The organism is Polaromonas sp. AET17H-212 (genome assembly GCF_002379085.1).
GTDB lineage: Bacteria > Pseudomonadota > Gammaproteobacteria > Burkholderiales > Burkholderiaceae_C > Polaromonas.
The window spans coordinates 1-56,745 of sequence record NZ_NBZW01000015.1 but is presented as its reverse complement, the minus strand read 5'-3'; the positions used below and the strand labels follow the sequence as shown (position 1 = coordinate 56,745).

Below are 56,745 nucleotides of genomic sequence, written 5' to 3'. Positions count from 1 at the left end.
CTGTGCGAGGTTGCCCATGCAGATGATCTTGGTGCCCGGGCCGGCGCGGGTGATCAGCGTTTTCATCTGCTTGGGCGTCAGGTTCTGCGCCTCGTCGATGATCACGTACTTGTTCAGGAAGGTGCGGCCGCGCATGAAGTTCATGCTCTTGACCTTGATGCGTGAGCGGATCAGTTCGTTGGTGGCCGCGCGGCCCCATTCGCCGGAGCCGCTGTCGTTTTTGCCCAGCACCTCGAGGTTGTCGTCGAGTGCGCCCATCCAGGGGCCCATTTTTTCTTCCTCGGTACCCGGCAGGAAGCCGATGTCTTCACCGACGCTGACGGTGGCGCGGGTCATGATGATCTCGGTGTAGCGGCGGTCGTCCAGCACCTGCGTCAGGCCGCTGGCCAGGGCCATCAGCGTCTTGCCGGTGCCGGCCGTGCCCGCCAGCGTGACAAAGTCGACCTCCGGGTCCATCAGCAGGTTCATCGCGAAGTTCTGCTCGCGGTTACGCGTGGTGATGCCCCACACTGCATTTTTGAGGTGGGTGTAGTCCTTCAGTGTTTTCAGCACCGCGGTCTTGGCGCGGATTTCGGTGACGCGGGCGTACAGCGGCGGCTCGCCGGGCGCCTCGAAAAACACAAACTGGTTGATTAGCAGGCTGCCGACGATGGGGCCGGTGATGCGGTAGAAGGTGTGGCTGCCCTGCTGCCAGCTTTCGATGGTCTTGCTCTGGCGGGTCCAGAAGTCAGCCGGCAGGGGCAGCGAGCCGGCGTACAGCATGTCGCCGTCTTCCAGCGTCTTGTCATTCTGGTAATCGTCGGTGGCCAGGCCCAGGGCCCTGGCCTTGACGCGCATGTTGATGTCCTTGGACACCAGCACCACATCGCGCGGCGCGTATTCCTTGCGCAACGCTTCGACTACGCCGAGGATCTGGTTGTCGGCCTTGCCCTGCGGCAGGCTCATCGGCAGCGAGTAGTCCAGCGGCTTGGTCTGGAAGAACAGGCAGCCACCGGCTTCCTTGTGCCCGGTGGTATCGAGCTTGAGGCCCTTGGCAATGTCGGCGCCGCTGGTGCCGGCCAGCGCGTCCAGGGTGCGGCTGGTCTGGCGGGCATTGCGCGCCACTTCGGTCATGCCCTTTTTGTGGCCATCGAGCTCTTCAAGCACGATCATGGGCAAAAAGATGTCGTGTTCCTCGAAGCGGAACAGGCACATCGGGTCGTGCATCAGCACATTGGTGTCGAGCACAAACAGCTTGGCCGGGCCCGTATGCTTGGGCTTCTTGGGCTTGGCGGCGGGCTCCGGACGGACGGCCGCCTGCGGTTCCTTGTGGTAACTGTCGGTGTCTTTCGCCTGGCGCGCAGGCTCCTTGGGCAGATACGCGGCCGGCTTGGCCTCGCCACCGCCGGAACGGCTGTCAAAAAGGTCCAGTGCCGCCGTCTTGTGTGCCGGTCCGGCCTGCTCCGTCTTTCGCGTCGTCCTGGCATGCGTACGGACCGGCGTTTCCAGGGCGTCGGCAGAGAGCAAGGCGGCACGTTTGGTCGGGGCGGGTGGCAAGGGCATGGTGCTTGAAACTCACAAGGTTGGGGTTCTAAAAGCGAAAAAGCCGCCTGGAGGCCAAGGCGGCTTTTTCGGTGGGCGCAGTCGCTAAGGTCAACAGCATGAAGTCATTATGCACGACTCGCGTGACAGGGCAGACGGCTTTTGGTGACGCGGCGAAAGGGGCTTTTCAGGCCGCTTTTTTCAGTGCCTTGACGGCCTTGAGCACGTCGTCCACATGGCCGGGCACTTTCAGCCCGCGCCACTCTTCCTTGAGCATGCCGTCGGCGCCCACGAGAAAGGTGCTGCGCTCGATGCCCTTGACCTTTTTGCCGTACATGATCTTGTTCTTGACCACGCCGAACATGTGGCACATTTTTTCTTCGGTATCGGCAATCAGCTCGAAGGGCAACTCCAGCTTGGCCTTGAATTCGTCGTGCGACTTCATGTTGTCGCGCGAGACGCCGAACACGGTGGCGCCGGCCTTGACGAAATCCTTGTAACGATCGCGGAACTGCATGGCCTCGGTGGTGCAGCCGGGCGTATTGTCCTTGGGGTAAAAATACAGGACCACCACATGACCCAGGTGGGTTTGGTTGGAGACTTTGACGCCGCTTGTGGCGTTGGCTTCAAATTCCGGGAGTGGTTTGTTGACGACGACTGCCATACTGCGTGGACCCCTGACAAAAGTAATTGTGATATGTCGTTGGCTTTGACCGCAAAATTTGGGCCAAACCCCCGACGTTGCACCAAATGCAACCCTAGATTTTACCCTGAAAGCAGCTTGCTCACCCGTGGGCGCGATCTGGCGGTTCAATCAGCAGGGCGGTCAGCACAATCCGGCCTTCGCCAGCGAGGATGTTGTAGGTGCGGCAGGCTGCCAGCGTGTCCATGGTTTCGATGCCGATGCGCGCCGCCATCAGGCTGCGCAAAAAGGCCGGCGGCGCAAAACGCAGGCGGCTGCCGCTGCCGAAAATCACCAGCTCGGGCCGGGTATCGGCCAGGCGCTCGAAGTGCGCCGGCGTGAGGTCTTCGAAACGGGCGCAGTCCCAGGCGAACTTTTCGCCGCGTGAGCCGATCACGATGCTTTGCTCTATTTTTTCGGCCACCCCCTGGTTGCCCAGCCCTATCCATCCGGGGCCATAGCCAAGAATGGATTGAACGTCGAGGCGGTCGGGCTGTAATTTCATGCGGTGTTCAGAAGGGGTGGGGTGGGGGGCTGCCGGCCAGCGAAATCGCGGGTTTATGTGGTCAAATTATAGATTCCGTCCCAATTTCCGCTTACCCCTGCGTCCATTGCGCCTTTGCAGGCTTTGCGTTTGCTGAAGAACGACCACAGACCATGAAATTGATCACCAAATCGGCCAAACTGGCCAATGTGCTTTACGACATCCGCGGTCCCATCATGGATGCCGCCAAGCAGATGGAGGAAGAAGGGCAAAAACTCATCAAGCTCAACCTCGGCAATCTCGCGGTGTTCGGTTTTGACGCGCCTGAAGAAGTCCAGCAGGACATGATCCGCAACCTGCCGGCCTCGGCGGGTTATTCGGACAGCAAGGGCATTTTTGCGGCGCGCAAGGCCGTCATGCACGAAACCCAGCGGCAGGGCATCAAGGGCGTGACGCTGGACGACATCTATCTGGGCAACGGCGCGAGCGAGCTGATTTCCATGGCCACCAACGCGCTGCTGGACAACGGCGACGAGCTGCTGCTACCGTCTCCCGACTACCCCCTGTGGACGGCCTCCACCAGCCTGGCGGGCGGCACGCCGGTGCATTACCTGTGCGACGAGAACAACGGCTGGATGCCCAACCTCGATGACATTCGCGCCAAGATCACGCCCCGGACCAAAGGCATCGTGGTCATCAACCCGAACAACCCGACCGGCGTGCTGTATTCCGATGAGCTGTTGCGCGGCATCGTTGGCATCGCGCGCGAACACGGCCTGGTGATCCTGGCCGACGAGGTCTACGACAAGGTGCTGTACGACGGCGTCAAACACACGGCGATCGCCAGCCTGTCCACCGATGTGCTGACGCTGACCTTCAACTCGCTGTCCAAGAGTTACCGTTCCTGCGGCTACCGCGCCGGCTGGCTGGTGGTGTCCGGGCCGAAAAAGCATGCGCGGGACTACATCGAGGGCCTGAACATGCTGGCCAACATGAAGCTGTGCTCCAACGTGCCGGGCCAGTGGGCCATCCAGACCGCGCTGGGCGGCTACCAGAGCATCAACGACCTCACCGGCGAGGGCGGGCGCCTGCGCCGCCAGCGTGACCTGGCCTACGAGCTGATCACCGCGATTCCCGGCGTGAGCTGCGTCAAGCCGAGTGCGGCGCTTTACATGTTCCCCCGGCTGGATCCCAAGGTCTACCCGATCACCGACGACCGCCAGTTTTTCCTGGAGCTGCTCAAGGAAACCAAGGTGATGCTGGTGCAGGGCACCGGTTTCAACTGGGCGGCGCCGGACCACTTCCGCATCGTCTTTTTGCCGCATGAGGAAGACCTGCGCGAGGCCATCGGCCGCATTGCCAAATTCCTGGGAAGCCGCAGAAAAAGCATGCAGCCGGCCAGCGTGCCGGTAGCCGAACCCATTCTCAAATGACCCGACACATGACATCAATGAATCTGAAACCGATCAAGGTAGGCCTGCTGGGCATGGGCACCGTGGGCAGCGGTGTCTTCACCGTTTTGAAGCGCAACCAGGAAGAGATTTTCCGCCGCGCCGGCCGCAGCATCGAGATTGCCATGGTGGCCGACCTCGACACCGCACGCGCGCAGGCGGCCGCCGGTCCCGGCGTGACGGTGGTGGCCGATGCCCGCGCGGTGATTGCCAACCCCGAGATCGACATCATCATCGAGCTGATCGGCGGCTACGGCATTGCCCGGCAACTGGTGCTGGAGGCGATCGGCGCGGGCAAACACGTGGTCACGGCCAACAAGGCCCTGCTGGCCGTGCACGGCACCGAGATTTTTGCGGCCGCACACCACCACGGCGTGATGGTGGCATTTGAAGCCGCCGTCGCCGGCGGCATTCCCATCATCAAGGCGTTGCGCGAGGGTCTGACGGCCAACCGCATCGAGTGGATTGCCGGCATCATCAACGGCACGACCAACTTCATCCTCAGCGAGATGCGCGACAAGGGCCTGGACTTCGATGTGGTGCTGAAGGAAGCGCAGCGCCTCGGGTACGCCGAAGCCGACCCGACCTTCGACATCGAAGGGGTGGACGCCGCGCACAAGGCCACGCTGATGTCGGCGATTGCCTTCGGCATTCCGGTGCAATTCGACAAGGCCTACGTCGAGGGCATCACCAAGCTGGGCGCGCAGGACATCAAGTATGCCGAGCAGCTGGGCTACCGCATCAAGCTGCTGGGCATCACCAAGCGCACGGCCAAGGGCATCGAGCTGCGGGTGCACCCCAGCCTGGTGCCGGCCAAGCGCCTGATCGCCAATGTCGAGGGCGCCATGAACGCCGTGATGGTGCAGGGCGATGCCGTCGGCACCACCCTGTATTACGGCAAGGGCGCCGGCAGCGAGCCGACCGCCAGCGCGGTGATTGCCGACCTGGTGGACATCGCGCGCCTGCACGGCGCCGAGGCCGCGCAGCGCGTGCCGCACCTGGCCTTCCAGCCGCAGTCCATGAGCGACATGCCGGTGCTGGCCATGAGCGAGGTGGTCACGAGTTATTACCTGCGCCTGAACGTGGCCGACGAAGCCGGCGTGCTGGCCAAAGTCACCGGCATTCTGGCCGAAGCCGGCATCAGCATTGACGCGATGCTGCAGCGCGAAGCCGACGAGGTCGGCGGCGAGGGCTCGACCCAGACCGACCTGATCATCCTGACGCACGACTGTGTCGAGGCGAAGATGAACGGCGCGCTCGCGCAGATGCAGGCCCTGCCCACCGTGCTCTCGCCCATCACGCGCATCCGCAAGGAAGAACTCGCCTGAATATGTACAGCCCCCACGTTCACTACGCTCTCTGCCCCCCGAGGGGACGCTCATTGCCCTGCGGGCGGCCGGGCGAGCAATGAAGTACCTCTCGACCCGCGGCCACGCGGACCGCAAGCAGTTCTGCGAAATCCTGCTCGAGGGCCTGGCGCCCGACGGCGGCCTCTACCTGCCCGAAACCTACCCGCAGGTCGACGCCGCCACGCTGGAGAAGTGGCGCGCCGTCTACCGCGACTCGGGGTATGCCGACCTGGCTTTTGAAGTGCTGTCGCTCTACATCGACGACATCCCGGCCGCCGACCTGAAAGCTCTCTGCCGCAAGACCTACACCGAGGCGGTGTTCGGCACGCCCGCGATCGTGCCGCTGCGCCAGCTCGAGCCTGGCCTGTATCTGGAGGCCCTGTCCAACGGCCCGACCCTGGCCTTCAAGGACATGGCCATGCAGCTGCTGGGCAACCTGTTCGAGTACGAACTGGCGCGCCGCGGCGAAGAACTCAACATCCTGGGCGCGACCAGCGGCGACACCGGCAGCGCCGCCGAATACGCCATGCGCGGTAAAAAGGGCGTGCGGGTCTTCATGACCTCGCCGCAGGGCCGCATGAGCCCCTTCCAGCAGGCCCAGATGTTCAGCCTGCAGGACGCCAACATCCACAACATCGCGATCGAGGGCGTGTTCGACGACTGCCAGGACATCGTCAAGGCCGTGTCCAACGACCTGGACTTCAAGCGCAAGTACAAGATCGGCACCGTTAACTCGATCAACTGGGCCAGGTTGCTGGCGCAGGTTGTCTACTACTTTGCCGGTTATTTCCAGGCCACGCAGGCTTCGACAGGCTCAGCCCGCACGGAAGGCCAGAAGGTCCGCTTCACCGTGCCCTCGGGCAACTTTGGCAACGTCTGCGCCGGCCATGTCGCACGCATGATGGGCCTGCCGATCGACAAGCTGGTCGTCGCCACCAACGAAAACGATGTGCTCGACGAGTTCTTCCGCACCGGCGTGTACCGTGTGCGGGCCAGCGCCGACACGCACGAGACCTCCAGCCCGTCGATGGACATTTCCAAGGCCTCGAACTTCGAGCGTTTTGTGTTCGACCTGCTCGGGCGTGATGCGGCGCGTGTCGCCGACCTGTTCGGTGCGCAGCTGTCCACGCAGGGCCGCTTCGACCTGAGCGGCGACACGACCTTCCAGTCGGCCGCCCGGCACTACGGCTTTGCCAGCGGCAAAAGCACCCACGCCGACAGGCTGCAGACGATTCGCGACACCTTTGCGCGTTTCGGCACCATGATTGACACCCACACCGCGGACGGCCTGAAAGTCGCGCGCGAACACCTCTCGGCCGGCGTGCCCATGATCGTGCTGGAGACGGCCCTGCCGATCAAGTTTGCCGCCACCATCGAGGAGGCGCTGGGCCAGTTGCCGCCGCGGCCCGCCCGCTTTGAAGGCATCGAGGCCCTGCCCAAACGGGTGCAGCTGATGCCGGCCGATGCGGCCGCGGTGAAGGCCTACATCGCCAGCCATGTGGACTGAATTGGCCTCCAGCCCTTTAAACGTGGGCGCAGGTAGCTATGGTATTGGTAGCAAATCAGGATCGGCCAAAGACAGTTTATGAACGTTGTTGCATTTGCCGGCTATTCCGGTTCGGGCAAGACCACCCTGGTGGAAAGCCTGATTCCTGCGCTCAAGCTGCGCGGCCTGCGGGTCTCGGTCGTCAAACATGCCCACCACAGCTTCGACATCGACCAGCCCGGCAAGGACACCTGGCGCCACCGGCAGGCAGGTGCCTTCGAGGTGGTCGTGGCCTCGGACAACCGGCTGGCGCTGATCCGCGAGTTCGAGCAGCCGAGGGTGCTCTCGGTGCACCACCTGATCGCCGAACTGTACGAAGGCGTGGACTGGGTGCTGGTGGAGGGGTTCAAGAGCAGCGACCTGCTCAAGGTCGAGGTCTGGCGCGCCGACTCGGGCCAACCGGTGCGCTACCCGGACGACGATTTTGTGGTCGCGATTGCCACCGACTCGCCGGACCGGCTGCCGCAAACCACCCTCAGGCCGGTGCTGGATTTGAACGACGCCGATGCCGTCGCGGACTGGTTGATCGAGAATCATGAACGCTTTGTCTACTGCCCCGAGTTGTATGCATGAACGCTTCCGCCTCCACCTCCACTTCCCCTGCTGCGAAACCGGCCACGCGCCCGCCGCTTAAGGCCCTCGACGAGGCGCTGGCCGAGTTGCTGGGCCGCGCCACGCCGCTGGCGGGCAGCGACACCGTGTCCACCTTCGACGCCGACGGCCGGGTGCTGGCCGAAGATGTGGTTTCGGCGCTGCAGGTGCCGCCCGAAGACAACAGCGCCATGGACGGTTATGCCGTGTGTGCCGCCGAGCTGGCCGACGAGGGGGTGGTGTTGCGCGTGTCGCAGCGCATTGCGGCCGGCAGCAGCGGCAGCGCGCTGGAGCCCGGCACGGTCGCCCGTATTTTTACCGGTGCGCCGATTCCGGCCGGAGCCGACGCGGTGGTGATGCAGGAAGACTGCGAGCCGCTTGCGGACCGTGAAGGGTATGTCAGCGTCCGGCAGCTGCCGCGCCCCGGCCAGTGGATTCGCCGCGCCGGCGAAGACGTCACGCGCGGTGCCACGGCGCTCTCAAAAGGTGAGCGACTCACGCCTGCAGCGCTTGGGCTGGCGGCCAGTATCGGCATGGACCGGCTGCAGGTGGCGCGGCGCCCGCGGGTGGCGCTGTTCTCCACCGGCGACGAACTGGTGATGCCCGGCGAGGTGGCGCCGGCGCAGATGCGCCCCGGCGCCATCTACAACTCCAACCGTTTTTTTCTGCGCGCCTTGTTGCTGCGCCTGGGCTGCGAGGTCAGCGACCTGGGCATCGTGCCGGACCAGCGGGGCGCCACGCTGGACGCGCTGCGCAGCGCCAGCCAGGCGCATGACCTGATCCTGACCAGCGGCGGGGTGTCGGTCGGCGAGGAAGACCACATCAAGCCGGCGGTGCAGCAGCTCGGCTCGCTCGATCTCTGGCAGATAGCCATGAAGCCGGGCAAGCCCTTTGCCTATGGCCGGGTTGGCGCGGCGCACTTCATGGGCCTGCCGGGCAACCCGGTTTCGAGCTTCCTGACCTTTCTGCTGCTGGTGCGGCCCTTCCTGCTCAGGCTCCAGGGTGTGCCTGACGTTGCTCCCAAATCAATAGCGGCTACCGCCCATTTCACCTGGCCCCGGGCCGACAAACGCCGTGAATTCCTGCGGGTGCGGCGCAATGCCGCCGGCGGGCTGGACCTGTTTCCCAACCAGAGTTCGGGCGTGCTGACCTCGGCGGTCTGGGGCGACGGCGTGGTGGACAACCCGTCGGGCCAGACCATCGCGCAGGGCGACACCGTGCGTTTCATCGCTTTTTCGGAATGGCTGGCATGAACATCACCGTCAGGTATTTTGCGTCCGTGCGTGAAGCCATCGGGCTGGGCAGCGAGCAGATCGACACCGCAGCCGCCAGCCTGGCCGCCCTGCGCGACGAACTGATCGCGCGCGGCCCGGCCTATGCCGAGGCGCTGGCGCGCGGCAAGTCGGTGCGCATGGCGCTCAACCAGGTCATGAGCGACGAATCGGCGGCCCTGACGGACGGCTGCGAAGTTGCCTTCTTCCCGCCGGTGACAGGGGGCTGAGATGGCCGACCGCGTGAGCATCCAGACCGGTGACTTCAATCTCGCGCAAGAGATTGAACAGCTGCGTGCAGATGACAAACGTGTCGGCGCCGTCTGCAGCTTCATCGGAACGGTCCGGGATCGCAACGATGGTCTGAACGTCAGCAGCATGGAACTCGAGCATTACCCCGGCATGACGGAAAAAGCCATCGAGGCCATGATTGACGAGGCCATGGTGCGCTTCGATATTTTCGGTGCCCGCGTGATCCACCGCGTCGGGCTGCTGCAGCCGCTGGACCAGGTGGTCATGGTGGCCGTGACCTCGGCGCACCGCGGCGAGAGTTTCCAGGCCTGCGAGTTCCTGATGGACTACCTCAAGACCCAGGCGCCGTTCTGGAAAAAAGAGCAGACGCCGGACGGCGCGCGCTGGGTCGATGCACGGGTCAGCGACGACGCGGCACTGGCCAAGTGGGGCATCCAGGCCTCCAACGCCTAGCCAACAGGCGTTCGACGAGACCGGCTTCAGGCTTGCGCGTCGGCGTCCTGGTTCGGCGGCACAAACGCTGCGCGCGCGTCGTTTTCCAGCCCTGTGGTCAGCAATTGCAGCAACTCCAGCAACTGGCCCTGTTGCGCCTTGCTCAGCGGCGCCATCAGGCGGTCATAGGCGCGGTCGGCTGGTTGCTGCGCCTTCTCGAGCAGCTCCAGCCCCGCGGCTGACAGGGACACCGCCAGATTGCGCCGGCTGGCCGGCGCCGGCGCGCGTTCTATCAGGCCCCGCGTTTCCAGGCCGCGCAGCACCCGCAGCACCGTCACCTTATCGAAACCCAGCGCACGCGCCAGCGTGGACTGGTCCAGCCCCGGCGTGGCGCGCAGCACGCTGAGCACACCGAACTGTGCCGGCGTCAGCCCCACGCTGCGGCATTCGTCCTCGAACACGGCGGTTGATATCTGGTGTGCGCGGCGCAGCAGGAAGCCGGGGCGGGCATAGAGTTGGGAGAGTTTGTGGAATGTGAGCACGGCAGTAAAAATTTCTCGTCGACCCCTGGCTTCAAGAACCTGTCCACCAGTGCTTGGCAGACAGGTCCTAAGGGAATTCATGGATTGTGCCTTGTCGCTTCAGGCTAATAATTGTTAGCATGCAAACCTGAAAGGATGTTTGATGCAGATCAGTATTTCTCCACGCCGGCGGCTGGCGGTCAAGCTGGGGCTCCTGCTTGTCACGGCTGGCGTCAGCGCGGGCGCCTTGGCCCAGACCGTCCAGGCGCCGGTCCTGCCGCAGGCACCGATTCGCCTGATCGTGCCTTTCACCCCCGGCACCGGCATTGACCTGATTGCCCGCACGCTGGGCCCCAAGCTGTCCGAGCGGCTGGGAAGGCCCGTGGTGGTGGACAACCGCGCCGGCGCGTCCGGCAACATCGGCACCGAGGCCGTGGTGCGTGCCGCGCCCAACGGCAGCACCTTGCTGGTGACGGTCAACACACTGGTGATGAATGCCAGCCTGTACCCGCAGCTGGCCTTCGACCCGGTGAAAGACCTGACGCCGGTGACGCTGACCAGCTGGGGCCAGCTGCTGCTGGTGGCCAACCCGAAAACCGGTTTTAAAAGCGCCTCGGATCTGGTCTCGGCGGCGCGCCAGAAGCCCGGCCGCATCAACTACGGCTCACCCGGGGTCGGCACGCCGCACCACCTGGCGATGGAGTTGTTCAAGACCACGGCGGGCGTGTTTGTCACGCATATCCCCTACCGCGGCACGGGGCCGGCGCTGACCGACCTGCTCGGCGGCCAGATCGAAACCATGTTTCTGCCCATCCACGTGGCCCTGCCGCATGTGAAGTCCGGCCGGCTGGTGGCGCTGGGCATTGGCAGCGACAAGCGCCACGCGCTGTTGCCCGAGGTGCCGACGCTGGCCGAGGCCAGGGCCGGCAAGGTCAACGTGGACATGTGGTACGGCATCTTTGCGCCACCGGGCACCTCGCCCGAACTGGTCGCCCTGTACAACCGCGAGATCCGGGAGATCTTGCTGAGCGACGAGGTCAAAAAAGCCTTCCAGACCCAGGGCATGGACCCGACCGGCAGCACGCCGGGCGAGTTCAAAAGCCTGGTGGAGCTGGATGCGAAGCGCTGGGCCGGCTTGATCCAGGCCCAGGGCATCACCGCGAACTGATCTGCTCCTGAATAGATAGCTGATGGCGCCGGTCTTCAAAGGGCTGGCGGCCATTTTGGTTGAGCAATAACCTGGCGATGCCAGGCCCCGTCTGTCATTGCGGACTTGATCCACAATTTATGTTCGATCTGCGCGCTGGCCGATTCATGCGGTAGGGAGCCGGATCGAGTCCGGGATCACGGGCCAGATTTTGAGCAATATTTGAACTGCGAGAACACCATGAAGATAGCCATCGTCGGCGGCGGCATAGGCGGACTGAGCCTGGCGCTCGCGCTGCATCAACGCGGCATCCAGAGCGAGGTTTTTGAAACCGTGCCTGAGGTCAAGGAACTCGGCGTCGGCATCACGCTGCTGCCGCACGCCATGCGCGAGCTGGCGGCGCTGGGCCTGCAGGCGCAGCTGGAAGCGGTTGGCATCGAAAACGAGGAAAGCGTGTTTTTCAACCGCTTCGGCCAGTTCATCTACAAGGAGCCGCGCGGCCGCCATGCTGGCTACGCCTTGCCCGAGATCGGCCTGCCGCGCGGCAAGCTGCACCGGCTGCTTTACGAAGCGGCGCTGGAGCGACTCAGCCCCGACGCCATCCACACCAACCGCCGCTGCGTGCGCGTGGAACAGGACGAGAGCGGGGCCACCCTGCATTTCATGCAGACCTCCAGCGGCATGAGCCTGCCGCCAGTGAAAGCCGACGTGGTGATTGCCTGCGACGGCGTCAACTCCACGCTGCGGCGCCAGTTCTACCCTGACGAAAAAGTCGCCTTTGCCGGCATCAACACCTGGCGCGGCGTGACGCGGCACCAACCCATCCTGACCGGCCGCAGCTACATGCGCATCGGCGCCATCGACACCGGCAAGATGGTGATTTACCCCATCGTCGACAAGCTGGACGACGAGGGCCACCAACTGATCAACTGGGTCGCCGAGATCCAGCGCGACAACGCCGCCATGAACGACTGGAACCACAAGGGCGATCTCAAGGATTTCCTCGGCATCTTCAAGGACTGGCGCTTTCCGTGGCTGGATGTTGCGGCGCTGATCGCCAACGCCGAGCAGATCCTCGAGTACCCCATGGTCGACAAGGACCCGGTGCCGCAGTGGACCTTTGGCCGCGTGACCTTGCTCGGCGACGCGGCCCACCCCATGTACCCGCGCGGCTCCAACGGCTCGGCCCAGGCCCTGATCGACGCGCGCGTGCTGGCCGAGCAGCTGGCGCTGCAGGCCGGTGGCGATGCGCGGGCCGCGCTGCAGGCCTACGAGCAGCTGCGGCTGGCCCCGACCGCGAACATCGTGCGCACGAACCGCTCGGTGCCGCCCGATTTCATCAACATCAAGGTCGACGAGCTGAGCGGCGGCAAGCCGTTTGCGGACATCGATGCGCTGATCAGCCAGCAGGAGCTGCGCGCGATTTCGGACCACTACAAACAGGTGGCCGGTTTCTCGCTGGAGGCGGCCACGAAGTAGGGGGGCAAGGGCCGGCGCGGGCGCCATGCGGAACCCGCAAGACCTCAGTTCAGGTACCGGGGCCGTGGCAGGTCAACGGGCAGATCGGCAGGCTCGGTGTCGGGCGCGGCGTCCTGCACCAGGGCATCATGCGGCGCGGCCGCCGCGGCTGCCGGCACCGTGAGCCACTGCGAAAGCTTCACGCTCTGGTGCAGCAGGTGCAGCAGGCCGTTGCTCAACTGCGGATCCATCATCACCTCGAAATCGCGCACCGTGGCTTGCCCGGGCAGCTTTTCAAACAGCTGCAGGCGCAACTGGCCGTTGCCCATCAGGGTGACCTTCACCTCGGTCAGCAGCAAGGGGTCGGGGCCCACCGCCACGTCGGCGGGCGGGCCGGGCTGGTCGCGGTAAGGGGTTTCAAAATCCCCGCTGCGCAGCGTCGCTTCTTTCTGGAAGGTTGTCAGCAGCTGGCCGCGTTGCTCGTCCAGGCTGGTGGCCGCCTCGTGGGGGGTGGCCGCCTTGCGGGTCTGGTCGGCCGCGGTTTTGTCGAGCACAGGCAGCAGCGCCAGCGCCAGGCGCCGGGTGAGCCAGGCACGCAACTCGCCGCCGTCGCGGCCGTTGATGCGGATCATCAGGCGGTCCTGCTCCTGGACGTAGCTGACCGAAACCTGGTGGATGTTCATGGACTGATTTTAATCCGCCGCCTGTTCCCCCGGTGTGCTTGATCTCCGTCAAGCCGCCTGCGGGCCAAGCTGTGCATAAAGGGAAGCGCTTCCAAGGGAGCCATCAACCCGGTTGTGAGCAGGGACTATTGAAAAGCCCCGGGTTCAGCCCCAAGTCTTCAGCAATCACATTCACCAAGGGACGCCATGCGCCAGGACAAACTCACCACCAAATTCCAGGAAGCGCTCAGTGACGCGCAGTCGCTCGCCCTGGGCAATGACAACGCCTACATCGAGCCGGTGCACCTGCTGGCCGCCATGCTGGGCCAGGAAGACGGCCCGAAGGCGCTGCTGCAGCGCGCCGGTGTCAATGTGGCCGCTTTGCAGGCCGCCACCGACGCCGCCGTGAAAAAGCTGCCGACGGTGTCGGGCCAGGAGCAGATCCAGGTCGGCCCCGAGCTCGGCAAACTGCTGCAGGCCACCGAAAAGGAATCCATCAAGCGCGGTGACCAGTTCATCGCCGGCGAGCTGTATTTGTTGGCGGTCGCTGACAGCAAGGCCGAGGTCGGCCGTCTGGCCAAGGAAGCCGGCCTGACACGCAAGGCGCTGGAGGCGGCCATTGACGCCGTGCGCGGCGGCCAGGGCGTGGACAGCCCGGAGGCTGAAGGCCAGCGCGAGGCGCTCAAGAAATACACCATGGACCTGACCGAGCGCGCCCGCATGGGCAAGCTCGACCCGGTGATCGGCCGCGATGACGAGATCCGCCGTGCCATCCAGGTGCTGCAGCGCCGCACCAAGAATAACCCGGTGCTGATCGGTGAGCCCGGCGTCGGCAAGACCGCCATCGTTGAAGGCCTGGCCCAGCGCATCGTCGCCGGCGAGGTACCTGATTCGCTCAAGGGCAAACGTGTGCTGAGCCTGGACATGGCCGCACTGCTGGCCGGTGCCAAGTTTCGCGGCGAGTTCGAGGAGCGCCTGAAAACCGTGCTGAAAGAGCTGGCCAAGGACGAGGGCCAGACCATTGTGTTCATTGACGAGTTGCACACCATGGTGGGCGCCGGCAAGGCTGAAGGCGCCATGGACGCCGGCAACATGCTCAAGCCCGCGCTGGCGCGTGGCGAGCTGCATTGTGTGGGCGCGACCACGCTGGACGAGTACCGCAAGTACATCGAAAAGGACGCCGCGCTCGAGCGCCGCTTCCAGAAAATCCTGGTGGATGAGCCGAGCGTGGAGGCCACCATCGCCATCCTGCGCGGCCTGCAGGAAAAATACGAAGTCCACCACGGCGTGCAGATCACCGACCCGGCCATCGTGGCTGCGGCCGAGCTGAGCCACCGCTACATCACCGACCGCTTCCTGCCCGACAAGGCGATCGACCTGATCGACGAGGCGGCGGCCAAGATCAAGATCGAGATGGACTCCAAGCCCGAGGTGATGGACAAGCTGGACCGCCGGCTGATCCAGCTGCAGATCGAACGCGAGGCCGTGCGCCGCGAAAAAGACGAGTCCTCGCAGAAACGCTTCGGACTGATCGAGGAAGAAATCAGCAAGCTGCAGAAGGAAATTTCCGACCTTGACGAAATCTGGCAGGCGGAGAAAGCCCAGGCGCTGGGCTCCAAGGACGTGATGGAAGAGATCGACCGCATCCGCTTCCAGATCGAGGAGTTCACCCGCAAGGGCGACTTCAACAAGGTCGCCGAGCTGCAGTACGGCAAGCTGCCCGAACTGGAAAAACGCCTGAAGGAGGCGCAGGACGTCGAGTCCAAAAAAGGCGCGACCAGCGCGCCTACCTTGCTGCGCACCCAGGTCGGCGCCGAAGAAATCGCCGAGGTTGTGGCGCGTTCCACCGGCATCCCGGTCAGCAAACTGATGCAGGGCGAGCGCGACAAGCTGCTGCTGATGGAAGGCAAGCTGCACGAACGTGTGGTCGGGCAGGACGAAGCCATCGGTGCGGTCGCCAACGCGATCCGCCGCTCGCGCTCCGGCCTGAGTGACCCGAACCGGCCGACCGGCTCTTTCCTGTTCCTGGGCCCCACAGGCGTCGGCAAGACCGAACTCTGCAAGGCGCTGGCCGGCTTTTTGTTCGACAGCGAAGACCACCTGGTCCGCGTCGACATGAGCGAGTTCATGGAAAAACACTCGGTGGCCCGCCTGATCGGCGCGCCTCCGGGTTATGTGGGTTACGAAGAGGGCGGCTACCTGACCGAAGCCGTGCGCCGCAAGCCCTACAGCGTGCTGCTGCTCGACGAGGTGGAAAAAGCCCATCCCGATGTGTTCAACGTGCTGCTGCAGGTGCTCGACGATGGCCGCCTGACCGACGGCCAGGGCCGCACCGTGGACTTCAAGAACACCGTGATCGTGATGACCAGCAACATCGGCTCACCCATCATCCAGTCCATGGTGGGCCAGCCTTACGAGGACATCAAGGAAGCGGTGGAAGGCGAGCTGAAGAACTACTTCCGTCCCGAGTTCCTGAACCGCATCGACGAAACCGTGGTGTTCCACTCGCTCGACGCGAAAAACATCGAGTCCATCGCGCGCATCCAGCTCAAGGTGCTCATGGAGCGCCTGCAGAAGATGGACCTCACGATGGAGGTGTCGGAAGCAGCAATTGCCGAACTCGCCAAGGTCGGCTTCGACCCGGTGTTCGGCGCGCGTCCGCTCAAGCGCGCGATCCAGCAGCGCATCGAGAACCCGCTGTCCAAGCTGCTGCTCGAAGGGCGTTTCCCGCCCAAGAGCGTGATCCCGGTCGATGTGGACCCGATCCGCGAACCGGGTGTGTTCAGGTTTGAGGCGGCGCCGGCTTGAACGGTGGGCTGACGAGCTGAAGAAAACCTGCCTCCTTTGAGGGGGAGGCGGGTTCGCTATCATGGGTATCCAAATACTGCGATCACCATGACCACCCTGATCTATACCCACCAAGCCTGCTTCAACCACAAGCCCGGACCGCACCACCCTGAGTCGCCCGAGCGTCTTGAGGCCGTGTTGCAGGCGCTGAAGAAACCGGAGTTTGCGGGCGCGGTCTGGCGCGATGCGCCGCTGGGGTCCTTCGACCAGGTGCTGCATGTGCACACGCCCGACTATGTGGAGCAGGTGCAGTCCGTGTCGCCGACCGAGGGCTACCGCGCCCTCGATGCCGGTGACACCATCCTGTCGCCGGGCTCGCTGGAGGCGGTGATGCGTTGCGTGGGCGCGGCCTGTGCCGGTGTGGACGATGTGGTGTCCGGGGAGGCGACCAATGTCTTTTGCGCCACACGCCCTTGCGGTCACCACGCGGAGGCGGACCAGGCCATGGGTTTTTGCGTGTTCAACCAGGCGGCCATCGCCGCGCTGCATGCGCGCGAGCAGCATGGCCTCCAGCGTGTTGCTGTGGTGGACTTCGATGTGCATCACGGCAACGGCACGCAGAACTCGTTTTACGATGACCCCGACCTGTTCTATGGTTCGTGCCACCAGGCGCAGTTTTACCCCGGCACCGGCGCGCGCCATGAAACCGGCGTGGCCGGGAACATCGTGAATCTGCCCTTTCCGCGGGGCACGGGTTCAGCCGTCTTCCGCGCCGCCATGACAGACCAGTTGTTGCCGGCCCTGCGCAAGTTCGCGCCTGAACTGCTGATCATCTCCGCGGGCTTCGATGCCCATCACCTGGACCCGCTGGGCGGACTCAAGTTCACCGACGACGACTACCACTGGATCACCCGCGAGCTGATGAAGGTGGCCGATGAAACCGCCGATGGCCGTGTGGTGTCCGTTCTCGAGGGCGGCTACAGCCTGGAAGGCCTGGCCAGCGGCACGGCGGCGCACGTGCGCGCGCTGATGGGCGACTGAGGGCGCCCATGGAACGCAAACTCCGGGTCGGCCAGCCCATCACTTCCGAGGAGTTCGACGAACTCTCCGACGCGCAGCTTGAGCGCCTTGTTCCCAAGGCGTATCGGGAGTTCTTTCCCGGCAAGGATGACTGCGCCGACGGCTATTTTTATTTGCACGACGGCACCGCGTGGAGCTTCTACAAGGGAGGGTTCCTGGATGACTGATCTGGCCAAGGAGTTCGCGCCTGCGGGCAGGCTGCGCGCTTCGCTGAACATGGGCAACCCGGTGCTCGCGCACAGCCACATCGCCCCGGAAAAGCCAGCGGGCGTCACCATCGACCTGTCGCGTGAATTTGCGCGTGAGCTGGGCGTGGCGGTGGATTTTCTCCAGTTCGACACCGCCGCCCAGTCGGTCGCTGCGCTGGCCAGCGGCGAGGCCGACATCGGCTTCATGGCGATTGATCCGCTGCGCGCCCAGACCACGCATTTCACGCCGGCCTATGTGCAGATCGAGGGTTACTACCTCGTGCGCGAGGGATCAACCATCCAGACCAACGCCGACGTGGACCGCGCCGGCACGCGCATCGTGATGGGTGCCGGCAGTGCTTACGGCCTGTACCTGCAGCGGCACATCCAGCACGCGACACTGGTGCCGGTGCCGACCTCGGAAGCCGTGGTCGATGCCATGCTCAAGGACGGCCTGGACGTGGCGTCCGGCGTGAAGCAGGGGCTGGAAGCGGACGCCCATCGTGTCGGCGGCTTGCGCCTGCTGGGCGAGCGCTTCATGGTGATCAACCAGGCGATGGCCATGCCGAAGGCGCGCAGCGCTGCAGCGGCGGCCTTTCTGGATGATTTTGTCGCCCGCATGAAACGCGGCGGCTTTGTCGCCGCTTCGCTCGCGCGCCATGCGATTGCGGGCGCGACCGTCGCCGACAATTGACCGCTTGCTGGCCAGGGCGCTCTTCTTTTGATAGCTGCCCGTGACCGCTGCTTATGGGTTGGATGCCTTTTTTTGCAAACTTCGCTGACGCCCGCTGAGGTCGGCGTGCAGCCGCCTATTTGTAAAACGCCTCGACCTTGAGCTTGAGCTTGATCATCAGCGGCGGGCCCGTCCGGACCTGTGTGTCTTGACGGCGCCGCTATTGCGCCGTCCAGCCGCCATCAATCGGCAATGACACGCCGGTCAGGTTGTGCGCGGCGGGTTCGCACAGCCACGTGACCACCCGGGCAATCTCGTCGGGCAGCGAGGTACGCTGGCTGGGTTGCTTTTCCTTCAGCAAGTCACGGATGGCTGCTTCGCGGCCGGTGCCCAGCTGCTGGGCCCGCGCATCGATTTGCGGCTGGATGATGGCGGTCTCGGTCCAGCCGGGACAGATGCAGTTGACGGTGACACCGCCGCTTTCGCGGCTGCCGGCGTTGGCGTATTCGAGCGCCGCCACGCGGCTCAGGCCGACCATGCCGAACTTGGCCGCCACATAGGGCGCCTTGTGGACGGATGCCACCAGGCCGTGTACCGAGGCGATGTTGATCACCCGGCCGTAACCACGGCGGGCCATTTGCGGCAGCGCCAGGCGCATGGTGTCGAACGCGGCCGACAGGTTGATGGCGATGATGTCGTCCCAGGTGGCGCGCGGCATGTCGGCCAGGGGCGCGGTGTGCTGGATGCCGGCGTTGTTGACCAGGATGTCGAGCGGACTCGTGGCCAGCGTGGCCTCCATCAGCAGCTGCACCTGGCTGGCGTCGCGCAAATTGTGCGTGAGCACTTCGACCGCGGGTGCGCCTGCTTCGAGCACGGCGGCGCAGGCATCCCGCGCCAGCGTGTCGCTGGCCAGGCCATGCAGCACCAGTGTGCAGCCCTGGCGGCCCAACTCGCGGGCGATGGCCAGGCCGATGCCCTGCAGGGAGCCGGTCACCAGGGCGCGGCGGCCCGTCAGGGTTTTCTCACTCATGCCGTTTTCTCCTTCAGCTGCTCGCGCAGCGCGGTTTTCAGGACCTTGCCGTAGTTGTTTTTGGGCAGGCTGTTGACGATTTCGTAACGTTTGGGCCGCTTGAAGCGGGCGATGTGCGCCAGGCACACGGCGTCCAGCGTTTCCGTGTCCAGCTTGGCGCCGGGCTGGGGCACCACAAAGGCCACCACGACCTCGCCCCATTCCGGATCAGGGGCGCCGATCACTGCCACCTCGGCCACGCCGGGCGCCAGCAGCAGCACCTCTTCGACTTCGCGCGGATAGATGTTGGAGCCGCCGCTGATGAGCACATCCTTGCTGCGGTCCTTGAGTGTCAGAAAACCGTCGCCATCCATGGCCCCCATGTCGCCGGTAAAGAGCCAGCCGTCCTGCAGGGCCGCGGCGGTGGCGTCCGCGTCACGCCAGTAGCCGCTCATGACGGTGTCTCCGCGTACCAGCACTTCGCCGACCTCACCCAGCGGCAGGGTCCGGCCGGACGGATCGGCCACGCGGACCTCGACCGGCGTCTGCGCCATGCCGACCGAGGCCAGGCGCTGCGCGTGCCGGGGATGGCGGATGTCTGCCAGCTGGGCGCGCGAGAGTGCGGTGATCACCATCGGGCTTTCACCCTGGCCATAGATCTGGACAAAGCGTGGGCCCATGACCTGGATGGCGCGTTCGATGTCGGCCGCGTACATGGGCGCGCCGCCGTAGACGATGGTCTTGAAGCCGCTGCTGTCGGCCCCGGTGGCGCTGGCATGGTCCACCAGCCGCTTGACGATGGTGGGTGCCGCGAACAGGGTCAGGCGGCCGACCGAGCCAGCCAGTCCGAAAATTTCGGCTGGATCGAAGCCACCCGAGGCCGGCACCACATGGCGCGCGCCCGCGATGACGTGGGGGATGGCGTAGATCCCGGCGCCGTGCGACATCGGCGCTGCATACACAATCGCGTCCCGTGGCTCGATCGGGTCCACGTCGACAAAATAGGCCATGCCCATGGTCAGCAGGTTGCGGTGGGTCAGCATCACGCCCTTGGGCTTGCCGGTGGTGCCGCTGGTGTAGAACAGCCAGGCCAGGTCGGTGGCAGCGCGTCCGGTCACGGGCGAGGGCGGCGCGGCGAAGAGTTCTCCGTAGGCGGCAGCGGTGACGTCGATGGTGCGGCCGGGCGCCTGCAGCCCGGCGCCCACGTCGGGCGTGATGAAGGCCCAGCTTGCCTGGGCGTGGTCCAGGATCCACTGCGCCTCGCGCAGGTGCAGCTTGGCATTCATCGGCACCACCACCAGGCCGGCCCACCAGGCACCATAGAGCACCTCCAGGTAAGCCGGGTGGTTGTGCATGAACAGCGCAATACGTTCGCCCGGTGCCAGGCCGGCGGCGGCGAAGGCCGAGGCCAGGCGGGCCGCCCGGTCGGCCAGGCCGCCGTAGTCGCGCACCTGACGGCTGCCTTCGAACAGGGCGGGGCGCTGCGGATCGGCCAGGGCGATGCGCCGCAGGGTGAGGGCGAGGTTCATGGCGCTGCCTCCAGCACGGAGGCGGCCGGGGTTTCAGTGCCACGTGTATCGGGCCTGCCGGGTGGCAGGTGGCGCCAGCCATTGAAGGGAAGGTGGGGCAAAAGTTTCTCCGGAATGCTGGGCAAAGCCGCAAGGATAGGCGGTGCGGCGGGCGGCGGCCATAGCGTAGAAACACCTCATGGTATGCCCCATGGAGTAACACTACGACTGGCGCACCGGGTGCCGCGGCGCCTACGCTTGCCTGCCTGAGAGTGAATAAAAAACCGAAGGAGACAAGCATGAACGAGACACCGACAACGGTCCTTGGCCGAACGGCCTGCGCGCTGGCGCTGGCGTTGCTGCAAACCACGGCCATGGCGGCCGACATCGTCATCAGCCAGCTGGCGCCGCTGACCGGCGTGCTGGCCAGCACCGGCAAGCAGATGGTGCTCGGCGGCCAGATCTACTTCAGCCATATCAACGACACCGGCGGCGTGCATGGCCAGAAAATCCGGGTGCTGGTCAGCGACGACGGCTACAAGGTGGAAGAAACCGTGCGACTGACCCGGGAGGCGCTGGCCAACCCCGCGGTGGTGGCGCCGTACACCGGCGGCGAGCCGCTACGCAGCCCGTTCAACCCCTGGATCTTCCATGTGCGTGCCGGCTATGCCGACGAGACCGAACACATGGTGCAGCAGGTCACGACCCTGGGCATGACGCGGATTGCCGTGATGTACCAGGACGACGGGTTTGGCAAGGCCGGGCTCGAGGGCGTGCAAAAGGCGCTGGCCAAACGCAAGCTCACGCTGTCGGTTGCCGCACCTTATGAACGCAACACCGACAAGGTCGACGAGGCCGTCCGGCAGGTGAAGGCCTCGGATGCCCAGGCGGTGATCATGATTTCGGTGAACAAGTCCACATCGGCCTTCATCAAGCGTTACCGGGAAGCCGGCGGCGGTGCCCAGCTCTACAACATCTCGGTGGTGGACCCGGCCGAAATTGTCAAGCTGGCCGGACTGAAGAACGCCCATGGCCTCGGGGTCAGCCAGATGGTGCCTTACCCCTTCATGCCCAGCCTGCCGGTGGTTCGCGAATACCAGGCCTTGCTCAAAAAGTATGCGCCAAATGAGCTGGTCAACTACACCAGCTTCGAGCAGTTCCTCGGTGCCAAGGTGCTGGTGGAAGGACTGCGGCGCGCCGGTCCCAAATCGACCCGCGCGAAAGTGATGAAGGCGCTCGAGAGCATGGGGCACTTCGACCTCGGCGGCACCTCGGTGGGCTACTCCGCGGAGAACCGGGTGGGCTCGCGTTATGTGGAGGTCACCGTGATCGGCAGCAGCGGCAAGCTGCTGAAATAAGCCAGCCCCTCAGGCGCCACCGACCAGGCGCGCCACCAGTTCCCCGTGGGAGGCCGCCTCGTATTTCTTCATCAGCCGGCCGCGGTGGGCCTCGACCGTGCGCGGGCTGATGCCCAGCACCCGTGCGATCTGCTTGCTGGTCGAGCCGGTCACCAGGTGCTGGGCGATCTCGCGCTCGCGCAGGGTCAGGCTGGTGGTGACCGGGCGGCGCTCCGAAATGTCCTCAAACATCCACACGGCGCAGGCGAAGGGGTCCGAGCGGTCCAGCGCACGCCCGGCCACATGGCACCAGAACAGCGCGCCGTCGCGGCGCCGCATGATGCGCTCGTCGTTGTAGATGCCTTTTTCCCGCATGACGGGCAGGCCGAGGTTGCCGACATGCGTGAATTCGTCCATCGACGGGTACAGCAGCGCCAGCGGCTTGCCCAGCAACTCCTCGATCTCGTAGCCGAACTGGCGCGCGAAGGTCTCGTTGCAGAGCTCCACGACCCGCTGGCGCGAAACACACATGCCGACCGGTGCCAGGTTGAAGGCCAGCTGCAGGGTGTGCAATGTTTCCAGGTGATTGTCGGGGCTGCTCATGCGAACCGATTGTGGAGGAAGGTCCAGCTCCGGCCATCAGCGAATACGTGTAGTGAGGCCCTGCCTCAAAGGGAGCCGCTTCGCTCATGGACCCCGGGATGCCTTCAGTTGCTATCGAATTAGTAGCGGCCTGCGCTTGACCTACCTGGGCTACAGGCACTTTTTATAGTTGGCTTCGGGGGCTGGCATTTACCATTCGCCCGATGGCGGCCGCCTGCTGCGCGAACGGAAAGCGCTTATTTGTAAAACGCCTCGACCTTGCCCTTGAGCTTGATCATCAGCGGATGGCCCTTGCGGTCCAGCGCCTTGCCGGCGGGCACCTTGACCCAGCGTTCGCTGATGCAGTATTCCTCGACATCGGTGCGCTCCTTGTCGTTCAGGCGGATGCCGATGTCGTGCTCGAACACGGCGGCGACATGGTGCGGGCTGCGCGGGTCGATGGACAGGTGGTCGGGGAGAAGGGGGCGTTCAAGGGTGTCGGTCATGGATGTTTTTTCAGTTGGCGAAAATCGTCAGTCATTTTCCCTGATTTGGGCTGGGCATCCGCTTCAACCCCCCAGGCCTGCAAACACATTCTGCACATCGTCGTTGGCGTCGATGGCGGCCAGGAAGGCTTCCACTTCTTCCAGATCCGCAGCGCTCAGGCTGGCCGGGTCCACAGGATTTTTGGCCTTGTAGCCGAGCTTGGCCGACAGCACGGTAAAACCCTGGGCCGGCAGCGCGCGGCTGACCAGGTCGAGGTCGGTCGCGTCGGTCAGAAACATCGTGGTGCCGTCTTCATCGCCGGGCTCGAAGTCCTGGGCGCCTGCTTCAATGGCGGCGAGTTCGGGGTCGGCGCCCGCTGCCGCGGGTTCGGCCTCGATCATGCCGACGTGGTCGAAATCCCAGGACACGGAGCCGGAGGTGCCGAGCTGCCCCTTGCGGAACAACACGCGCATTTCAGGCGCGGTGCGGTTCAGGTTGTCGGTCAGGCATTCGACCATGACGGGAACGCGGTGTGGTGCGAAACCTTCGTAAATCACGTGCTCATAATGAACCGTGTCCCCCGTGAGGCCGGCACCTTTCTTGATGGCGCGCTCCAGGGTCTCCTTGGGCATGGAGACCTTGCGGGCCTGCTCGACGACCAGCCGCAGGCGTGCGTTCGAGGCCGGGTCGGCACCATTGCGCGCCGCGATCATGATGTCCTTGGCCAGTCGTCCAAACAGTTTGCCCTTGGCATTGGCTGCCAGTTCCTTGCCTTTTGCTTTCCACTGCGCGCCCATGCTTGAAATTCCTTGGTGTTGCGGCGCTTGCATGCGCCTGGCTGGTTCGGGGGGGATGGGTCTGCGCGCTGTATGAAACACCGCGGCACATCACCCGAGGGTTCCGGTTATACACCCATCCCCGGTCGGTTCCTGCCGTTTGCACAAGGGCAGGCGCACACGCGACCCTGTCCCTGCCTGGTTGAGTGCCGACTCGTCTACCATCCGAAAAAGGGAGCCAGGCCGTCATGGCCGCCACTCTCCCAACCCTGGACCGAAGAAACATGGCCACACCCATTTCAACGCCTCACCGGCTCCAGCCCTCCAGCGGCATGCCCGAGGCAGCCGCCCGTCAGGGCCTGAGCGCAGGCGAGGCCGCACGCCGTCTCGCCGATCAGGGGCCCAACCTGCTGCCCGGCAGCGAACCCAAGTCCACCGCGGCCATCGTGCGCGACGTGGTCACCGAACCGATGTTCCTGATGCTGCTGGCCGCCGGCGGCATCTACCTGGCGCTGGGCGACCGGGGCGAGGCGCTGTTCCTGTTGAGCTTTGTGTTCGTGGTCATCGCCATCACGCTGGTGCAGGAGCGCAAAACGCAGCGCGCCCTGGAGTCGCTGCGCGACCTGTCGGCGCCGCGCGCCCTGGTGATACGGGACGGCCTGGAGCAGCGCATTGCCGGGCGCGAGGTGGTGCTGGGTGACTTGCTGGTGCTGCACGAGGGCGACCGCATTGCCGCCGATGCGCTGCTGGTCGACGGCCAGCTGGAGGTCGATGAATCGTTGCTCACGGGCGAGGCCGTGCCCGTGACCAAGCTGCCCCTGGCGCCGGGAGCCGGAGATGCCGCCGCCCCCGCGCCTGGCGGCGACGGCACGCCGGCCTCGGCCGACAGCGCCGGGCCGCCCCAAGCAAGGCCAGCCCCCTCGGGGGGCAGCGCAGCACACGAAGTGGCAAGCGTGGGGGCCCTATTCGCCAGCACCGTGGTCACGCGCGGCGTGGGCCTGGCCGAGGTCTGCGCCACTGCCGCCCACACGGCGGTCGGGCGCATAGGCGCCGACCTGGCCGCCACCACCGAGCCACCCTCGGCACTCCAGCAGCGATCGCGCCAACTGGTGCGCCAGCTCGGCGTGGCCGCGCTGTTGCTGGCCAGCGCGCAAGTCCTGCTGGGCTGGTGGTGGAACGACCGCCCGCTGCTGGAAAGCCTGCTCTCCGGCATTGCACTGGCCATGGCCATCCTGCCCGAGGAAATCCCGGTCATCCTCACCGTCTTCCTGGCGCTGGGCGCCTGGCGCATCTCCCGGCACAAGGTGCTGACGCGGCGCGTCACCGCCGTCGAGGCGCTGGGCGCCATCACCGTGCTCGCGGTGGACAAGACCGGCACGCTGACGGTGAACCGCATGGCGCTGGCCGAGCTCGCCACGGCCGACGCGAACTTCCGGCCGGAAGATGCCGACAGCCTGGCCGAGGAATTTCACCTGCTGGTGGAATTTGCCATGCTGGCGACGCCCGGTGATCCGTTCGACCCAATGGAAAAGGCGATCCAGCACTTTGGCCACCAGTGGCTGGCCGGCACCGAGCATGTGCACGAGGGCCGCGAGCCCGAGTTTGAGTACGCGCTCTCGGGCGAAATTCTGGCCATGACACGCGTGTTTGCCAGTGACTACCCTTCGCAGCACCTGCTGGCCACCAAGGGGGCGCCTGAGGCTGTGGCCGACCTGTGCCACCTCGACGCGGCGCAGCGTGATGCCATCGGCCGGCAGGTGGAAACCATGGCAGAACGCGGTCTGCGTGTGCTCGGCGTGGCGCGCGGGCGCTGGAGCGGGCAGGCCACCGCGCCGGACGCGCCGCCGCCCTGGCCGCACAGCCAGCACGATTTCGATTTCGAGTTTCTCGGCCTGGTCGCCCTGGCCGACCCGCCACGCGCCGAGGTGCCGGCCGCGCTGGCCGAATGCCGGCAGGCCGGCGTGCGCGTGATCATGATGACCGGCGACCACCCCGCCACGGCCCTGGCCATCGCGCGCCAGGTCGGCCTGTCGGAGCGCCCCGACTTGATGACCGGCGCCGAGATCGAGGCCCTGGACGATGCCGCCCTGCGCCAGCGGCTGCGTCATGTGGACCTGTGCGCGCGTCTCAAACCCCAGCACAAGCTGCGCCTGGTGCAGCTGCTGCGCGCCGATGGCGAGGTGGTGGCCATGACCGGCGACGGCGTCAACGACGCGCCCGCGCTCAAGGCCGCCGACGTGGGTATTGCCATGGGCGAGCGCGGCACCGACGTGGCACGCGAGGCCGCCGCCCTGGTGCTGCTCGACGACAGCTTTGCCCGCATCGTGGCCGCCATCCGCCAGGGCCGGCGCATTGACGACAACATCCGCAAGGCGACACGGTTTGTGTTTGCCGTGCATGTTCCCATCATCGCGCTGGCGCTGGTGCCCACGCTGCTGCACTGGCCGGTGCTGCTGCTGCCGGTGCACATCGTGTTGCTGGAACTGTTGATCGATCCGGCCTGCTCCATCGTGTTCGAGGCCGAGCCGGAAGACAGCGACCTGATGGGGCGTCCGCCGCGCCCCGCCTCGGACTCGCCATTTGCCGCTGCACCGCTGGCGCACGGCGTGTTTCAGGGCCTGGGCGTGGCCTTCGTGCTGCTGGCCGGGCAGGTCTGGCTGGCCGGCCAGGGCTGGAGCGCCGGCCAGGGTCGTGCCGTGGTGTTCAGCGCGCTGGTGCTGGCGGTGATGCTGTTGATCCTGGCCAACCGCGATCCGTCACGGCCCGTGTTGCGAGGCGCGGCCGCGGCCAACCCCTGGCTGTGGCGCATGGCCGCCGGTGTGGCTGCGCTGCTGGTGGCGGTGCTCGGCCTGCCGTGGCTGCGGGGCCTGATGGGGCTGGCCCTGCCGGGCGCCCGCGGGCTGGCGCTTGCCGCCGGGCTGGTGGCGCTGTGTCTGGTCTGGCTGGAACTGGTGCGGGTGCTGGGGCAGCGCCTGGGTCGTGCAAGGCGTGGCAACTAAGGTCAGCTGAACCCTGTTGCGCGATTCATGCCCTGTGGACTTTGCCCACAGGCATGGCAGTCAGGTCCGCGCGGGTATGCCCAGGCCTTTGACAACCGCCGGCCGCGCCACAAAGGTGTCCAGCACACGCAGCACGTTCGGAAAGTCGGTGATGCCGACCAGCTCACCGGCCTCGTAGAACCCGATCAGGTTGCGTACCCAGCCGAAGGTGGCGATGTCGGCGATGGTGTAGTCGTCGCCCATGATCCAGGTGCGGCCGGCCAGCCGCCGCTCCAGCACACCAAGCAGCCGTTTCGATTCGGCCACGTAGCGGTCGCGCGGGCGCTTGTCTTCATACGCCTTGCCGGCGAACTTGTGGAAGAAGCCGAGCTGGCCGAACATCGGTCCGATGCCGCCCATCTGGAACATCAGCCACTGGAGGGTTTCATAACGGCCGGCAGGGTCGGCCGGCAGGAATTTTCCGGTTTTTTCGGCCAGGTAGATCAGGATGGCGCCGGACTCGAACAGGCCCAGCGGTTGGCCGCCCGGGCCGTTCGGGTCGAGGATGGCCGGGATCTTGTTGTTGGGGCTCAGCGAGATGAACTCCGGCGACATCTGGTCGTTGGTGGCGAAGTCCACCAGGTGCGGCTCGTAAGGCAGGCCGGTTTCCTCCAGCATGATCGAGACCTTGACGCCATTGGGCGTGGGCAATGAATAAAGCTGGATGCGCTCGGGATGCAGTGCCGGCCATTTCTGGGTGATGGGGAAGGCGGAGAGATCGTTCATGGCAGGGCGGTGCTGTCCGGGGTCGGCTGTTGTTTGAACGGCAACTGTAGCCCAAGCCCGCGACAGGCGTGTTCGTAGTCCGCGCTGCGGCGGGACCGCCGGTGTGACTAGCCTTTTGGCGACGCGGCCCGGTCAAACCCGGTTGCGCAGGGTGAAGAAACCCCGGTACAGCGCCACACTGATCACCATGCCCCAGGTCATGCCGACAAACATGCCACCCAGCATGCCGGGCAGGGTGCTGTTTCCGGCCAACAGCGGCCAGCGTGAAAACCACAGTGCGCCCGCCGTCATGCCGACCAGCATCCAGCCGGAACACAGCAGGTTCTGCGCAAACAGTGAACACAGGTAGCGGCCGCAATGGGGCCGGAGCAGCCTCAGGCCGGGGATGGCGAGCAGCCCCCCGGCCAGCATGCCCGCGTGCATGCCGGGCAAAAATTCAAGGTGCAGCCGGAGGCTGTCCACGAAGCCAAGAGCGGTGGCCTGGGCGCACAGGCTGTCCAGCCGGGCCGGGCCGGTCTGGCTGACGTCGTACAGCAAGCCCAGCAACATGCCGCCGAAGCCGAGCGACAGCATCACCTGGGGCGGCGACAGCCCGACGCGTTGCGGACGCACCCAAGCCAGGGCAGCGCAGCCCGCAGCCACGGCCGCCAGTGTCAGAACCACGATGGTGGGAAGGTCTTTGTTGCCGGCCGCGCCGGACTGGCCCAGCGACCAGAGTGTCAGCCCGGCGAGCAGCACCAGAACGGCCGGGGTGAGGGTGGCCGAACCCATACCGCGCGCCAGCCAGTGAGGGTGGGGGTTCACGGGACTTGTCATTGCATCTGCCCTGTCTTCAGAGGGGGCGGCGCATGGCTTGCGCACTCGGGTAAACCCCGTAGCGACACGGCCGCGGCCGCATCAACATCCCGTGGCCGAGGTTCAAAAAAGGGGCGCATTTGCTTCTTCATGAGTCAAAACTCTAGCCGTTGCCCGGCTTGGAGGCCCAGCGTGTTAACGAAGCGCGCCTGGGATGCATGAGTGCCCACCTGGCGGCACGAAAGCGATTCCGGCGGGTGGTTCGCAATGGTTTTGGCCTGCCTACAACATGGTACTTTGATGAAAACCTGTCCCGCTGGTTCCCCGTCGCCCGGGCCGTCAAGCTCGTGGCTTTATCTGCTGGAGCGTTTTGACGTCGGCGTGGTTCACCTTGACCTTGAGCTGCGGGTGATGGGCATGAATGACTACGCACGGCGCAGCCTGCCTGTGGCCGACAAAATGCCGTTTGGCAAACTCGTGACCTCCTTTCATCCCGAAGCGGCCAGGGCCAAGGTGAAGTTTCTGCTGGGGCAGGCCGAGTGCCCGGTGAACAACGCGCCGCCCATGGCCATGATGATCAATATCCCGGACCGGATGCTGCTGATCAAGGTGTCCAAGATCGGCGATGCCCAGGGCGCCACGACGGGCTACACCCTGGTTTTTTACGATATCACCGAAGTGGTCAGCCAGGAAGTCGAAGGCGGAGCCACACGCGGCGCGCGTGAAGGCGGCGAAAAGAGGCAGCTGCGCAAGATTCCAACCATCAAGCAGAACCGGGTGCTGCTGGTGGATGTGCCCAGTGTCTCCTTCATCCGTTCCGAGGGGCACTACACTTGGGTGCATACCGGTCACGGCAACCAGTTCTGCAACCTCAATATTGGCGACCTCGAGACCCGGCTCGATCCGCAGCTGTTCCTGCGCGTGCACCGCAGCTACATCGTCAATCTGTCCCATGTTGACGAAATCGTGCGCGGCGACGGCCGCATGACGCTGCGCATGATGGGATCCCCCCCGGTCGAGATTCCGGTGTCGCGTGCAAGCGCGCCGCGCCTGCTGGAGCAACTGGGGCTGACGGACGCCATACCGGCCAAAATCTGATCCGCAGATTTTCATGCAGGAGGATTTTCATTCGTGCAATCATGCTGCCGTTCGTGCGGTGTGAGCGACGGTTGATTGCTTAGCTTCCCCAGCCGAATCGGCTGGCGCTAGAGTCGCGCTTCTAAAGGCCCCCGGGCCGCATAAGGAGACAACGTGATTCCACCCTCATTTGCGTACCACGCGCCCCGCTCCATTGGCGAGGCGCTTTCCCTGCTGACCGAGCTGGGCGACGATGCCAAGCTGCTCGCCGGCGGACACAGCCTGCTGCCCATGATGAAGCTGCGTTTTGCCCAGCCGGGCGTGCTGATCGACATCAACCGGATTCCCGAGCTGCGCGGGATCCGCGAGGAGGGCGGCAAGATCCGCATTGGCGCGATGACGACCGAAAGCGAGCTGATTGCCTCTCCGTTGCTGCAGGAGCGTCTGCCGCTGCTGGCCGAGGCGGCCCGCCTGATTGCCGACCCGCAGGTGCGCAACCGCGGCACCATAGGCGGCGACATCGCCCACGGCGACCCGGGCAACGACCACCCCGCGATTGCGATGGCGCTTGATGCAAGCTTTGTATTGCAGGGTCCGGCGGGCGAGCGCCAGGTGCTGGCCGTGGATTTTTTCCACGGCACCTACATGACGGCCTTGGCCGAGAACGAAATCCTGACCGCCATCCTGGTGACGCCTTTCGCGTCGGGTACCGGTTATGCCTACCAGAAGCTCAAACGCAAAACCGGTGACTGGGCCACGGCCGGTGCCGCCGTGGTGATGCGCATGGCCGGCGGTGTGGTGACGCAGGCCAGCATAGGCCTGACCAATGTGGCGCCGACGGCGCTGCGTGCCCGCGATGCCGAGAAGGCGCTGATCGGCCAGCCTGTCAATGACGCCTCGCTGGCCGCGGTGGTGCAGGCGGTGCGCGCCGTGTGCGACCCGGCGGAGGACTTGCGCGGCGATGTTGAGTACAAGACGGCGATGGCCGGTGAAATGGCGAAACGCGCCATTCTTGCCGCTGCCGCGCGCTGCCGCTGAACCCGCAGAAGAAGAACAAGCAGATCAACAGGAGACCCAGGCGATGATCAAGAAAATTGTTTCCATGACCCTCAATGGCCGCAAGGTGGAAGAGGCGGTCGAACCGCGCACGTTGCTCGTGCACTTCCTGCGCGAGAAGATGAGCCTGACCGGCGCCCACATTGGCTGCGAAACCAGCCACTGCGGCGCCTGCACGGTGGACATCGACGGGCAGTCCGTCAAGAGCTGCACGCATCTGGCCGTGCAGTGCGACGGCAGCGAGGTCAAGACCGTGGAGGGGCTGGCCAATGCCGGTGTGCTGCATGCGGTGCAGGAAGGCTTCTACAAGGAGCATGGCCTGCAATGCGGCTTCTGCACGCCGGGCATGCTGATGCGCGCCTACCGCTTCCTACAGGATAACCCGGACCCGACCGAAGAGGAAGTGCGTGTCGGCATGTCGGGCAACCTGTGCCGTTGCACCGGTTACCAGAACATCGTCAAGGCGGTGCTGCACGCCGCCCGGGTACTGCAACAAGACAAGGTCGCCGCGTAAGCGCAGGCGCCCATCCAAAGGAGACACGAATGAACGCACCAATGAGTGATCGGGAAAAGGCCTTGATGGGCATGGGCGAGTCGCGCCTGCGCAAGGAAGATGCACGCTTCATCCAGGGCAAGGGCAATTATGTTGATGACATCAAGCTGCCCAACATGGTGTTCATGGACATCGTGCGCTCGCCGGTGGCCCATGCCCGCATCAAGCGCATCAACAAGGAAGAGGCGCTGAAGATTCCCGGCGTGCTGGCCGTGCTGACTGCCGAAGACCTCAAGCCGCTCAAGCTGCACTGGATGCCGACCCTGGCCGGTGATGTGCAGGCGGTGCTGGCCGATGAAAAAGTGCACTTCCAGATGCAGGAAGTGGCGGTGGTGATCGCCGAAGACCGTTATGCCGCGGCCGACGGCGTGGAAGCCGTCGAGGTGGAATACGAGGAACTGCAGGCCGTGGTGGACCCGTTTGAGGCCCTCAAGCCCGGGGCGCCGGTGCTGCGTGAAGACCTGGCCGGCAAGACCGACGGTGCGCACGGCAAGCGTTACCACCACAACCACATCTTCACCTGGGATGCCGGCGACAAGGAGGCCACCGATGCCGCCTTTGCCAGTGCGGCCGTCACGGTCAAGCAGGACATGTTCTACCCGCGGGTGCACCCCTGCCCGCTGGAGACCTGCGGCGCCGTTGCCTCGTTCGATCCGGTGCGCGGCGAATTGACGACCTGGCTGACCAGCCAGGCGCCACACATCGTGCGCACGGTGGTGTCCATGCTCTCGGGCATTCCCGAGTCCAAGGTGCGCATCATCTCGCCGGACATCGGCGGCGGCTTCGGCAACAAGGTGCCGATTTATCCCGGTTATGTGTGCGCCATCGTGGCCTCCATCGTGCTGGGCCGGCCGGTGAAGTGGATCGAAGACCGCATCGAGAACATCTCCAGCACCGGCTTTGCCCGCGACTACCACATGACCGGAGAACTGGCGGCCACGGCAGATGGCAAGATCCTGGCGCTGCGCACCAATGTGATCGCCGACCATGGTGCCTTCGACGCCTGCGCCGACCCGACCAAGTTCCCGGCCGGCATGTTCCACATCTGTTCGGGTTCCTACGATATTCCGGCCGCCTACTGCAAGGTGGACGGGGTCTACACCAACAAGGCGCCGGGCGGCGTGGCTTACCGCTGCTCCTTCCGCGTCACCGAGGCGGTGTACCTGGTCGAGCGCATGGTGGACGTGCTGGCGCAGAAGCTGAACATGGACAAAGCCGAGATCCGCGCCAAAAACTTCATCCAGCGTGAGCAGTTCCCCTACACCTCGGCCTTCGGTTTTGAATACGACTCGGGCGACTACCAGACCGCGCTGGACAAGGTGCTCAATGCCGTGGACTACAAGGGCCTGCGCGCCGAACAGGCCAAAAAACGTGCCGACCCGGCCTGCCCGACGCTGATGGGCATCGGCCTGGTGACCTTCACGGAAGTGGTGGGCGCAGGCCCGAGCAAGATCTGCGACATCCTGGGTGTGGGCATGTTCGACTCGTGCGAGATCCGTGTGCACCCGACCGGCAGTGCGATCGCCCGCATGGGCACCATCTCGCAGGGCCAGGGTCACCAGACCACCTACGCGCAGATCATCGCCACCGAGCTTGGCATTCCGTCCGAGGTGATCCAGGTCGAGGAGGGTGACACCAGCACTGCGCCCTACGGCCTGGGCACCTACGGCTCGCGCTCCACGCCGGTCGCCGGCGCGGCCATTGCCATGGCGGCGCGCAAGATCCACGCGAAAGCCAGGAAGATCGCCGCCCATCTGCTCGAAGTCAGCGAAGCCGACCTCGAGTGGGAAATCGACCGCTTCAAGCTGCGTGGCAATGACGACAAGTTCAAGACCATGAAGGACATTGCCTGGGCCGCCTACAACCAGCCGCCAGCCGGGCTGGAGCCCGGGCTGGAAGCGGTGCACTACTACGATCCGCCGAACTTCACCTTCCCGTTTGGCATCTACCTGTGTGTGGTGGACATCGACAAGGGCACGGGCGAAACCAAGATCCGCCGCTTTTATGCGCTCGACGACTGCGGCACCCGCATCAACCCGATGATCATCGAGGGCCAGATCCATGGCGGCCTGACCGAAGGTTTTGCGGTGGCCATGGGGCAACTGCTGTCGTTTGACAAGCAGGGCAACATCCAGGGCAACTCGCTGATGGACTACTTCCTGCCGACCGCGGTGGAAACGCCGAAGTGGGAAACCGATTACACGGTGACACCGTCGCCGCACCACCCGATCGGCGCCAAGGGCGTGGCAGAGTCGCCGCACGTGGGCAGCATTCCGACCTTCACAAGTGCGATGGTCGACGCGTTTGCCCACCTCGGCGTGACCCACTTCAACATGCCGCATTCGTCCTACCGCGTGTGGCAGGAACTGAAAAAAGCGGGCCTCACCAGCTGACACGGCGACTGGCCCGACGGGTACGTTACGGCGTACCTGCCTTTCTGACCATTTGAAGGAATCCATGGAAGTCACTATCGACAAACAGTACCCGGTTGCAGCAGGCCTTGATGCCGCCTGGCAGGTGCTGGGCAATATCAATGAACTCGCGACTTGCATGCCCGGGGCGCAGATCACTGAAGAGATTGATCCGACCCATTACAAGGGCAGCGTCCGGGTCAAGGTCGGCCCGGCGGTGGCCGCTTTTGCCGGCACCATCGAGGTGCTGGCGATGGACCCGCAGGCGCACACCCTCAGGCTGCTGGGCAAGGGGGCGGACAAGGGGGGCTCCTCGGCGTCGATGGAACTGACGGCCTCGCTGGTCGCCGTGGATGCAGGAAGCAGCACGCTGGCGGGCAAGGCCGACGTCATTGTCAATGGCAAATTTGCGCAGTTCGGCGGCCGCATGATGAGCTCCGTCTCCGACATGATCCTGGCCCAGTTCGCCGAAGTGTTCTCGCAAAAGGCGCAGGCCCTGCAGGGGGCTGCTGAGCCTGCCGCTGAAGGTGCGGCTCCGGCAGCGGCGCCGGCCGCGCCCGTGGTGGCCAGGGAGTTCAACGCCCTGGGACTGGTCTGGGCCTTGATCAGGAATTTTTTTGCGGGCCTGTTCGGTCGCAGGTCCTGAGACGCTGCCGCCATGTCACTGATTGAGGCTGTCGAGACACCCGCAGGCCTGCGCGAACGGCTGTTCAAGGCCGGCTACATCGCCGACGAAGACCTCGCGAGCCTGGTCTGGATGGGGCTGACGCTGGAGCGTCCGCTTCTGATCGAAGGCGAGGCCGGTGTCGGCAAGACAGCCATTGCCGGCGCCTGCGCACGCGCGCTGGGCCGGCCGCTGCTGCGCCTGCAGTGTTATGAAGGCCTGGACCTGAGCCAGGCTGTCTACGAGTGGAACTACAGTCGCCAACTGCTCGAAATCCGGCTGGCAGAAGCCGGCCAGGGCGACAAGGCGGCGTTGCGCGACAACCTGTTTTCCGAAGCCTTCCTGCTCGAGCGGCCGTTGCTGCAGGCCATCCGTTCGCCGGAGCCCTGTGTGTTGCTGATTGACGAGATTGATCGCGCCGACGAGGCCTTCGAAGCCTTTCTGCTCGAGATGCTGTCGGAGTACCAGGTGACCGTTCCCGAAATCGGCACGCTCACGGCGCGCAGCAAGCCGCTGGTGATTCTGACCAGCAACGGTACGCGCGACCTGTCGGACGCCTTGCGCCGGCGCTGCCTGTTTCACTACCTGGATTTTCCGACACTGGTGCGCGAGATGCAAATCGTTCGCACGCTGGTGCCCGAGGCGGCCAGCCGGCTGGTCGAAGAGGCGGTGACTTTTGTCCAGCGCCTGCGCAAGGAAGACCTCGACAAGACGCCCGGCGTGGCCGAAACGCTGGACTGGGTGCGCGTGCTCTTTCATCTCGGTCACGGTGAACTGCCGGTGGACCCGCAGTCGTTGGTGCCCACGCTGGCCGCCTTGCTCAAGACCCGCAATGACCGCTGGCAGGTCACCGCCGAACGGGTGGGCAAGCTGGTCGATGGTCCGCGCATAGCGCAGGACGTCGGTGTGGCTGGTGCGATGAAATAAACCATGGCAATGGCTGCTGCCGTTAGCACCGCCACCGACCCGAGGCAGCGCCTCGGCGAGTTTGCCCACTACCTGCGCGAACACGGTTTTGCGCTGGGGTATGCCGAGGTCGGGTTGATGGCCCAGGCTGCAGCCGCCTTGCCGCTGTCGCAGTGGCCCCGTATCGAGGCCTTGTGGCGCGGTATCGCCTCCGGCAGCCACAAGCAGTGGCTCAGGTACCCGGATCTGCACCAGGCCTTCTGGTTCCCGCACAAGGTCCGGGGCGCTGTCCGCAGCTCGGGCATCAGCCGGCGCGCCCGTTCGCTGCCCGAACTGGTGCAGCAGATGCACAGCGAGATGGGCAACACGGCACCGGGCGAAGCCCGGTCCACGCTTGGCATGGCCGACCAGCCGGGAGAGGGCGAGCTTGAAGCCAGCGACGCACCGCCGCGTGCCCAGGGAGGCGCCAGCCGCACCGATGCGTTCGAGGAGCGTGATTTTGCCGACTGGCTGCTGTCCGACATGGACCGCTTCGAACCCCTGGTCGAGGCTTTCAAGCGGCGGCTGCGTACCCGCCTGCTGCGCCGCCTGCAATGCCACCGGGACAGCGGCGTCATTCATCTGCGGCGTTCGATGCGTTCGGCGCTGTCCACCGGCGGGGAGTTGGTGCAGCTGCACCATGTGCGTCACCAGCGCCGCCAGCCGCGTGTGGTGGCGCTGGTGGACGTGAGCCGTTCCATGGAAGTGCACGCACAGTTTTTCCTGCGGCTCACGCGCGCCTTCGTCGAGGTCATGGATGCGCGGGCTTTTGTGTTCCATACCCGGCTCGCCGAGGTCACGCCGCTGATGAAGCGGCGCAGCGAACGTGTGCAGGACAAGATCAACGCGGTGACCTTCGGCTTTGGCGGCGGCACCCGCATTGCCAGTTGCCTGCACGAGGCGTTGCACCAGCACCTGGGCCGCTCCCTGGGTCGTGGTGACCTGTTCATGGTGTTCAGCGATGGCTTTGACACCGATGAACCCGAGGCCCTGGCCGGGGTGCTGGCGCAGGTGCGTGCCCGCGGTGCCCGGGTCTGCTGGTTGCATCCGACGGTGCAAGTACCCCAGTCGGCGGCGATGGCACTGGCTGCGCCCCATGTCACGCGGTTCATGCCGGCGCACAATCTGGCCAGCCTCGAGCGCCTGTCCGAGCTGCTGGCGTGAAGCATTTTTCTGACGTTCACAACTTCTGGAATCACAACCATGGGATGCCTGCTTAAACAAGGTGGCGGACTGTATGCCCGCCTGCGGGTCGGCGCGGTGTTGCTGGCCGCCGGCGAGGGGCGGCGTATGGGTGGCGTGAGCAAGCCGCTGATCCGCCTGCAGGGCGTGCCCCTGATCAACCGGCAACTGATCGCGCTCAGCGGCGCCGGTGTGGACGAGGTGGTGGTGGTCACCGGCCATGCGCGCGACGCCGTTGAAGCGCAAGTGCAGAGTTTTCCGGTCACGTTGGTGCACAACGCTGACCACGCCCAGGGCCAGCAAAGCTCGGTGCGGGCCGGCCTGGCGGCGCTCCGCGGCAGTTTTGACGCCGTGTTCGTCGTGTTGGCCGACCAGCCCCTGATCGGGTCGGCCGACCTGGTCGAACTGATGGCGGCCTTCAAGAAGCGCCCCTCGGGCAACCTCGTGGTGCCTGTCGTCAAGGGCCAGCGCGGCAACCCGATCCTGCTGGACGACGTGGCGCTGGCCCAGGTTCTGGCCAGCGACACCCATCTGGGTTGTCGCCAGCTCATCGAGCGTCAACCCGAGCTGGTGTATGCGTTTGAAACCAGCAATACCCGTTTCACCACCGACCTGGATACCGTCGAAGATGTGCTGCAACTGGCGCAGCGTACTGGCTGGAAGCTGGAACTGCCTTCCCGTGAGCTTGCTGCGTGAAGCTGGCTGTCGCCGACGGCGCGCTGCAGTGGCATTGGCCGGTCCCACTGGCCGTGCACCGCTTTGCAGGTGCCGCTGAAGTCAACCCGGTGCTGGCCCGGGTGTTTGGCGCCATGCGTGCCACGGATGCTGCGGCACCGGGAGGTAACTTCTACGCCAGCGCTGACGATCTGCTGCGCCGGGTGGATCTTCCGGAGTTCCATGCGCTGCTCAAGTTCATTGCCGCGTCCCTGCAGGCCACGGCGCAGCAGGCCAATGCCGGCGTGTGGCCGGCGGGCCGGCACGGGCTGCAGCTAGAACTGATGGGGGTGTGGTTCCAGATCCAGAACGGTGCAACTTTCCATGACATTCACACCCATGGGAACTGCTCGTGGTCGGGGGTGTATTACGTGCAGATCGATCCGGTGGCGCAGCGTCGGCAGCACCCCGACTTCGGCGACCTCAACGGCGCCACGCGCTTTTACAGCCCGATGTTCCCGTTGCTGGGCGGTGCCCACATCGACATGGGCAATGCCTGGCTGCAGCAGGCCACCCTGGACGTGACGCCACAGGAGGGCGAACTTGTCCTGTTTCCCGCCATGCTGGCGCACAAGGCCATGCCTTACGCCGGAGAGCGGGATCGCATCATCGTTTCCTTCAACGCGCAAATTCGCGCACCGGGCGGTGACCAGCTGTTCCGCTACGCGGGCACTTGAGTCACCGGGCAGTCGCCGAGCGGACGGGCCGCAAGCCGCGCCCCGGTTAGCATGAGGGATGCCTGACACCACCTCTTCCTGCGCTTCCGCCATCCCCGATGGTTTTGTTCCTGTTCGTGTCGGTGGCCCCTTCATTGAGGTCAACGGGCCGTTTCACGCGCGGCTGGAAGGCCAGCGGCTGCTGCTGGGTTTTCGCGTCGAGGAGCGCCACAGCAATCCGCTGCAGATGTGCCACGGCGGCATGCTGGCGTCGTTTGCGGACATGCTGCTGCCCTGCGCGGCGATGTACCAGACCGACACCGACAGGCGCTTTCTGCCGACCATCAGCCTGCAAATTGATTACCTGGCGCCGGCCAGACTGGGGGCGTGGGTGCAAGGCCAGGCCGACATCCTGCGCAGCACGCGCAACATGATTTTCATCCAGGGCCTGGTGACGGCCGACGGTGAGCCGGCCTTGCGCATCAGCGGCATCTTCAAGCAGGGCCCGCTGATCGGCGACGGCAAGGATCACGACCCGTTCTTGCTACGAAGCTGATAGCTGCTAGCCCAAACAAATAAAGGGCTGGAGCCTTCTTTTGCCTGAAATGAATCAGGCGGCCTCGGCCAGCAGGCCGGCGGCACGCTGCACCTCGATGCGGATCTCTTCGGTCAGCCGCGCCTTCAGTTCGACAAACACCGGCGTGGTCTTGACCGAGTAGTGGCGCGGGTGGGCGATCGGCACCGGCAGGTCGCACTTGATGCGGCCGGGGCGCGCGCTCATCACCACCACGCGGTTGCCCATGAAGATGGCCTCGTCGATGTCGTGGGTGACAAACAGCACGGTCTTGCGTTCGGCCTCCCAGATGCCCTGCAGCAGTTCCTGCATCAGCTCGCGGGTCTGGTGGTCCAGCGCGCCGAAGGGCTCGTCCATCAGCAACATGCGCGGGTCGTTCGCCAGGGCTCTGGCCAGAGCGGTGCGCTGCTGCATGCCGCCCGAGAGCTGCTTGGGGAAGTGGTTCTCGAAACCGTTGAGGCCCACCTTTTGAATGAAGGGCCGGGCAATCGCGTGCTGCTCGGCCAGCGGCAGGCCTTTTTCGCGCAGGCCGAAGCAGACGTTCTCGAGAATGCTGAGCCAGGGAAACAGCGTGTAGCTCTGGAACACCATGCCGCGGTCGGCACCCGGGCCGCTGACCGGCCGGCCGTCCAGCGTGATGCTGCCAGTGCTCGGCGTATCCAGACCGGCGACCATGCGCAGCAGCGTGCTTTTGCCGCAACCCGAGGGCCCGAGGATGGTGATGAAGTCGTTCTCCGCCACACTCAGGTCGGTGGCCTGCAGCGCCACCGTGCCGCCGTTGGCGCCGGCGAAGGTCTTGGAGACCTGGGAAATTTCAAGGATGTTCATAACGGCTTACAGCCTTGCCCAGGGAAAAAGTTTTCGGTTCATGGCCTTGAAGGCGAAGTCGGTGACCAGGCCGATGACGCCGATCACGATGATGCCGAAGATGATCTGGTCGGTGGCCAGCAGCGCCTGGCTGTCGGTGATCATGTGGCCGATACCGCTGGACGCGCCTATCAGTTCGGCGACGATCACATAGGTCCAGGCCCAGCCCAGCACCATGCGCAGCGTCTCCGCAATCTCGGGCGCGCTGCTGGGCAGCAGCACGCGTGTGACGATGCCGCGGTCGCCCGCGCCCAGGGTGTAGGCGGCTTCAACCAGGTCACGCCGCGTGTTGCCCACGCTGACCGCGAACATCAGCACCAGCTGGAAAAACGATCCGATGAAAATCACCGCGAGCTTTTGCGCCTCGCCAATGCCGGCCCAGAGGATCAGCAGCGGAATGAAGGCCGAGGCCGGGAGGTAGCGCGCAAAACTTACGAAGGGTTCAAAAAATGCTTCGATCGGTTTGTAGGCGCCCATCAACACGCCCAGCGGCACGGCCAGCACGGCAGCAATCAAAAAGCCGCCCAGCACGCGCCACACCGTCATGCCGATGTCCTTGATGAAGCCCTGGTTGGCCAGCAGGTCGTAACCCGAGCGCACCATGGTCACCGGGTCGGCCAGAAAGGTTTTGGACACATAGCCGCCGAAGGTGGCGAAGGCCCAGACCGCGAAGAACAGGATGAAAAAACTGATCCCCAGCACGACACGCGTGCCGGGGGCCACGGGCTGCAGCGGCTTCATGAAGAAGCTCCGCTGCACAGCGCGATGCATGAAGAAATCACTTCAGGAAGCGCGTGTCGGCCAGCTTGCTCATGTCGGGCAGGGCCTTGATGACACCGGCTTCGAGCAGCAGGTCGGCGGCTTCCTTGCTGAAGGCAGCGTGTTCGCCGGCAAAGAACTTCTGGTTGGCGGCGCGGTCCTGCCAACGCAGGTACTTCTGGCTGGCTTCGAACTTGTCGGCCGGCTGCTTCACGTCGGCGCCCATGATCTCGAAACTCTTCTCCGGGTCTTTCTGGATCATGTCCAGCGCTTCGAAGTAACTGTCGGCCAGGGCCTTGGCGGCTTTCGGGCTGTCGGCCAAAAACCTGGGGGTGCAGCCCACGGTGTCCATGATCATCGGGTAGTCGAGGGTGGTGGCGATGATCTTGCCGGCTTCCGGCTTGGCGCGCACCGCACCGAGGTACGGCTCGTAAGTCATGGCGGCGTCGATGCCGTCGGTGCCGGCAATCATCGCGTTGGCGGCGGCTTGCGGCTCGAGGTTGACGATCTTCACGTCTTTCGGGCTCAGGCCGTTTTTCTTGAGCATCCAGGCCAGGGTGAACCAGGGCGCGGTGCCGGGCGCGCTGGCGGCCACGGTTTTGCCCTTGAGGTCGCTGATCTTGGCGATGTTGGGTTTGACCACCATGCCGTCGGCGCCGTAGCTCTTGTCGAGCTGGAAAATCTGCGTGGTGGCCACGCCATTGGCGTTCCAGACGATCCAGGTCTCCACCGTGGTGGCGGCGCACTGCACGTCCCCCGAGGCAATCGCGAGGTGGCGGTCTTTTTGCGGAATTTTCTTGATCGTCACATCCAGGCCGTTCTTCTTGAAGATGCCGGCTTCCTTGGCCAGGGTCAGCGGCGCAAAGCCGGTCCAGCCCGACATGCCCAAAGTGATTTTGGTTTCCTGCGCCTGTGCAGAGACACAGGCCAGGGCGACGAGGGACAGGGTCAGCAGCTTCTTCATGGGAACTCCTTGGGTTGACTTGCGAAGGGAAGGGTGATCGGAGGGTATGCAGTGTTCATGCCAGCCTCAGGGCGTGCAGCTCGGGCATGTCGGCATCCAGTGCGCGTGCAACGTCACCGCTGGCCACCAGGTGGTGCACGGCTTCCATGTCGCGGGCCAGGCTGCGGTCTTCCATCATGGCCGGCGAGACGATGCGGATCAGGCGCAACACACGCTCCAGCGGTGCCGAGCTTTTGAGCGGGCGCAAAAATTCAATGCCCTGGGCCGCGGCCAGCAGCTCGATGCCGACAATATGCGCCGTGTTGCGCAGCATGGGCTGCAGGCGGCGGGCCGCAAAGGTGGCCATGCTGACGTGGTCTTCCTGGTTGGCCGAGGTTGGCAGGCTGTCCACGCTGGCCGGGTGCGCCAGTGACTTGTTCTCGGACGCCAACGCGGCCGCCGTGACGTGCACGATCATGAAGCCGGAGTTGAGCCCGGCATCGGGCGTCAGGAAAGGCGGCAGGCGCGAGACCACGGTATCGACCAGCATGGCGATGCGGCGCTCGGTGATGGCGCCGATCTCTGCAATCGCCACGGCCAGCGCATCGCAGACCAGCGCGACCGGCTCGGCGTGGAAATTTCCGCCGGAGAGCAGGTTGCCCTCGTCGGCAAACACCAGTGGGTTGTCGGTGACGGCATTGGCCTCGATCGCCAGCACCCTGGCGGCGTAACGCAACTGGTCCAGGCAGGCCCCCATGACCTGCGGCTGGCAGCGCAGGCAATACGGGTCCTGCACACGGTCGTCGTTGTCGAGGTGCGACCTGCGAATCTCGCTGCCGATCATCAGGGCGCGGTAGGCCGCGGCGCAGGCGATCTGCCCGGGCTGGCCGCGCACCGCATGAATACGCGGGTCAAACGGGCCGTCGCTGCCGCGCGCGGCGTCCAGCGTCAGGGCGCCCGAGATCACCGCCGCTTCAAGCAGGCGCTCGGTGGCAAACAGTGCATCAAGCGCCAGTGCGGTCGAGACCTGTGTGCCGTTGATCAGCGCCAGGCCTTCCTTGGCCGAGAGCTGCAGGGCTGGCAGGCCGGCCTGCTTCAGCGCGGCGGCGGCCGGCAGGCGCTGGTCCTTGTAGAAAACTTCACCTTCGCCAATCAGGGGCAGGCAAAGGTGCGCCAATGGTGCCAGGTCGCCCGAGGCGCCGACCGAGCCCTGGCAGGGAATGACCGGGCAGATGCCGTGGTTGTGCAGATCAAGCAGGGCATCGATGACCTCTTCGCGCACACCCGAATAACCCCGCGCCAGGCTGGCTGCCTTGAGCAGCAGGATCAGGTGCACCACACGCCGGGACAACGGCTCGCCCACGCCGACGGCGTGCGAACGCAGCAGCTTGAGCTGCAAAATGGCCAGGTCTTCCCTGGCGATGCGCGTGTTGGCCAGCTTGCCGAAGCCGGTGTTCACGCCGTACACCGCGGCGCCGCTGCTGGCCGCCTGGTGCACCAGCGCGGCGCTGGCACGCACGCCGGGGCGGCAGGCGTCGTCCAGCCGGACCGGTGGTGGCACGACCGCGCAGAGGCGGCGCAACTGTGCCATGGAGAGCTGGCCGGGAATCAGGAGTTCTTTGTCAGGCATGGTGTTTTTTTTCTCCGTTCGCCCGGCGTTTGTCGAAGGGGTCCCATGCAATTTGGGACAGGCTTCGACGGGCTCAGCCCGAACGGAAGTGGGTTCAGCCGATCATCGGCAGGTTCAGGCCATGTTCCCTGGCGCTGGCTTTGGCAATGTCGTAGCCGGCATCGGCATGGCGCATCACGCCGGTGGCCGGGTCGTTGAACAGCACCCGTTCAAGGCGTTCTGCCGCTTCGTCCGTGCCGTCGCAGACGATGACCACGCCCGAATGCTGCGAATAACCCATGCCGACGCCGCCGCCATGGTGCAGGCTGACCCAGGTGGCGCCGCTCGCGGTGTTGAGCAAGGCGTTGAGCAGCGGCCAGTCGCTGACGGCATCGCTGCCGTCCTTCATGGCTTCGGTTTCACGGTTCGGCGAGGCGACCGAGCCGCTGTCGAGGTGGTCGCGGCCGATCACGATGGGCGCCTTGAGCTCGCCCGACTTCACCATGGCGTTGAAGGCCAGGCCGGCCAGATGCCGCTCGCCCAGGCCTATCCAGCAAATGCGTGCCGGCAGGCCCTGGAAGCTGATGCGTTCTTCGGCCATGTCCAGCCAGCGGTGCAGGTGCTTGTTGTCGGGGAAGAGTTCTTTCATCTTCGCATCGGTCTTGCGAATGTCTTCGGGGTCGCCGGAGAGGGCTACCCAGCGGAAGGGGCCGACGCCGCGGCAAAACAGCGGCCGGATGTAGGCCGGCACAAAACCCGGGTAGTCAAACGCGTTGGCGACGCCGAAGTCCTTGGCGACCTGGCGCAGGTTGTTGCCGTAGTCCACCGTGGGGATGCCCATGGCGTGAAATTCGAGCATGGCCCGGACGTGGATGGCGCAGGATTCGCCGGCAGCTTTCGTGAGTGCCGCATGTTGCGCCGGGTCTTTCTGCGCGGCCTGCCATTGCGCCACGCTCCAGCCCGCGGGCAGGTAACCGTTGATGATGTCGTGCGCCGAGGTCTGGTCGGTGACGAGGTCGGGGCGCATGCCGCCGGCCGCGGCGCGGCGGGCCAGTTCGGGCACGATCTCGGCGGCATTGCCGCACAGGGCAACCGACACTGCTTCCTTGCGCCCGGTGTGGTGCTTGATCAGCGCCAGGGCCTCGTCGAGGTCTTTGGCTTGTTTGTCGACGTATCTGGTGCGCAGCCGGAAATCGATGCGCGACTGCTGGCATTCGATGTTGAGCGAACAGGCGCCGGCGAAGGTCGCGGCCAGCGGCTGCGCGCCGCCCATGCCGCCCAGGCCGGCAGTCAGCACCCAGCGGCCGGCCAGATCCCCATTGAAATGCTGGCGACCGGCTTCGACAAAGGTTTCGTAGGTGCCCTGCACGATGCCTTGTGTGCCAATGTAAATCCAGCTACCAGCTGTCATCTGGCCGTACATCATCAGCCCGGCGCGGTCGAGCTCGTTGAAATGCTCCCAGGTCGCCCACTTGGGCACCAGGTTGGAGTTGGCGATCAGCACACGCGGCGCGCCGGGGTGGGTACGGAAGACACCGACCGGTTTGCCTGATTGCACCAGCAGGGTTTCGTCGGGCTTGAGTTTTCGCAGCGAGTCGAGGATGGCGTCAAACGCCGGCCAGTTGCGCGCGGCCTTGCCGATGCCGCCGTAGACCACGAGTTCGTCGGGGTTCTCGGCGACTTCCGGGTCCAGGTTGTTCTGGATCATGCGGTAGGCCGCTTCAATCTGCCAGTTGGCGCAACTGAGGGTGCTGCCGCGCGGCGCACGCACCGGCCTGGCCTTGCTGTCGAGGAAAGGGGTTTGGGAAAGGTCTGACACGGGTGGCTCCTTCATGGCTGTCTTGCCGGGCGGGGTAAAACGCGCAAGATTCGTTCCGGCAAATCCTAGTTGTCTATACAACTTGTGTCAACTGGGGTAATCTACGGCTTATGGCAAAACCCCTGTTGCCTGCCTATGAGCAGGTCAAAGCCTTCATCAAGACACGCATCAGCGCCGGCACCTGGAAGCCCGGCGACCCGGTGCCCAGCGAGGCGGCGCTGGCGGCGCAGTTCGGCATCAGCCGCATGACGGTTAACCGTGCCCTGCGCGAACTGACCGCCGAGGGCATGGTGACGCGTGTGCAGGGTTCGGGCACGCGCGTGGCCGAGCTGCACCGCATCTCCTCCCGGCTCACGATTCGCGACATTCATGAAGAAGTGGTGGAGCGCGGCCATGTGCACACCACCCGGGTGCTGATGGTGGAGGCCGAAAAGGCCAGCGCCGACCTGGCCAGGACGCTGGGCCTGCGCACCGGCGCCCGGGTTTTCCACACCATGCTGGTGCATCTTGAAAACGGTGTGCCCATCCAGTACGAGGACCGCTACGTCAATCCGGCGGCGGCGCCCGATTTCCTGGAAACCGACTTCACACTAACCACACCCACCCACCACCTGCTGCAACATGCACCGCTGACCGAGGCCAGTTATTCGATCGAGGCCTGCCTGCCCAGCGCGCAGGAGGCCAGACAGCTGGGCATCAAGCGCGGCGAGCCCTGCCTGGCCATGATGCGGCGCACCGTCAGCGGGGCCCATGTGGCCAGCGTGGCCCGGCTGATATATCCTGGCACGCGTTACAGCTTTGCAGGACAATTTCAGGCATGAATGGACACCCATTCCCCACACGCATCCATCACGCGGAGGTCAACCCATGAGCTGGCAAATCATTCCCCTGGAAGAGGTGGCGCCCACGGCCTGGCGCAACGGCGGCGGCATCACGCGCGAATTGCTGGCCTGGCCCACCGCCGAGGACTGGGACTGGCGCATCTCGGTGGCCGAGGTCGAAAAAAACGGGCTGTTTTCGCGCTATGAAGGGGTGCAGCGCTGGTTCGCGGTGCTGGGTGGCGCGGGTGTGCGGCTGACGCTGGACGGGCAGATCCGGGAGTTGACGCCGCAAGGCGAGCCGCTGTGTTTTGACGGTGCCCTGGCCTGCAATTGCGAACTGATCGAAGGTCCCACCGAAGACTTCAACCTGATGCTCAAGAAAGGGCATGGCAGCGCGCGTCTGGTCCGTGTGCTGGGGGTGCTGGATGTGGAGGTCAAATCCGGCACCCGTGTCGCCGTGTACGCCTGGGACGAGCCGGTGACCGTGCAGGTCAACAGGAAGTTTGTGACGGTGCCGCCGCACACCCTGGCCTGGCGCGCGCTCGCCGACGGGGCCTCGGTGCGTATTGAGGCAGCCACCGCGCTCTGGATGGAAATGGCACGATGACGTTGCAGCTCTGGCGGCATTGCCGCGTCGCCACCCTGCAGCCTTCGCATCCCGCGCCTTACGGCCTGATCGAGGACGCGGCCCTGGTGCTGGAGGGCGGACGCATCGCCTGGGTCGGGCCGCACAGCGAGCTGCCGGCAGACCTGGCGGCACGCTGCACACACGAGCACGATGCCGGCGGTGCGCTGGTCACGCCGGGCCTGATTGATTGCCACACCCACCTGGTGTACGGCGGCGACCGTGCCCACGAGTTCGAATTGCGCCTGCAGGGCGCGAGTTATGAAGACGTGGCACGCGCCGGTGGCGGCATCAATTCGACGGTGAAAGCCACGCGCGCCGCGACCGAGCAGGAACTGGAAGCGCAGAGCCTCAAGCGCCTGCGGGCGTTGGTCGCCGAAGGCGTGACCACGCTGGAGATCAAGTCGGGTTATGGCCTGGCATTCGAGCACGAACGCAAGGCCTTGCGCGTGGCGCGTGGCCTGGGCCGTGGCCAGCCGGTGGACGTCCGCACCACCTTTCTGGGCGCCCACGCCATTCCCCCCGAGTTTGCCGGCCGCGCGGATGCCTACGTGGACGAGGTGGTGCGCATGTTGCCGCTGCTGCATGCCGAAGGCCTGGTCGATGCGGTGGATGCGTTTTGTGAACGGATTGCCTTCAACACGGCGCAGACCGAACGGGTGTTCCAGGCGGCCCACGCACTGGGCCTGCCGGTCAAGCTGCACGCCGAGCAGCTCAGCGACAGCGGTGGTGCCGAGCTCGCCGCGCGTTATGGCGCGCTCAGCTGCGATCACCTGGAGTGGCTGGGCGAGCAAGGGGCCGCCGCGATGGCGGCCGCCGGCAGTGTGGCCGTGCTGCTGCCCGGGGCGTTTTATTTTCTGCGAGAAACCAAACTGCCGCCGGTGGCCCTGCTGCGCGAGCACGGCGTGGCGATGGCGATCTCCACCGACTGCAACCCCGGCAGCTCGCCCTGCACCTCGCTGCTGCTGATGCTCAACATGGCCTGCACGCTGTTTCGCCTGACCCCCGAGGAGGCGCTGGCCGGCGTCACCCGCCATGCGGCGAAAGCGCTGGGGCTGGCCGATCGCGGTGTCATCGCCCCCGGCAAACGTGCCGACTTCGTGTTGTGGGATGTGGCCCATCCCGCGCAACTGGCCTGTGCCCTCGGCGCGAATCCGCGCCTGCAAACAGTTTTTGAAGGTGAACGGGTATGAGTTTTACCCTGCAACGCGGCAATGCCCCCCTACTGGTCAGCATGCCGCACACCGGCACCGATATTCCACCTGAACTGCGTGGCGATTACACCGAACGTGCGCTGGGCGTGGAAGACACCGACTGGCACCTGCAGCGCCTGTACGATTTTTTGCCGGCGCTGGGCGCCAGCGTGATCACGCCGCATTATTCGCGTTACGTGATCGACCTGAACCGCCCGCCCGACGACACGCCCATGTACCCCGGCGCCTCCAACACTGAACTGTGCCCCACGCATTTCTTCAACGGTGATGCGCTCTACAAGGAGGGCAGGGCGCCCGACCCGGCCGAGCGGTTGCGCCGACGCGAAACATACTGGCAGCCCTACCACGCGGCGCTGGCCGCGGAACTGGCGCGCCTGAAGGCGCAACACGGTTTTGCGCTGCTGTGGGATGCGCACAGCATCCGTTCCGAAATTCCGTGGCTGTTCGAAGGCCGCCTGCCGGACCTCAACATCGGCACGGCCAATGGCACGGCGGCGGATGACGCCATCACCGCTGCCGCGGCGGCCGCCTGCGCCGGGGTGGCGGGTGTAAGCAGCATCGTCAATGGCCGCTTCAAGGGCGGCTACATCACACGCCAGTATGGCCGGCCCGCTGAGCATGTGCACGCGGTCCAGCTCGAAAAATGCCAGCGCCTGTACATGCAGGAAGTGGCACCGTTTGCCTATGATGAGGTGTTGGCGCAAAGGATACAACCCGTGCTCAAGAACATGGTGACCGGCAGCCTGGCCGCTGCCTGCAAGCTGTATGGCCGCTGAGGTGACGCGTTATGTCGCGCCCCAGGCCTGGGTGGACGGCGCCTGGACGCAGGATGTGCTGCTGGCGGTGGCCGCCGACGGCACCTGGACCAGCATCGAGCCCAACGCGGTGGAGGAGGCGCAGCGCGGGGCGGTGCGCCTGGCCGGGCCGGTGTTGCCGGGACTGGTCAATGCCCACAGCCACGCTTTCCAGCGTGCCATCGCCGGGCTGACCGAGCGGTCCCTGGGCGGCGACGATGATTTCTGGAGTTGGCGCGACCGCATGTACAGCGCCGCGCTGCGCATCACGCCCGAACAGCTTGAAGCCGTGGCGGCGCTGCTGTATGCCGAACTGCTGCAGGCCGGCTACACCCAGGTCTGCGAGTTTCATTACCTGCACAACCACAGCGACGGCCAGCCTTATGCCGACCCGTTGGCCATGTCGCTGGCGCTGGTGCGTGCCGCGCAGCGCGTGGGTATGGGCCTGACCCTGCTGCCCACGCTGTACATGCGTTCGGGTTTTGCGGCCTCCGGCCTGCGCGACGACCAGCGGCGTTTTGCCTCCACGCCCGATTCGGTGCTGCGCCTGGCCGAAGGGGTGTTGCGCCAGGGCGGCCACCATCTCAACACCGGCCTGGCCATCCATTCGCTGCGCGCCGTGGACGCGGCGGCGCTGCACGACGTGGCAGCAGCGGCCCATGCAAGAGGCATGGCTGTGCACATCCACATTGCCGAGCAGATGCAGGAGGTGCAGGGCTGCATGGCCGCACTGGGCGCACGGCCTGTCGAGTGGCTGCTGGCCCACGCACCGGTCGATGCACGCTGGAACCTGGTGCATGCCACCCAGTCCACCGCGGCCGAACTGCAGGGCGTGCAGCGCAGCGGCGCGTCAATCGTGATTTGTCCCAGCACCGAGGCCAATCTCGGCGACGGCGTGTTCGACCTGCCGGCCTATGCCGCGGCCGGCGGCCATTGGTCTGTCGGCTCGGACAGCCATGTCACGCGCAGCTGGCAGGAAGAGCTGCGCCTGCTCGAATATTCACAGCGCCTGAACCTGCGCCAGCGCAACATCGCGGGTCGCCTGCTGGCCAGCTCAAGCACGGCGGACAACCTGTTTAACGCGGCGCTGGCCGGTGGGCACGCCGCCACCTCGCTGCCGCTGGGCGGCATCGCGCCCGGCCAGCGCGCGGATTTTGTTGTCGTCGACACCGCGTCGCCGGCCCTGCTGGGCATTCCGGCCGATCACCTGCTGGATGCCATGGTGTTCTCCAGCCCCGACGCACGCTTCAGCGAAGTGTTTGTGGCGGGGCAACGCGTGGTCAGCGGCGGGCAAGTGGCCGGCTGGCCGCGGCTGGCGGGGGATTTCGTCCAGGCCATGCAAGGCTTGTGGGGCTGACGCGGTCCGTGATGCCGGCCTTCACCGCCGAAGGCGATTATTCCCGCCAGCGTTCACCGTCACGCCGGGCACGCCCGAGCGCTTCTAGGGTTTCCAGAATGCGGGGCAGGCTTTTCTTCCATGGCCCGCGACCCTTGAAGCGGGTTTCTATCTCGGCCACTGTCAGCGCTCCCGGGTGGCCGGCCAGCACCTGGGCCAGCGCGCGCACCTGCGCGGGCAGGCTGGCAGGCCAGGGCTGGGTGTTTTGGCCTGTCGCTTTGCCGGTAGCGGGCTGGGCCTTTTTTTCAAGTGTCATTTCGGCCTGTAGCCCTTGTCGGGCGGTCGCAGGCAGCTTCTGATTTTGTAGCGTTTTGCTGGCTGCCGGGTTCTGGAACTCGGGCCGCAGCCAGCGGATGCGGCCGGTTTTTTCTTCGGCAGCGCGCCGGGCATTCAGTGCGACCAGGTGTGTCAGCAGGGCGTCGTTGTCCAGGCCGGGTTCAAGGCCGTAGGCTTGCAGAACGGCGGTGTCCAGCTCGTCGTGCAGGTCTTTGAGTACGCTGACCAGACCCCGGGTGTGGATGGTCTTTTCTTTCTCGGTTAAAGGTCGTTCGTCCTGAGCCTGTCGAAGGACTTCCAGCACGTTGTACATGCCAGTCAGCGTCAGTCCGGGGTGCGCCGCCTGCTGGCGTTTGCGGTGTGCGTCGATTTGTTCGGCCAGTGCGGCGATTCGTTCGCGCAGGGCGGGGGTGAGGCGGGTGTCGTCGTCGGGGAAGGGAAAGGTTTCGAAGCAGCGGGATTTGTTGTAGCGAACATTGCCAACGTACATGCCGATTGATCCGCCGTTTGCCCATGACCAGGCTGCGTGTGAGCGACTTGAAAGGACCCCCAAATGAAATGGATCGCTGCTGGCAATTGCGATCAGCATGTTGTCCGGCAAGATGCTGGCGTCCAGAAACTGGAAGGTGCGATGCTTGGCCGTTTCGACAGTGGCAATGTAGCGGGGTAGTCCCGCGAGCGCAGGACGCAGGTCCCTGCGCGGTTCGCCAAACAGCCACCAGTTGTCCCGATAGGTAGCGCGGTTGTTCTGGTCGCGTTCCGGCTTTACCCGCTCCAGCAGCCGCTGGTAAACCGCCGGAAACTGCGCGCGTAGTTGTTCTGCTGTCAGGCCGAATGCGTCGATGACCTTGACACCGCGTGGCGCATCGGTCAGGTCGCGGCCGTTGCGGTAGTCGCGGATGTGGCGCTTCAACTCCGGCGCGGTGCCGAACCCAAGCCCGATGGCTTCTTCCGGTGTCACGATAAAACCCGCGCCGTGTAGCTTCACGCCAGGCGACGAAACATTGGAATTGGCTTGCAGCGCGACAGCAGACGCCACGTTTGCGCCCACGCTCAGGTCAGCATGAATCGTTCCCCAGCGCTCAGCCAGCGTGACATTGACCTCGCCGTGCTCCCCCGGCTGTTCGCCGAGGAGCGTCAACAGGCGGCCTTTGACGGCCCATGCCGGGTCCGTGTCCTCGCTCCAGGCGGGTTCAGTGTCGTTGGTGCTCCAGGCCGGCGCATCGTCTGCGCGCATGGCCACGGTCATTGCAATGCGCACTGCTGCGCCATTGGCGCTGTCCACCCACGGGTGATCGGGAATGGCAAAGACGAGTGCAAGGGCGGGCGCTGTTTGAATTGTCGTTTTCGGTGGGGGGGGCGACAATTGAGCTTCGACTACCCGCCGGTTGAAGGTCTGGCGCAGGCTGTTGGTGGTGATCAGGCCGAAGCGGCGCGCCTTGCCGGCGCGCACGGTAGTGGCGGCGTGGTGCCACCAGTACATGACGAAGTCGGCGCTTTCGGGCACTTCCGGCCATGCGCCGCGCAAGGCTTCCACATAGCCGTCGCCCAACGTGGCGCGCATGGTGCTGGCGCCAATAAACGGCGGGTTGCCCACAATGAAGTCGGCTTTCGGCCATTCGGCCTGGCGCGGCTTGATGTAGGTCCACTGCGGCACCTGGGCCGCCTCGTCGGGCACCAGCGCACCGGTCACCGGGTGGGCCTTGAAGGTGGTGCCGTCCCAGCGGCTCAGCAGCTTGCCGGTCGCGTCATAGGCCAGATCGGTGTCGTCCCAGGCCAGCACGGCGTCGCGGTGCTCGATGTTGCCGTAGTCGTGCACCACGGGTTCGGCCACGGCCCTGTTGCCGCGTGTGCGGATGTGCCATTGCAGATAACCAATCCACAGCACCAGCTCGGCCAGTGCTGCGGCGCGGTCATTGAGTTCAATGCCCAGCAGTTGCTGCGGTGAGACTGTTTCGCCTTCCATTCCAAGCAGGCTTTGGGTGTCGCCGAGCGCTTCCAGCTGATTGATCACTTCGCCTTCAAGTCGCTTGAGGTGTTCGAGCGTGACGTACAGGAAGTTTCCGCTGCCGCAGGCCGGGTCGAGTACGCGAACAGTGCACAGCTGGTGGTGAAACTTGCGCAGCTCGGCGCGGGCTTCTTCCTGCTTGGCGTCCTGCGCCTTGCCGGACAGTTCGGCGGCCTCACGCGCCAGCACCAGCGCGGCCGCTTGCACGTTGGCCCAGTCGGCGCGCAGCGGCTCCACCACCGTGGGCAGCACCAGCCGTTCCACATAAGCGCGTGGCGTGTAATGCGCACCCAGCGCATGGCGCTCGGTGGGGTCGAGCGCGCGCTCCAGCAGGGTGCCGAAGATGGCGGGTTCAACCTCGCGCCAGTTGGCTTGGGCGGCGCGGATCAGGCGGTCGGTCTGCTCCTGAGTCAGTAGCAAGGAATAACCGTCCAGCGTGGACTCCTTGAACAATTTGCCATTGAATTTGAGAACCTGGGTGGCCAGCGCGGCTGAAAAGCCGCCACGATCCATATCGGCCCAGAGCACGCGCAGCATTTGCTGCAGGGTGACCGGTTGCTCGCGGTGGGTTTGCAGCAGACCCAGAAAGCTGCCTTTGGGCAGCAGCTCCACATCTTCCGCAAACATGCTGAACAGGCTGCGTGTCAGAAAGGCGGCAACATGGTTGGCGCGGTGGCCGGACTGTTCCAGCGACCGGGCGAGTTCGGCCAGTTGCCCGGCCACTTCGCGCGTCACGCGCGCGCTGGCGCGGCTGGGGTTCAGTCTGTCGGGGTCGGTCCAGAGGGCTCTGAGTCGTTCGCGCACCTCGGCCTTGACCAGGCTGCCCAGGGCAATGCGGTGGCTGCGCGGGTCGGGGAAGGGCGTGTAGGTGGCGCCGCTGCGGGTGAACTCCGAATACAGCTCGATGACGTTGCCCACATCGACCACCAGCAGAAAAGGCGGCCGGCCTTCTTCCGGCGGCAGGGCGCGGGCGTAACCCTCGGCCTGGGCGCGGGCACGCAGCAGCGCATCGTCAAAACCTTTGGTCTGCGTGCTGGACTTCAGTTTTTTCGACTCCAGCACGAAGTGGCCGCGCCGGTAGCAGTCAATCCGGCCGGGACTGGTGCTGCCATCACCGTGGCTGAAGGTGATGGGGCGCTCGAACATGTAGTCCTGTTCGGGCGTGGCATGGGGAACTTGCACACCCAGAAGCTCGCACAGTTCGCGCACAAAACTTTGCGCGGTGGACAGTTCGCTGGCGGTGACGCCTTGCCAGCGCTGAACGAAGGCGCTGGCCTTTGTGTTGTGGTTGTCGTTGTCAGACGTGCTGTGGGCTTCTTCCATCAGCTGGATGATAGCGGGATGCCTGGTGCCTGCCGGTCGGTCAGCCCGGGCGGAAAAGCCCAGTCGCATGAACACCGCCGCGTGTGTGCCGACACGGATTGCGGCTCAAGGCCGCAATGAGAAGTCAGACCGCGTTGAGCAGACCTTCAACCGCCGCGCCCAGCGCCAGCAGTTCCCGGTCCTGTCCACGGCGGCCCACCAGCATCAGCCCGACCGCCAGCCCGCCGCCGCGTGGCAGCGGCAAGGTCAACGCCGGCAGGTCGAAGAAATTGAAGACCGACGGGTTGCGCAGCAGCAGGGCGTTGGTGCGCAAAAATACCTCTTCGGCCTGCACCTCGGCGATGCGCGGCGCCAGCAGCGGCACAGTGGGCAGCACCAGTGCATCGAGATCCGTCAAACGCGCGTCGAGTGCCGGCAGCAGCGCGGCACGGGCCTGCTGGATGCCGACATAAGTGGCCGCGTCCAGCGTCTGGCCGCGGCGGATGCGGCCCAGCACGATGGGGTCGTACTCGTTGGGCCGGCTATCGACCCAGTCGCGGTGTATCCACGCCGCTTCGGCGGCCACCAGGGTGCCACGCTCCTGCAGGCGAAAGGGTTCGCCCAGCAAGTCGTCGAGGGCTTCATCGCGAACCTGGGCACCGGCGCCCGCGAGCTGCGCCAGGGCTTGTTCCACGGCGGCCAGCACCTCGTCTTGCGCCTGGCTGAACAACAGGCCGCGCGGCACGCCCAGGCGCAAGCCGCGTACATCGCGCTGCGGCAGGGCTTGCGGCGTGATGCCGGCCAGCACACTGTCGGTGGCGGCGGCGTCCGCCACGCTGCGGCACAGCGGCCCCAAGGTGTCCAGGGTGAAGGACAGCGGAAAAGCGCCGTCGCGCGTGACCCGCGCCTGGGTCGGCTTGAAGCCCACCAGGCTGTTGAGCGCCGAGGGAATACGCACCGAGCCGCCGGTGTCCGAACCGATGGCGATCTCGGCCATGCCGCGTGCCACCGACACGCCCGCGCCCGAGGACGAGCCGCCCGGGATGCGGCTGGCGTCCAGCGCGTTGCCGGGGGTACCGTAATGCGGGTTGATGCCGACGCCCGAAAAGGCGAACTCGGTCATGTTGGTTTTGCCGATGATGACGGCGCCGGCCGCCCGCAGGCGGCTGACCACCACGGCATCCTGGGACGCCGGCGCGGCGTCGCGCAGCAGGGCCGAGCCGGCGGTGGTGGCTTCGCCGGCCACGTCGAACAGGTCCTTGATCGAGACGATGCGGCCGTCCAGCGGGCCCAGGGACTGGCCGCTGGTGGCACGCCGGTCGGCGGCCTGCGCGGCCGTGCGGGCGGCGTCGGCGTACAGCCGCGTGAAAATGCGCCGGCCTTCATCGCCGGCAGCCGCAATCGCGGCCAGCGCCGCCTCGAGTTTTTGGGTAGAAGTGTTTGTGCTCATGGGGGCTAACCTTAACGCATTGTGGTGGCGCTTGCTGCGCGGGGCGCCCTGCACAGCCATGCCAGATGCTATGAAGTTGATAGCTGCCAGCGCCCATTAATAAAGGGCTGGAGGCATTTTTTGCTTGAAAAATCGGCTGCCCGCCCAAGGAAGGACGCCTCACGGCGCCCCGGAAAGTGTGGTGCGGCCTATCATCGCCGGATGAACGCCACCTCCAGCACCGCCGAACTTTCCCTTCGTTCCCTGTTTGATGCCCAGCACCGCGCCAGCCGCGCCCAGGTCGAGGTGCCGCTGGCCTTGCGCCGGGACCGGCTGCAGCGCATGCGCCGCCTGCTCGATGCACACGGCCAGGCGCTGGCGCTGGCCGTGCAGGCCGACTTCGGCGTGCGCTCGCCGCAGCTGACCGAAATTGCCGACATGTTTGTGCTGCGCACCTTGCTGTCGCACACGCTGAAACACCTGCCAAAGTGGGTCAAGCCGGTGAAGGTGTCCACGCCGATCTACCTGCAGCCCTCGAGCGCTTATCTGCAGCGCCAGCCGCTGGGCGTGGTCGGGGTCATCTCTCCCTGGAACTACCCGGTGCAGCTGGCGCTGGCGCCGGCCATCACGGCCTTGGCGGCGGGCAACCGCGTCATGCTCAAGCCGAGCGAGCTGACGCCGCGCACCTCGGCCCTCATGGGGCAGCTGATTGGCCAGGCGTTTGCCGCCGACGAGTTCTGCGTGGTCGAGGGCGACGCCGCGCTGGCGGCGGCTTTCACCCACCTGCCTTTTGACCACTTGGTGTTCACCGGCTCCACCGCCACCGGGCGCAAGGTGGCCGAGGCCGCCGCCGCCAACCTGACGCCCACCACGCTGGAGCTGGGCGGCAAGTCGCCGTGTATCGTCGACGCGTCCAGCGATTTCGACAGCGTGGCCCTGAAGATTGCGCACGGCAAGCTGCTCAACGCCGGGCAGACCTGCATTGCGCCCGACTATGTGCTGGTGCCGCGGGGCCGGGAAGCCGCTTTTGGCGAAGCCTTTGCCCGCGCCGTCGCCAGGCTGTTTCCCACCATTGCCGGCAACCCCGACTACGCGGCCATCATCAGCCCGCGCCACCACGAGCGCCTGCAGGCGCTGCTGGCCCAGGCCGAAGGTGAGGGCGCGCGGCTGCAGGTACTGAACCCGGGCGGCGCTGTCCTGGGGGCGGCCTCGCGCCAGATGGCGCCGGTGCTGGTGTTCGGCACCACACCGGCCATGAAGCTGATGGACGAGGAAATTTTCGGCCCGGTGCTGCCGGTGCTGCCGTACGCCACGCTGGAAGAAGCCATCGGCTACATCAACGACCGGCCACGTCCGCTGGCCCTGTACTGGTTCGGCACCGACACGGCCGCGCGTGACGCGGTGCTGGCGCGCACCGTGAGCGGCGGCGTGACGGTCAACGACACGCTGATGCACATCGCCCATGACAACCTGCCCTTTGGCGGCGTCGGCGACAGCGGCTGGGGCGCCTACCACGGTGAAACCGGGTTCCTGCGGTTCACGCAGCAAAAACCGGTGCTGGTGTCGTCGAAGTGGGCGCGCGGCGACCTGTTCTACCCGCCCTATGGCAAACGTTTCGACCAGATCATGGGGCTGCTCAAACGCTGGTTGTAAGGCGGTCGTCGGCCCTTGTCTTTTCCGGCAGGCGGGAAGGGATAATCAAACGATGTTGTTGAAAACGTTCATCACGACCCTGTGGCTCAGTGCCGCCATGGGCCTGGGCGGCCTGCCGGGCCGCGCGCAGGCGCAGCCCGTGATCGTCGCGGCGTCGGATCTGAAGTTCGCGCTGGAGGAAGTCGCCGTCCTGTTCGAGAAGGAAAAAAAGCACAAACTTCGCCTGGTGTTCGGCTCGTCGGGCAACTTCTATTCGCAAATCCTGCAGGGCGCGCCGTTCCAGATGTTTCTCTCGGCCGACGAGGACTTTGTGTTCAAACTGGCGGATGCCGGCAGGACGCGCGACCGCGGCAGGCTGTATGCACTGGGCCGCATCGGCATCCTGGTGCCGCACGGCTCGGCCCTGAAGGCCGACGGTGAACTGAAGGATCTGGCGGCGGCGCTGAAGGAAGGGCGGCTGCAGAAGTTCGCCATCGCCAACCCCGATCACGCCCCCTATGGCGCCCGGGCCAGGGAGGCGCTGCAACACGCCGGCCTGTGGAGCCAGGTGCAGCCGCGGCTGGTGCTCGGTGAAAACATCTCGCAGGCCGCGCAGTTCGCCACTTCGGGTGGCGCCCAGGGCGGCATCATCGCGCAGTCGCTGGCGCTGGCGCCCAGCGTGGGCAGGCTGGGCACGTTTGCGCTGATTCCCGACAGCTGGCACCAGCCGCTGCGCCAGCGCATGGTGCTGCTGAAAAATGCCGGGCCGGCCGCCCAGGCGTTTTACGACTTCATCGGCACGCCGGCCGCGCAGGCGGTGATGGGCCGCTACGGCTTCGTGATGCCCTAGGGCCTGTTCACACTATTTATGCAAGATGCGTTGCGAGTCAAAAAGGCCATGCGTGAGGCGCAAAATGCAGCCGGGCTGGCGCCCGGCAAGGCTTTGCAACGCTGCGCATGGTCTTTTTGGCCGCAACCCGGAGGGAACGTGGTTAAAACAGCGCCACTCGTTGTTGCACTCCTAACTCAGCCGCCCAGGCTGAGCGTCGTCGCGCGCCTAGATTGGC

51 protein-coding genes (1 of these 51 only partly in view) are annotated in these 56,745 nt (G+C 65.4%); 32 read left to right on the top strand and 19 right to left on the bottom strand.

Going from position 1 to position 56,745, the window contains the following annotated elements; genetic code table 11:
* The 3 genes from B7G53_RS13065 to B7G53_RS13055 all read right to left on the bottom strand — a co-directional run.
* Positions 1-1,542 carry the 5' portion of a PhoH family protein gene (locus B7G53_RS13065; RefSeq protein ID WP_096668324.1) on the bottom strand. It extends 144 nt beyond the left edge of the window, so the window shows 1,542 of its 1,686 coding nt (coding positions 1-1,542); the start codon lies at positions 1,540-1,542; the stop codon falls past the left edge of the window.
* Positions 1,543-1,708: 166 nt separating this feature from the next.
* Positions 1,709-2,185: a peroxiredoxin gene (locus tag B7G53_RS13060; RefSeq protein ID WP_096668322.1), complete on the bottom strand. Its 477-nt coding sequence runs from the start codon at positions 2,183-2,185 to the stop codon at positions 1,709-1,711.
* 121 nt (positions 2,186-2,306) lie between these two features.
* Positions 2,307-2,708 carry an Mth938-like domain-containing protein gene (locus B7G53_RS13055; RefSeq protein ID WP_096668320.1) on the bottom strand — a complete coding sequence of 134 codons (402 nt, stop codon included), beginning with the start codon at positions 2,706-2,708 and terminating at the stop codon, positions 2,307-2,309.
* Positions 2,709-2,860: 152 nt separating this feature from the next.
* Here B7G53_RS13055 and B7G53_RS13050 point away from each other — a divergent pair, with 152 nt between their 5' ends.
* The 7 genes from B7G53_RS13050 (at position 2,861) to B7G53_RS13020 (ending at position 9,600) form a co-directional block, all read left to right on the top strand.
* Complete coding sequence (locus tag B7G53_RS13050; protein WP_096668318.1) at positions 2,861-4,120, top strand: pyridoxal phosphate-dependent aminotransferase; 1,260 nt, start codon at positions 2,861-2,863, stop codon at positions 4,118-4,120.
* 23 nt (positions 4,121-4,143) lie between these two features.
* Positions 4,144-5,466 (top strand): homoserine dehydrogenase, encoded by a 1,323-nt coding sequence (locus B7G53_RS13045; RefSeq protein WP_096668414.1) that lies wholly within the window; start codon positions 4,144-4,146, stop codon positions 5,464-5,466.
* 79 nt (positions 5,467-5,545) lie between these two features.
* On the top strand, positions 5,546-6,994 hold the full coding sequence (gene thrC / locus B7G53_RS13040) for a threonine synthase (protein WP_096668316.1): 1,449 nt from the start codon (positions 5,546-5,548) through the stop codon (positions 6,992-6,994).
* Positions 6,995-7,072: 78 nt separating this feature from the next.
* Complete coding sequence (mobB, locus tag B7G53_RS13035) at positions 7,073-7,606, top strand: molybdopterin-guanine dinucleotide biosynthesis protein B (RefSeq protein ID WP_096668314.1); 534 nt, start codon at positions 7,073-7,075, stop codon at positions 7,604-7,606.
* Positions 7,603-8,877, top strand: a complete 1,275-nt coding sequence (locus B7G53_RS13030; protein ID WP_096668312.1) for a molybdopterin molybdotransferase MoeA — start codon at positions 7,603-7,605, stop codon at positions 8,875-8,877. Before mobB ends, B7G53_RS13030 begins: the two co-directional genes overlap by 4 nt.
* Positions 8,874-9,125: a molybdopterin converting factor subunit 1 gene (moaD, locus tag B7G53_RS13025; protein WP_096668310.1), complete on the top strand. Its 252-nt coding sequence runs from the start codon at positions 8,874-8,876 to the stop codon at positions 9,123-9,125. Before B7G53_RS13030 ends, moaD begins: the two co-directional genes overlap by 4 nt.
* A gap of 1 nt (position 9,126) precedes the next feature.
* Positions 9,127-9,600: a molybdenum cofactor biosynthesis protein MoaE gene (locus B7G53_RS13020; protein WP_096668308.1), complete on the top strand. Its 474-nt coding sequence runs from the start codon at positions 9,127-9,129 to the stop codon at positions 9,598-9,600.
* A gap of 26 nt (positions 9,601-9,626) precedes the next feature.
* Here B7G53_RS13020 and B7G53_RS13015 read toward each other — a convergent pair whose 3' ends face one another.
* Entirely contained in the window at positions 9,627-10,121 is a 495-nt protein-coding gene (locus tag B7G53_RS13015) for a MarR family winged helix-turn-helix transcriptional regulator (RefSeq protein WP_096668306.1), read from the bottom strand.
* A 142-nt stretch (positions 10,122-10,263) separates the two neighbouring features.
* On the opposite strand from B7G53_RS13015, the gene B7G53_RS13010 reads away from it, so the two are divergent.
* Positions 10,264-11,268 carry a tripartite tricarboxylate transporter substrate binding protein gene (locus tag B7G53_RS13010; RefSeq protein ID WP_096668304.1) on the top strand — a complete coding sequence of 335 codons (1,005 nt, stop codon included), beginning with the start codon at positions 10,264-10,266 and terminating at the stop codon, positions 11,266-11,268.
* Positions 11,269-11,487: 219 nt separating this feature from the next.
* Positions 11,488-12,726, top strand: coding sequence for a flavin-dependent oxidoreductase (locus tag B7G53_RS13005; protein ID WP_096668302.1), 1,239 nt, complete (start codon positions 11,488-11,490; stop codon positions 12,724-12,726).
* A 44-nt stretch (positions 12,727-12,770) separates the two neighbouring features.
* Here B7G53_RS13005 and B7G53_RS13000 read toward each other — a convergent pair whose 3' ends face one another.
* Entirely contained in the window at positions 12,771-13,388 is a 618-nt protein-coding gene (locus tag B7G53_RS13000) for a hypothetical protein (protein WP_096668300.1), read from the bottom strand.
* Between the two features lie 186 nt (positions 13,389-13,574).
* Between B7G53_RS13000 and clpB the strand changes: the two genes are divergently transcribed.
* The 4 genes from clpB to B7G53_RS12980 all read left to right on the top strand — a co-directional run bounded on the left by clpB (position 13,575) and on the right by B7G53_RS12980 (position 18,116).
* Positions 13,575-16,175: an ATP-dependent chaperone ClpB gene (gene clpB, locus B7G53_RS12995; protein WP_096668298.1), complete on the top strand. Its 2,601-nt coding sequence runs from the start codon at positions 13,575-13,577 to the stop codon at positions 16,173-16,175.
* Between the two features lie 87 nt (positions 16,176-16,262).
* Positions 16,263-17,195: a histone deacetylase family protein gene (locus B7G53_RS12990; RefSeq protein ID WP_096668296.1), complete on the top strand. Its 933-nt coding sequence runs from the start codon at positions 16,263-16,265 to the stop codon at positions 17,193-17,195.
* Positions 17,196-17,203: 8 nt separating this feature from the next.
* On the top strand, positions 17,204-17,401 hold the full coding sequence (locus B7G53_RS12985) for a hypothetical protein (protein WP_096668294.1): 198 nt from the start codon (positions 17,204-17,206) through the stop codon (positions 17,399-17,401).
* Positions 17,394-18,116 (top strand): transporter substrate-binding domain-containing protein, encoded by a 723-nt coding sequence (locus tag B7G53_RS12980; protein WP_096668292.1) that lies wholly within the window; start codon positions 17,394-17,396, stop codon positions 18,114-18,116. The genes B7G53_RS12985 and B7G53_RS12980 overlap by 8 nt, the downstream gene beginning before the upstream one ends.
* A gap of 199 nt (positions 18,117-18,315) precedes the next feature.
* On the opposite strand, the gene B7G53_RS12975 is transcribed toward B7G53_RS12980, so the two are convergent.
* Together B7G53_RS12975 and B7G53_RS12970 are read right to left on the bottom strand one after the other, a co-directional pair.
* Positions 18,316-19,125 carry a 3-hydroxybutyrate dehydrogenase gene (locus tag B7G53_RS12975; protein WP_096668290.1) on the bottom strand — a complete coding sequence of 270 codons (810 nt, stop codon included), beginning with the start codon at positions 19,123-19,125 and terminating at the stop codon, positions 18,316-18,318.
* Complete coding sequence (locus B7G53_RS12970) at positions 19,122-20,633, bottom strand: AMP-binding protein (RefSeq protein WP_096668288.1); 1,512 nt, start codon at positions 20,631-20,633, stop codon at positions 19,122-19,124. The genes B7G53_RS12975 and B7G53_RS12970 overlap by 4 nt, the downstream gene beginning before the upstream one ends.
* 278 nt (positions 20,634-20,911) lie before the next feature.
* Between B7G53_RS12970 and B7G53_RS12965 the strand changes: the two genes are divergently transcribed.
* Positions 20,912-21,970, top strand: a complete 1,059-nt coding sequence (locus tag B7G53_RS12965) for an ABC transporter substrate-binding protein (protein ID WP_096668286.1) — start codon at positions 20,912-20,914, stop codon at positions 21,968-21,970.
* 9 nt (positions 21,971-21,979) lie between these two features.
* Here B7G53_RS12965 and B7G53_RS12960 read toward each other — a convergent pair whose 3' ends face one another.
* The 3 genes from B7G53_RS12960 to B7G53_RS12950 form a co-directional block, all read right to left on the bottom strand.
* Positions 21,980-22,552 (bottom strand): LuxR C-terminal-related transcriptional regulator, encoded by a 573-nt coding sequence (locus B7G53_RS12960; protein ID WP_096668284.1) that lies wholly within the window; start codon positions 22,550-22,552, stop codon positions 21,980-21,982.
* 236 nt (positions 22,553-22,788) lie between these two features.
* Positions 22,789-23,037 (bottom strand): DUF3297 family protein, encoded by a 249-nt coding sequence (locus B7G53_RS12955; protein WP_096668282.1) that lies wholly within the window; start codon positions 23,035-23,037, stop codon positions 22,789-22,791.
* Between the two features lie 63 nt (positions 23,038-23,100).
* Positions 23,101-23,814 (bottom strand): YebC/PmpR family DNA-binding transcriptional regulator, encoded by a 714-nt coding sequence (locus B7G53_RS12950; RefSeq protein ID WP_096668280.1) that lies wholly within the window; start codon positions 23,812-23,814, stop codon positions 23,101-23,103.
* 311 nt (positions 23,815-24,125) lie between these two features.
* On the opposite strand from B7G53_RS12950, the gene B7G53_RS12945 reads away from it, so the two are divergent.
* Complete coding sequence (locus B7G53_RS12945) at positions 24,126-26,792, top strand: cation-translocating P-type ATPase (protein ID WP_096668278.1); 2,667 nt, start codon at positions 24,126-24,128, stop codon at positions 26,790-26,792.
* A gap of 60 nt (positions 26,793-26,852) precedes the next feature.
* On the opposite strand, the gene B7G53_RS12940 is transcribed toward B7G53_RS12945, so the two are convergent.
* Both B7G53_RS12940 and B7G53_RS12935 read right to left on the bottom strand, forming a co-directional pair.
* On the bottom strand, positions 26,853-27,557 hold the full coding sequence (locus B7G53_RS12940) for a glutathione binding-like protein (protein ID WP_096668276.1): 705 nt from the start codon (positions 27,555-27,557) through the stop codon (positions 26,853-26,855).
* Between the two features lie 132 nt (positions 27,558-27,689).
* Complete coding sequence (locus B7G53_RS12935; RefSeq protein WP_141396332.1) at positions 27,690-28,361, bottom strand: hypothetical protein; 672 nt, start codon at positions 28,359-28,361, stop codon at positions 27,690-27,692.
* Positions 28,362-28,652: 291 nt separating this feature from the next.
* On the opposite strand from B7G53_RS12935, the gene B7G53_RS12930 reads away from it, so the two are divergent.
* The 10 genes from B7G53_RS12930 to B7G53_RS12885 all read left to right on the top strand — a co-directional run bounded on the left by B7G53_RS12930 (position 28,653) and on the right by B7G53_RS12885 (position 38,166).
* Entirely contained in the window at positions 28,653-29,450 is a 798-nt protein-coding gene (locus tag B7G53_RS12930) for a LytTR family DNA-binding domain-containing protein (protein WP_176491360.1), read from the top strand.
* A gap of 153 nt (positions 29,451-29,603) precedes the next feature.
* Positions 29,604-30,467, top strand: coding sequence for an FAD binding domain-containing protein (locus B7G53_RS12925; RefSeq protein WP_096668270.1), 864 nt, complete (start codon positions 29,604-29,606; stop codon positions 30,465-30,467).
* 43 nt (positions 30,468-30,510) lie between these two features.
* Positions 30,511-30,999 carry a (2Fe-2S)-binding protein gene (locus tag B7G53_RS12920; RefSeq protein WP_096668412.1) on the top strand — a complete coding sequence of 163 codons (489 nt, stop codon included), beginning with the start codon at positions 30,511-30,513 and terminating at the stop codon, positions 30,997-30,999.
* A 29-nt stretch (positions 31,000-31,028) separates the two neighbouring features.
* Entirely contained in the window at positions 31,029-33,431 is a 2,403-nt protein-coding gene (locus tag B7G53_RS12915) for an aerobic carbon-monoxide dehydrogenase large subunit (protein WP_096668268.1), read from the top strand.
* Between the two features lie 64 nt (positions 33,432-33,495).
* The gene (locus tag B7G53_RS12910) at positions 33,496-34,095 is read left to right on the top strand and encodes an SRPBCC family protein (protein WP_096668266.1); all 600 of its coding nucleotides are present in this window, start codon (positions 33,496-33,498) and stop codon (positions 34,093-34,095) included.
* Between the two features lie 12 nt (positions 34,096-34,107).
* A complete protein-coding gene (locus B7G53_RS12905) occupies positions 34,108-35,040 on the top strand; it encodes an AAA family ATPase (RefSeq protein ID WP_096668264.1) in 933 nt (310 codons plus the stop codon).
* A gap of 9 nt (positions 35,041-35,049) precedes the next feature.
* On the top strand, positions 35,050-36,222 hold the full coding sequence (locus B7G53_RS12900; protein WP_176491359.1) for a vWA domain-containing protein: 1,173 nt from the start codon (positions 35,050-35,052) through the stop codon (positions 36,220-36,222).
* A gap of 39 nt (positions 36,223-36,261) precedes the next feature.
* Positions 36,262-36,936 (top strand): nucleotidyltransferase family protein, encoded by a 675-nt coding sequence (locus B7G53_RS12895; protein ID WP_096668260.1) that lies wholly within the window; start codon positions 36,262-36,264, stop codon positions 36,934-36,936.
* Positions 36,933-37,631: a TIGR02466 family protein gene (locus B7G53_RS12890; RefSeq protein WP_255250005.1), complete on the top strand. Its 699-nt coding sequence runs from the start codon at positions 36,933-36,935 to the stop codon at positions 37,629-37,631. Before B7G53_RS12895 ends, B7G53_RS12890 begins: the two co-directional genes overlap by 4 nt.
* A 58-nt stretch (positions 37,632-37,689) precedes the next feature.
* Positions 37,690-38,166, top strand: a complete 477-nt coding sequence (locus B7G53_RS12885; protein ID WP_096668258.1) for a PaaI family thioesterase — start codon at positions 37,690-37,692, stop codon at positions 38,164-38,166.
* Between the two features lie 54 nt (positions 38,167-38,220).
* Here B7G53_RS12885 and B7G53_RS12880 read toward each other — a convergent pair whose 3' ends face one another.
* From B7G53_RS12880 to hutU, 5 genes are all read right to left on the bottom strand, one after another.
* Positions 38,221-39,012: an ABC transporter ATP-binding protein gene (locus tag B7G53_RS12880; protein WP_096668256.1), complete on the bottom strand. Its 792-nt coding sequence runs from the start codon at positions 39,010-39,012 to the stop codon at positions 38,221-38,223.
* 6 nt (positions 39,013-39,018) lie between these two features.
* Positions 39,019-39,792, bottom strand: coding sequence for an ABC transporter permease (locus B7G53_RS12875; protein WP_096668408.1), 774 nt, complete (start codon positions 39,790-39,792; stop codon positions 39,019-39,021).
* Between the two features lie 37 nt (positions 39,793-39,829).
* Positions 39,830-40,774 carry an ABC transporter substrate-binding protein gene (locus B7G53_RS12870; RefSeq protein ID WP_096668254.1) on the bottom strand — a complete coding sequence of 315 codons (945 nt, stop codon included), beginning with the start codon at positions 40,772-40,774 and terminating at the stop codon, positions 39,830-39,832.
* A 55-nt stretch (positions 40,775-40,829) separates the two neighbouring features.
* Entirely contained in the window at positions 40,830-42,383 is a 1,554-nt protein-coding gene (hutH, locus tag B7G53_RS12865) for a histidine ammonia-lyase (protein WP_096668252.1), read from the bottom strand.
* Positions 42,384-42,477: 94 nt separating this feature from the next.
* Positions 42,478-44,196, bottom strand: a complete 1,719-nt coding sequence (hutU, locus tag B7G53_RS12860; protein WP_096668250.1) for a urocanate hydratase — start codon at positions 44,194-44,196, stop codon at positions 42,478-42,480.
* Between the two features lie 95 nt (positions 44,197-44,291).
* On the opposite strand from hutU, the gene hutC reads away from it, so the two are divergent.
* Genes hutC through B7G53_RS12835 form a run of 5 tightly spaced genes read left to right on the top strand, consistent with a single transcriptional unit; the run spans position 44,292 to position 48,992 of the window.
* Complete coding sequence (gene hutC, locus B7G53_RS12855) at positions 44,292-45,002, top strand: histidine utilization repressor (RefSeq protein WP_096668249.1); 711 nt, start codon at positions 44,292-44,294, stop codon at positions 45,000-45,002.
* Positions 45,003-45,048: 46 nt separating this feature from the next.
* Entirely contained in the window at positions 45,049-45,609 is a 561-nt protein-coding gene (locus B7G53_RS12850; RefSeq protein WP_096668247.1) for a HutD/Ves family protein, read from the top strand.
* Entirely contained in the window at positions 45,606-46,820 is a 1,215-nt protein-coding gene (gene hutI, locus B7G53_RS12845) for an imidazolonepropionase (RefSeq protein ID WP_096668245.1), read from the top strand. Before B7G53_RS12850 ends, hutI begins: the two co-directional genes overlap by 4 nt.
* On the top strand, positions 46,817-47,617 hold the full coding sequence (gene hutG / locus B7G53_RS12840; RefSeq protein WP_096668243.1) for an N-formylglutamate deformylase: 801 nt from the start codon (positions 46,817-46,819) through the stop codon (positions 47,615-47,617). The genes hutI and hutG overlap by 4 nt, the downstream gene beginning before the upstream one ends.
* Positions 47,607-48,992, top strand: a complete 1,386-nt coding sequence (locus tag B7G53_RS12835; RefSeq protein ID WP_096668242.1) for a formimidoylglutamate deiminase — start codon at positions 47,607-47,609, stop codon at positions 48,990-48,992. Before hutG ends, B7G53_RS12835 begins: the two co-directional genes overlap by 11 nt.
* 37 nt (positions 48,993-49,029) lie before the next feature.
* Here the strand turns inward: B7G53_RS12835 and B7G53_RS12830 are convergent, their stop codons facing one another.
* A complete protein-coding gene (locus B7G53_RS12830) occupies positions 49,030-52,638 on the bottom strand; it encodes a class I SAM-dependent DNA methyltransferase (protein WP_096668240.1) in 3,609 nt (1,202 codons plus the stop codon).
* Positions 52,639-52,762: 124 nt separating this feature from the next.
* A complete protein-coding gene (locus tag B7G53_RS12825) occupies positions 52,763-54,067 on the bottom strand; it encodes an amidase (RefSeq protein ID WP_096668238.1) in 1,305 nt (434 codons plus the stop codon).
* Positions 54,068-54,268: 201 nt separating this feature from the next.
* On the opposite strand from B7G53_RS12825, the gene B7G53_RS12820 reads away from it, so the two are divergent.
* Together B7G53_RS12820 and modA are read left to right on the top strand one after the other, a co-directional pair.
* Positions 54,269-55,699 (top strand): coniferyl aldehyde dehydrogenase, encoded by a 1,431-nt coding sequence (locus tag B7G53_RS12820; RefSeq protein WP_096668236.1) that lies wholly within the window; start codon positions 54,269-54,271, stop codon positions 55,697-55,699.
* Between the two features lie 52 nt (positions 55,700-55,751).
* Positions 55,752-56,528, top strand: coding sequence for a molybdate ABC transporter substrate-binding protein (modA, locus tag B7G53_RS12815; RefSeq protein ID WP_176491358.1), 777 nt, complete (start codon positions 55,752-55,754; stop codon positions 56,526-56,528).
* The last annotated feature ends 217 nt before the right edge of the window (positions 56,529-56,745 follow it).

Excerpts from the sequence above, each read along its gene's own strand:
- B7G53_RS12835 (WP_096668242.1), top strand. The coding sequence starts at position 47,607 with ATGGCCGCTGAGGTGACGCGTTATGTCGCGCCCCAGGCCTGGGTGGAC.
- B7G53_RS12945 (WP_096668278.1), top strand. The coding sequence starts at position 24,126 with ATGCCCGAGGCAGCCGCCCGTCAGGGCCTGAGCGCAGGCGAGGCCGCA.
- B7G53_RS12910 (WP_096668266.1), top strand. The coding sequence starts at position 33,496 with ATGGAAGTCACTATCGACAAACAGTACCCGGTTGCAGCAGGCCTTGAT.
- clpB (WP_096668298.1), top strand. The coding sequence starts at position 13,575 with ATGCGCCAGGACAAACTCACCACCAAATTCCAGGAAGCGCTCAGTGAC.
- B7G53_RS12905 (WP_096668264.1), top strand. The coding sequence starts at position 34,108 with ATGTCACTGATTGAGGCTGTCGAGACACCCGCAGGCCTGCGCGAACGG.
- hutU (WP_096668250.1), bottom strand. The coding sequence starts at position 44,196 with ATGAAGGAGCCACCCGTGTCAGACCTTTCCCAAACCCCTTTCCTCGAC.
- B7G53_RS12820 (WP_096668236.1), top strand. The coding sequence starts at position 54,269 with ATGAACGCCACCTCCAGCACCGCCGAACTTTCCCTTCGTTCCCTGTTT.
- B7G53_RS12830 (WP_096668240.1), bottom strand. The coding sequence starts at position 52,638 with ATGGAAGAAGCCCACAGCACGTCTGACAACGACAACCACAACACAAAG.
- B7G53_RS12950 (WP_096668280.1), bottom strand. The coding sequence starts at position 23,814 with ATGGGCGCGCAGTGGAAAGCAAAAGGCAAGGAACTGGCAGCCAATGCC.
- B7G53_RS12920 (WP_096668412.1), top strand. The coding sequence starts at position 30,511 with ATGATCAAGAAAATTGTTTCCATGACCCTCAATGGCCGCAAGGTGGAA.
- moaD (WP_096668310.1), top strand. The coding sequence starts at position 8,874 with ATGAACATCACCGTCAGGTATTTTGCGTCCGTGCGTGAAGCCATCGGG.
- B7G53_RS13050 (WP_096668318.1), top strand. The coding sequence starts at position 2,861 with ATGAAATTGATCACCAAATCGGCCAAACTGGCCAATGTGCTTTACGAC.
- B7G53_RS12930 (WP_176491360.1), top strand. The coding sequence starts at position 28,653 with ATGAAAACCTGTCCCGCTGGTTCCCCGTCGCCCGGGCCGTCAAGCTCG.
- B7G53_RS12880 (WP_096668256.1), bottom strand. The coding sequence starts at position 39,012 with ATGAACATCCTTGAAATTTCCCAGGTCTCCAAGACCTTCGCCGGCGCC.
- B7G53_RS12940 (WP_096668276.1), bottom strand. The coding sequence starts at position 27,557 with ATGAACGATCTCTCCGCCTTCCCCATCACCCAGAAATGGCCGGCACTG.
- B7G53_RS12960 (WP_096668284.1), bottom strand. The coding sequence starts at position 22,552 with ATGAGCAGCCCCGACAATCACCTGGAAACATTGCACACCCTGCAGCTG.
- B7G53_RS12970 (WP_096668288.1), bottom strand. The coding sequence starts at position 20,633 with ATGAACCTCGCCCTCACCCTGCGGCGCATCGCCCTGGCCGATCCGCAG.
- B7G53_RS13055 (WP_096668320.1), bottom strand. The coding sequence starts at position 2,708 with ATGAAATTACAGCCCGACCGCCTCGACGTTCAATCCATTCTTGGCTAT.
- B7G53_RS12900 (WP_176491359.1), top strand. The coding sequence starts at position 35,050 with ATGGCTGCTGCCGTTAGCACCGCCACCGACCCGAGGCAGCGCCTCGGC.
- B7G53_RS13020 (WP_096668308.1), top strand. The coding sequence starts at position 9,127 with ATGGCCGACCGCGTGAGCATCCAGACCGGTGACTTCAATCTCGCGCAA.
- B7G53_RS12965 (WP_096668286.1), top strand. The coding sequence starts at position 20,912 with ATGAACGAGACACCGACAACGGTCCTTGGCCGAACGGCCTGCGCGCTG.
- B7G53_RS12895 (WP_096668260.1), top strand. The coding sequence starts at position 36,262 with ATGGGATGCCTGCTTAAACAAGGTGGCGGACTGTATGCCCGCCTGCGG.
- B7G53_RS12850 (WP_096668247.1), top strand. The coding sequence starts at position 45,049 with ATGAGCTGGCAAATCATTCCCCTGGAAGAGGTGGCGCCCACGGCCTGG.
- B7G53_RS13005 (WP_096668302.1), top strand. The coding sequence starts at position 11,488 with ATGAAGATAGCCATCGTCGGCGGCGGCATAGGCGGACTGAGCCTGGCG.
- modA (WP_176491358.1), top strand. The coding sequence starts at position 55,752 with ATGTTGTTGAAAACGTTCATCACGACCCTGTGGCTCAGTGCCGCCATG.
- B7G53_RS12990 (WP_096668296.1), top strand. The coding sequence starts at position 16,263 with ATGACCACCCTGATCTATACCCACCAAGCCTGCTTCAACCACAAGCCC.
- B7G53_RS12985 (WP_096668294.1), top strand. The coding sequence starts at position 17,204 with ATGGAACGCAAACTCCGGGTCGGCCAGCCCATCACTTCCGAGGAGTTC.
- mobB (WP_096668314.1), top strand. The coding sequence starts at position 7,073 with ATGAACGTTGTTGCATTTGCCGGCTATTCCGGTTCGGGCAAGACCACC.
- B7G53_RS12975 (WP_096668290.1), bottom strand. The coding sequence starts at position 19,125 with ATGAGTGAGAAAACCCTGACGGGCCGCCGCGCCCTGGTGACCGGCTCC.
- hutH (WP_096668252.1), bottom strand. The coding sequence starts at position 42,383 with ATGCCTGACAAAGAACTCCTGATTCCCGGCCAGCTCTCCATGGCACAG.
- B7G53_RS12915 (WP_096668268.1), top strand. The coding sequence starts at position 31,029 with ATGAACGCACCAATGAGTGATCGGGAAAAGGCCTTGATGGGCATGGGC.
- hutI (WP_096668245.1), top strand. The coding sequence starts at position 45,606 with ATGACGTTGCAGCTCTGGCGGCATTGCCGCGTCGCCACCCTGCAGCCT.
- B7G53_RS13030 (WP_096668312.1), top strand. The coding sequence starts at position 7,603 with ATGAACGCTTCCGCCTCCACCTCCACTTCCCCTGCTGCGAAACCGGCC.
- B7G53_RS12870 (WP_096668254.1), bottom strand. The coding sequence starts at position 40,774 with ATGAAGAAGCTGCTGACCCTGTCCCTCGTCGCCCTGGCCTGTGTCTCT.
- B7G53_RS13060 (WP_096668322.1), bottom strand. The coding sequence starts at position 2,185 with ATGGCAGTCGTCGTCAACAAACCACTCCCGGAATTTGAAGCCAACGCC.
- B7G53_RS13010 (WP_096668304.1), top strand. The coding sequence starts at position 10,264 with ATGCAGATCAGTATTTCTCCACGCCGGCGGCTGGCGGTCAAGCTGGGG.
- thrC (WP_096668316.1), top strand. The coding sequence starts at position 5,546 with ATGAAGTACCTCTCGACCCGCGGCCACGCGGACCGCAAGCAGTTCTGC.
- hutC (WP_096668249.1), top strand. The coding sequence starts at position 44,292 with ATGGCAAAACCCCTGTTGCCTGCCTATGAGCAGGTCAAAGCCTTCATC.
- B7G53_RS12980 (WP_096668292.1), top strand. The coding sequence starts at position 17,394 with ATGACTGATCTGGCCAAGGAGTTCGCGCCTGCGGGCAGGCTGCGCGCT.
- B7G53_RS12955 (WP_096668282.1), bottom strand. The coding sequence starts at position 23,037 with ATGACCGACACCCTTGAACGCCCCCTTCTCCCCGACCACCTGTCCATC.
- hutG (WP_096668243.1), top strand. The coding sequence starts at position 46,817 with ATGAGTTTTACCCTGCAACGCGGCAATGCCCCCCTACTGGTCAGCATG.
- B7G53_RS12885 (WP_096668258.1), top strand. The coding sequence starts at position 37,690 with ATGCCTGACACCACCTCTTCCTGCGCTTCCGCCATCCCCGATGGTTTT.
- B7G53_RS12875 (WP_096668408.1), bottom strand. The coding sequence starts at position 39,792 with ATGAAGCCGCTGCAGCCCGTGGCCCCCGGCACGCGTGTCGTGCTGGGG.
- B7G53_RS12825 (WP_096668238.1), bottom strand. The coding sequence starts at position 54,067 with ATGAGCACAAACACTTCTACCCAAAAACTCGAGGCGGCGCTGGCCGCG.
- B7G53_RS13000 (WP_096668300.1), bottom strand. The coding sequence starts at position 13,388 with ATGAACATCCACCAGGTTTCGGTCAGCTACGTCCAGGAGCAGGACCGC.